The organism is Nitrospiria bacterium, assembly GCA_035517655.1.
In the GTDB taxonomy this organism is placed as follows: domain Bacteria; phylum Nitrospirota; class Nitrospiria; order JACQBZ01; family JACQBZ01; genus JACQBZ01.
Genome location: DATIYJ010000035.1, coordinates 1 through 57,671, shown reverse-complemented (window position 1 = coordinate 57,671; position 57,671 = coordinate 1). Strand labels below are relative to the sequence as shown.

The following is a 57,671-nucleotide window of genomic DNA, read 5'->3' as shown; positions in this document are numbered from 1 at the left end:
CAGGTTCTCTACGCTTCCCGGCAAGACGGAAACTGGGAAATCTACCGGGCCAACTCGGACGGGACGGGGGCCCGCCGATTGACCGTGAATCCGGCGAAGGACTTTAATCCCTTCTGGTCTCCGAACGGGAACAGGATCGCTTTTGTTTCGGACCGGGACGGGCACAATGAAATTTATGTGATGAACACGGACGGCTCCGGTCAGCGGCGATTGACCTTTGGGTTGGCCGATAAAGGCAAAGACCGGCATCGCTGGTCGCCGGACGGCTCTAGGATTGCGTACGTGGCCTATACCGGACGGGATGAAGACGCCCGGCGCTCGGTCAGCGCCGCCCGTCAACGGGAACACTTTTCGGCGAGTGATGATTAACATTTATGCAAAAAATATCAAAGACGGGGAATCCCATGCGTAAACTTTTTAGTGTGATGATGATCGGGGTCGTCCTCTGCCCGGCCGCGGCCATGGCGGAGACTCCGGCGGCGTTCAAGCTCGGACCGCAGGTGGGTAATGAAGTTCAACTCACGACGAGTCCGGAGATGGACTACCTTCCCAGCTTCAGTCCGGACGGGAAACGGCTGGCGTTCACATCGTACGCGAGCGGGGAGGAAGAGATCTGGGTGATGGATCTGGACGGGAAAAACGCCCATTCGTTGACCCATCACCCGAAGGGCGACTGGTCCCCGGCCTGGAGCCCGGACGGGAAGACGATCGCCTTTACCTCGAGCCGCGACGGCGTCAACCAACTCTGGCTGATGGACGCGGACGGATCCCATCAGCGGCCCCTGACCCGGGCCGATCCTCTTCCAACCACATGGAATCGCGATCCTTCCTGGAGCCGCGACGGGAAGATGATCATTTTTACGTCGAATCGAACGGGAAAGGATGAAAACTGGATCATCGATCTGACGACGCAAAAACAGTGGCGACACTCGATCGGGATGGCCGAGCACTGGCATCCTTCCTTCAACCCGGACAGCACGCGGGTCCTTTTCTCTTCGAACCTGAGCGGGGAATGGGGCCTTTGGCTGTCGGACCTGCAGGGGAAAAACCTGGTTCGGCTGGTGGCCGACAAGCGGTTCGACAATAATCCGGCGGCCTCCTGGAGTCCGGACGGCAAACGCATCATCTTCCGTACGGCCGATTCGAATCTGTGGATCATGAATTCGGACGGATCGAACCGCTCGCCCCTGACGCTGGACGGAATGGTGGACGGGTGGCGTTCTTCTTGGAGCCCGGACGGCCGCAAGATTGCCTACACGTCCCTGCGCTCCGGAAACAGCGATATCTGGGTCATCACCCTGAAATGAAAGACGCCGGATACGGTATATGGATGTGGATGAAAAAGTAAAAGGAGAGTAATCATGGAAGACTTCAGGATGAGAACAGGCAAGGCCGGGTGGCTAAGTATCGGTGGCATCGTATTCGCATTCTTAATCCTGTCTCTAGCCCCCATCAATGCCTGGGCCAATCACCAGAGCCGTCAGGAAGCCTCCCTGCTCGGCGGTGCGACCGGGGATGGGCCGTCCCCCCTGTTTTATATCACCAACGCCACGACGGATGACCTGGCCATCGTGGATCCCGTCACCCAGCAGATCGTCAAATCCATCAAGGTTGGAAAGCGGCCTTTGGGGGTCGCGACCACGCGGGACGGACGGTATGCCCTCGTCGCCAATTTCGATTCGAACAGCGTCTCGGTCGTGGATCTGGGTCTGCTGAAGGTGGCGCGGACCGTTCCGGTCGGAACGGCCCCGGACGGCATTCATATTTCGCCCGATGGAAAGTGGGCCTACGTGGCCAACTCGGCCTCGAACGACCTCACGATCATCGAAACCTCGAGCTTCAGAACGGTCAAGACCTTGCCCGTCGGCAAGTCGCCGGACGGCATCGTGTTCACCCCGGACGGCCGGTTTGCCTACGTGACCAACTGCGATTCGAACAACGTTTCGGTCATCGACGCCCGCGCGCAGACCGTGGTGAAGACGATCGGGGTGGGCGTCGTTCCGGAGGGGATCGTCATCACGCCGGACGGGACGCGGGCGTTTGTCGCGAACAATATCAGCGACGACGTGTCCGTGATCGACCTGACGACCAACATCGTCGTGAAGACGATCCCGGTCGGGAAGGCCCCGGCGGGGGTGACCCTCGGCCCCGGCGGCCGGTGGGTCTACGTGGCGAATGAAAAATCGAACAGCCTCTCCGTCATCGACGCCGCCTCGGCGGAAGTGGTCCGGACCCTTCCGACCGGCGGAAAGTTTCCGGTGGATGTGCTTTTTACCCCCGACGCCAAGCAGGCCTTTGTTTCGCACCGGGACTCCAGCACCGTCACGGTCTTGGATATGGCGACCGGACGGGTGCTCAAGTCGCTGGCCATGGGAGAATCCATTCAGGAAGGGATCGCGCGACGATGAGTTCGCACGGCGCAACGATCCCTTCGGCCGATACGGTCCGGCCCCCGAGGCTCCGAAACCCGGTCTGGAAACCGGCGGCGACAGGTCTCGCTCTGTTGGGAATTCTGGGATGCGGTCTTCCGACGCCCGCCGCTCCCGACGGATCGGTTCCGCGCGGGCTCCTTTATGTGACCAACGAGGGATCCAATAATCTGATGGTGATCGACGCCCGCCGGTACCGGACGCTCAAGACGCTGCCGGTGGGCGCGCTGCCGGGGGGCGTGGCGTTGACGCGGGACGGGAGCCGTCTCTACGTGGCAAATTTCACGAATACCGTAACGGTAGTCGACACGTCTTCCGATCGGGTGGTGAACACCATCGAAGTCGGGAACGGCGCGACGGGCCTGGCCCTGTCCCCGGATCAAAAGATCCTGTATGTCACCAACCGTTCGTCGCATACCGTCTCGGTCGTCGATCTGGCGCAAGGGCGGACGATTCAAACCATTCCGGTGGGACTGGGCCCCAACTGGATCGATGTGGCCCCCGACGGGCGCTTCGTTTACGTCAGCAACGGCAGCTCCAGCGAGGTGGCGGTTATCGAAACCGGGACCCGTTCCGTGGTTCAGAAAATCAAGGTGGGCGAGATGCCGACCGGCCTCCGGGTTTCACCGGACGGTAGGACGGTCTGGGTGGCGGATTATCCCCGCGGCGTGACGATCATCGACACGGCGTCGAGGAACATCGAACGGACGATCACCGTCAAAAGTTTTCCGGCCGGGTTGACGTTTTCTCCGGACGGAAAATTCGTCTACGTCACGAATGTCAGCACGGACGATCTCTCGGTGATCGATGCCGGCACGTACCAAGTGGTCGGCGATATCCCGGTCGGCAAGACCCCCGTCGAGGTCAAGGTCAGCCGGGACGGCCGTTACGCCTATGTTTTGAACGAAGGATCGTCCGACCTCTCGGTGATCGACCTTCCGTCCGGTCATGTGGTCCGGACCGTGAAGGTCGGGGTCCGACCGAGCGGTCTGGCGGTTCAGTGACCCGGGCTCTCCCGCGGCGGGCCGGTCAAGGTTGGCGGAGTGGAATATGGACGGCGGGAAAGGCCGATGGAAGCGGGACCGACAACAAGGCCTCCTGGTTTGCGGTTTGATCGGCTTCATCGCCGGTTGCGAGGGGACGCTTTTCAAGGAAAGCCCGCCCGCCGCCGTTCCGATCCCGGCCGAAGCCGCGGCCGGCCGGATCGTCTATGCCTCCACGCAGGACGGTCCCTGGGACATTTATTCGGTGACGGCCGACGGTCGACGCACCGAGCGTTTGACCTCCACTCCGGAGGAGGAGGAAGGGCTGATGCCTTCCCCGGACGGAACCAAGATCGCGTTTGTTTCGAGACGGGATGGCGACTACGAAATCTATATCATGAACACCGATGGAAGCGCCCCGGTCCGACTGACCTACGCCAAGGGGATTGACGAAGGGCCGGTCTGGTCCCCGGACAGCCGCCGGGTCGCCTTTGAATCGAACCGGGACGGAAATTGGGAGCTCTATCGCATCGATGCGGACGGATCGAGCGAGCGGCGGCTGACCGAGACGCCGGAAGAGGAGGCCAACCCCGTTTGGTCGCCGGACGGTCGCCGGATCGCGTATGAAGCCAGGCGGGAGGGGGCCTGGGAAATTTATTCGATGGACGCGGACGGATCGCATCCGGCCAATCTCACTCGAAACCTCGCCGACGATCGGTGTCCGGCCTGGTCTCCGGATGGAAAACAGATGTTGTTTGTTTCGAACCGGACCGGAAGCTGGGAGCTTTACCGGATGGCGTCGGACGGCAGCGGCATCGCGCGGTTGACCCGGAGCCGCGGGGACGAGACGGATCCGGTCTGGTCTCCGGACGGAAGCCGGATCGCGTACGCCGTGGATCAATCCGGCCGGCGGGAAATCCATGTGATGGATGCCGACGGCCGCCATGAAAAGCGACTGATGTCGCGCGTGCCGGACGAGGCCAAGCCGGTCTGGTCTCCGGACGGCCGGAGGGTGTTGTTCGTGGGATATCAACTCGACGCCCCCGAACTTTTCATTGCGGCCGCCGACGGTTCGGGGGCGACGCCCGTGACGGCCGTCGCGGGACGGAAAGCCGATCCGCAATGGTTGCTCAATTGAGCGGGACGGTCGGATCAATCTAAAGGAGGTGGACCGAAAATGAAAGGGGTTATACTGGCTACGGTGGGTCTGGTCCTGTGCGGTTCCGGACTCGCATCCGGGGAAGAAGGCGGCCTGTCCCGCCGGATCGCGTTCGAGTCGCACCGGGACGGCAACTGGGAGATCTATTCCATGAACCCGGACGGGTCCGATCAACGCAACCTCACGCGGAGCCCCGGCGACGACGTCTGGCCCGTCTGGTCGGCCGACGGCCGGCGGCTGGCCTTCGTTTCCACCCGCGACGGGAACAAGGAAGTCTACATCATGGACGCGGACGGTTCGCATCCGGTCCGGCTGACGCACGACCCGGCCGAGGATGAAGATCCCTTCTGGTCGCCGGACGGCCGCCGACTGGCCTTCATCTCGACGCGGGACGGCAACCATGAAATCTACGTGGTCAACAGCGACGGGACCGATCTCCGTCGGCTGACACGCGACCCGGCCGAGGATTCCCGGCCGTTCTGGTCGCCGGACGGCACCAAGATCGCCTTTCTGTCGAAGCGGGACGGCAACAGCGAAGTCTATGTGATGAACGCCGACGGATCCGACCAGCGGAATCTAACCAAAAGCCGGGGGGACGATTTCAACCCGAAATGGTCGCCGGACGGCACCAAGATCGGGTTCGTTTCCAACCGGGACGGGAACAACGAAATCTACGTCATGAACGCCGACGGGTCGAACGCGACGAACATGACCCGCGATAAACACGAGGACGGCCGCGGGGCTTTTTTCTGGGCCCCGAACAGCCAGCAGCTGACGGTGATTTCGAACCGGGACGGCAACTGGCAGGTTTACCTGATGAACGTGGACGGATCGAGCATCAAGCGGTTGACCGTCGGCCCGACGGATGCGGACATCCCGACCTGGTCGCCGGACGGGGGACAGATCACGTTTGTCTCCAGCCGGGACGGCCACAATCAGATTTATGTCATGAACCGCGACGGCTCGCATCAAACGCGCCTGACCCACACGGCGTCGGACAACACATGGCCGTTCTGGAGGCCCGTTAAATGAACACGTTCTTTCGACTCCGGGTCTCGGCCTTCTTTCTGTTTTCTGCGATCAACCTGATCGGCTGTGGGATGCGTCAAGTCGCGACGGAACCGTTCAACACGGATCCGATCATTTCCGAACGGATCAGCCGGACGACGCCGGCCATCGTGCGGCTGACGCGGACCGAAACGGACGAAGAGAATCCGGTCTGGTCGCCGGACGGAACCCGCCTGGCGTTCGAGTCGAGGCGGGACGGCAATAAAGAAATTTACGCCATGGATCCGGACGGCGGGCATGCGCGAAACCTGACCGGGAACCCGGCGGACGACGACGACCCGATCTGGTCGCCGGACGGGCAGCGGATACTCTTCGTCTCGAACCGCGACGGGAATAAAGAGATCTATGTCATGGATTCGGACGGTACGCATCAGACCAATCTGAGCCGGAATGCCGCGAACGACCGCTGGCCGGTTTGGTCCTACGACGGATTGAAAATCATGTTCATCTCGGACCGGTCGGGAAGCTGGGACCTTTTTTCGATGAACCCGGACGGCTCGGATCAACGACGGCTCACGACATTGCCGGCCGTGGAAGACAACCAGAAATGGTCTCCGGACATGAAGCATGTCGTTTTCGTCTCCGATCTGAGCGGTCACAACGAGATCTACCTCATGGACGGTCAAGGCTCCCGGCCCCGCCCGCTGACCAAGACTTCGGGCGAGAGCACCTGCCCCAACTGGTCGCCGGACGGGAAGCACCTGTCCTTTGTCTCCAACCGGACCGGCAATTGGGAACTGTATGTCATGAACGCGGACGGTTCGAATCCCCGGCAACTGACCCGGACGCCGGAAGAGGAGGACAGCCCGCGGTGGTCGCCGGACGGGAAGATGATCGCGTTCGTCTCGAAAGGGGAAGCGGGGGCCTATATCTCGGTGGTCGATTTGGCCGGACGGATTCAGAAAACGATGACGGACGCCGTTTCGGAAAAGGAGGTTCCTTCCTGGTCTCCGGACGGATCGCGAATCAGCTTCGTCCAGAAGGATGGCCAGGGACCCTGGCAGATCTTCGTCATGGACCTCTGGGGAACGCAACAGGCCCGACACGACGAGGGTGACGGACCGTTCGTTGCGCCGATTCCCTGAGGCGGAGATGAAGGAAACGGCATGGCGATGGGCGCTTTTCATCGCGGCGGCCTGGCTGCTTCCCGCGGCTTGCGCGACGACCGGGAGTCCGAGGCCTGAATTAGGCTTTCCGGACCCGGCGGGGCGGGAGGCCCGGCTGGCCTTCACCGTTCTGCATGGGGGGGGCCGGGACATTTATATCGTCAACCGCGATGGGCGCCACTTGAGCAACGTCACGCGGGGCCGGGGTAAAAATATCTGGCCGGCGTGGTCGCCCGACGGAGAACGGCTGGCTTATCTCAGCGACCGGGACGGCCGCTGGGAGATTTACAGTATGACCCTTCGGGATTTCGTCGATACGAAGATAACCCGGACACCGGAGCGGCAGAGCGCCCCGGCCTGGTCGCCCGTTGGATCCGGGGGCCCGTGCGCTCCGTCTTCGACGGGTGCTCCGATGTCCCCGGGCCCCGCGCAGCCCCCGGCGGAGCCGGAGGGCTGCGTTAAAGGTGACCGGCTGGCCTTCATGCTCGGCGACGAGGGCCGTCGGGAGATCTACCTGATGCGGGCCGATGGGCAAGAAAGGACTCGGCTCACGAATCTTCCCGGCGACAAGGTGGCGGCGGCCTGGTCTCCCAACGGAGAGACGATCGCGTTCGAGTCCAATGCGACGGGCCGTTGGGAGATCTATCGGGTGGAGGCGAAGGGCGGCGATCCGCTTCGGCTGACCCGGGGAACGGGCGATAACGAAACACCGGTCTGGTCCCCGGACGGAGCCCAAATCGCGTTCGAGTCCGACCGGGACGGTCATTGGGAGATTTATGTCATGGCGGCCGACGGGTCCAAGCCCCGCCGCCTGACGCGGATGGACGGCGCCGCGTCGAACCCGGCCTGGTCGCCGGACGGGCGCCGATTGGCCTTCGAAGCGCTTCGACAAGGGCGGAATGATATTTACGTCATGGACGCCGGAGGGCAAGATCTGCGAAACCTGACGAACGATCCGGCCGACGACATCGGGCCCCAATGGTCGCCCGACGGCCGGCAGATCGCGTTCAGTTCGAACCGGGATGGGCATTATCAGATTTACACCATGAGTCCGGATGGATCCCGTGTCACGCAGTTGACCCGGTTGCAAGGAGAGAGCAAGTGGCCATACTGGTCGCCGAAATAGAAAAACATGATCCGGAAACGGTGAAGGGTTTAAGGGTCCAAAGGTTCAATGCGGCCGCGCGACTTTTCAACCTTGCAACGCTTTTCGCCTTTTTGACGGCCGGATGCGGCGGCGGTCCGGCCCCATCCCTTGTTAATCCGCTGAAGGGGAATCAACCGTACGGCTCGGAGGAGGAAGACCAGCCGATGGATCTCCGGGAGGGAAAACCGGTATACATCTGGCCGGTGGCCTCGCCCGACGGAAAGCGGATCGCCTTTGTCTCCAATCGGGACGGCAACACCGAGCTGTACGTGATGAACGACGACGGCTCGAACCCGGTCAACCTGACCCGGAACCGCGCCGAGGACGGAAACGGCAGTTACGCCTGGTCCCCCGACGGAAGCCGGATCGTCTTCGCTTCCCGGCGCAGCGGGAATTGGGCCGTTTATACCGTGAGGCCGGACGGGCGGGACCTTCGGCGCGTGACAAGCGGCTCGGCGCAGGATTATAATCCCGTTTGGTCGCCGGACGGCCGATGGCTGGCCTTCGCGTCGAACCGGAGCGGAAGCTGGCAGATCTACCGGGTCCATCCCGACGGCACGGCCCTGGAGGCCCTGACGGCCAGCGCCCAAGACAACGACGCGCCGGTCTATTCGCCCGACGGCCGGTCCCTGGCGTTCATTTCGGACCGCACCGGGAATTGGGATATTTTTCTCATGCCCTCCGAAGGAGGCGAGGCCGTGGATCTGACGGACTACCCCTCGGACGAGGATCATCCGCGTTGGGCTTCCGACGGTCGGCGGATCGTCTTTGAATCGAACAAAGACGGGAACTGGGACGTCTACACGATCCGGGCGGACGGAACGGGTCTGGTCCGCCTGACGCAGACCCCGGCGGCCGAATCCAGCCCGGTCTTTTCCCCGGATATGAGGCATGTCGCGTTTGCCTCCTATCGGGACGGAAATCCGGAGATCTACGTCATGGATTCGGACGGGTCCAACCCGACGCGCCTGACCTTCAATCCCGACAACGACATCTGCCCGTATTGGTCTCCGGACGGGTCGAAAATTTATTTTTCCTCGAACCGGGGCGGACGGGAAGAAATTTACGCCATCCGCATGTCGGATTTTCGCGAGATCGCCGTGAGCTTCCATTCGAACGAGGAGGGCTCGCACGGAACGGGAGGCTATTTTGAAGAGCATCCGACCTGGTTCGCCGACGGTCGCCGGATCGCCTTTGCGGCCGGGCGGGATGAGGCTCGGGGATGGTATGTGATGGACACCGAAACCGGTCGGATCGAGCGTGCGGACCCAGGGACGATCGACGGACATGCGCGCCCTTTTGCGATCGAACCGGGCGAGGACCCGGTCGAATCTCATGACGGAAAGTGGGTCGCGTTCGAGTCCAATCGGGACGGCCATTGGGAGGTCTACGTTGCTGGATCGGACGGCTCGAACCCGACGCGGTTGACCGACGCCCCGGGTGCGGATATTCAACCGGCCTGGTCGCCCGACGACCGTCGGATCGCGTTCACCTCCAACCGGGACGGGACTTCCGCCATTTATATCATGGATCGGGACGGAGGGCATGCGGGCGCGGTCGTGCGGCTTCCATCGGCGCGGCTGCCGGCCTGGTCCGCGGACGGCAAGCAACTTTATTTCGTCGCCGAATCGGCCGGCCGCGATGAATTGTACCGGAAGAATCTTGAGAGCGGGGAGATCGTGTCCTTGACCCGCTCCATCGCGCCGCCCGGCACCCGCATCTGGCATCCCACGGCCAGCCCGAACGGCCGATGGCTGGCCTACGTCACGAACGCGAGCGGTGAATACCGGATCTGGATCACGGACCCGAACGGGACGCAAAAACGCTTGCTGACCGAGGCGGCCGGGGTGCGGCCGTGACAAAAACGCCTCGGATGACGATCGCGGTCGCGCTGGCGGGCATCGCCCTTTGGGGATGCGGGGGCGGGATTCCCGACGTCCGGATCGACAAGGGCTATCCCGATTTCCGGTCGGCCCGGGCCATCATGGGCGAGCATCGACCGATGCGACTGGCCGTCTGGGGACGGACCGGTTACGCCATTCCGGAAGATTTGAACGAAGTTTTTGTCCTGGACCTGGAGGGCCGCCGGATCCTGAAGCGCATCCCGGTCGGAACCAACCCGATGGGGATCGTGGTGACCCCCGACGGCCGGTTCACACTGGTGACGAATCATCATTCCGGGGACTTGTCGATCATCGAAAACGCGCGGGGCGAAGTGGGACGGACGTTGGTCCTGGGAGACAACCCGTGCGGCATCGCGCTTTCACCGGACGGTTCCCGGGCCTATGTCACGCACCACGGCGGCAACCGCGTCTCGGTTTTGTCCATCCCGTCGTTCGAGAAGATTGCGCAAGTCGCGGTCGGGACGGGACCGATGGCCGCGGCGGTGACGCCGGACGGCGCGCGGCTTCTCATCGTGAACGAGGCGTCGAACGATGTGTCCGTGCTGGAAACTCGGGGGTTGAAGACCGTGAGCCTCATTCCGGTCGGCCGCGCTCCCAAGAGCGCGGCGGTCTCACCCGACGGACGGTGGGCCTACGTGGCCAACAGCGGTTCCGCTTCCCTGACCGTGATCGATCTGAAACGGCAGCGGGCGGTCCGGACGATCCCGTTGGAGGAGAGTCCGGTTCGGGTGGATATCGCGAAGGACGGCCCGGAAAATTACAGCCTGGTGGTTTGGTAGCGGATTGGAAGGTTGTTCAAGAGGAGGATGACGAATGAAGAGGAGATCGCAGGTCGTTTCGGGCGTGCTCGGAGCCTTGGCGGTTTCGGCGATGTCGGGGCTGGTCGGATGCGGTCAGATGATGACGCCGTCCGGACGAAGTGCCGGAGATCTCTCCGCTCCGCAAAACGCGCCGTTGGATTTTAAACTGTTTTTTATTTCGTACCGGGATGGCACCCGGGAACTCTACGTCATGGATCCGGACGGAAGCCACCAGACCCGGTTGACCCGCAACATGGGCCAGGTGGATTACGCCGTGGCCTCTCCGGATGAAAAGCGGGCCGTGTACGTCACGGACGGCACCGGCAACCGTGAGATCTACCGGATCAATGTGGACGGGTCCGACCGGGTCCAGCTCACCCACAACGACGCGGACGATTACGCGCCCCGGTGGTCGCCCGACGGAAAGAGGATCGTGTTCATCTCCGAGCGCGACGGCAACGCGGAGCTCTACATGATGAATTCGGACGGGACCGATCAGACGCGGCTGACCCACACCCCGGGGATGGAGGACGATCCCCAGTGGCTTCCCCACGGAAACAAGATCGCCTTCACCTCGAACCGGGACGGCAACGAAGAGATCTACGTGATGGATCCGGACGGCGCCCATCAGACGAACCTGACCAAGAATCGCGCGGAGGACTGGAACCCGTTCTGGTCGCCGGACGGGACCCGGATCGGGTTCGTCTCGACGCGCGACGGCAACCGGGAAATTTACGCGATGAACGCGGACGGGTCCGATCCGATGAACCTGACCCGCAATCCGGCGGACGACGGCAGCGGGATGTTCACCTGGTCCTCGGACGGAAGGGTCCTGCCGTTTGTGACCAACCGCGCCGGCCGGCGCGAGATTTTTATCATGAACGCGGACGGGTCCAATCCCCGGAATCTTACGAACACGCCGAACGCGGATGAAGACGATCCGGTCTGGCTTCCGGACGGCCGGATCCTGTTTCTGACCAACCGGGACGGCAACTGGGAGCTGTACGCCATGAACCGCGACGGGTCCGGAGTGACGAATCTGACGAATAACCCGGCCGACGACACAAGAGGGATCCGGCTCTATCCGGGACGGTAGGGGTCCGGGGGGCGCCTGCCTGCCGGCAGGCGGGTCGGAGGACGGTTTCCGCTTCCGCACGGGCCCCCCCCGGTGGAAGAGTCCATGGAGGATGTTATGAAAAGGACGTACCGATGGGCAATGGCGGCGATCACGGCCGTCCTGGTCGTGTCCGGGTGCGGTCAGAAGGTCAAGCCGGGCCTTTTGATTCCGCGCGAGACCCGGGACTACAAGATCTATTTTTCATCCAATCGCACCGGCGAGCGCGAGTTGTTCCGGATGGATCCGGACGGCGAGCACCAGATCCGGCTGACGAACAGCAGCGGGGCCAAGTACTTTGCCGTGGTGACGCTGGACGGCAGCCGGGTCGTCTATGTGAACAACGATCACGGCAAGCGGGATATCTATTCGATGGCGCCCGACGGGACCGATCAGCACCGGCTGACCGACACCGGCACGGATGAATTCCCCCGCTGGTCGCCGGACAAGAAAAAAATCCTTTTCATCTCGGCGCGGGAGGGAAACCGGGAAGTTTACCTCATGAACGCCGACGGATCCCGCCAGATTCGCCTGACCCGGTCGGAGAACGAGCAGTCGGACGCCAAATGGTCGCCCGACGGCACCCGGATCGCCTTCACCTCGACAAGCGCGAGCGGGGACGAGGACATCTATATCATGGACGCCGACGGTTCCCATCAGCGGAACCTCACCCACAGCCCCGGTCTGGACTGGAACGCCTTCTGGTCGCCGGACGGGACCCGGATCGGGTTTGTCACGACCCGCGACGGCAACCGGGAGATCTATTCCATGAACCCGGACGGCTCGGACCCGGCGAACCTCACCCGCAATCCGGCGGACGACGGCAGCGGAATGTTTACCTGGTCGATGGACGGAAGAGTCCTTCCGTTCGTGACGATTCGCGACGGCAACCGGGAGATCTATATCATGAACGCGGACGGATCCAAACCCCACAACCTGACCCGCACGCCCCGGTCCGAGGAGGACGATCCGGTCTGGCTTCCGGACGGCCGCATCCTGTTCGTGACCAACCGGGACGGCAACTGGGAATTGTATGCCATGAACCGGGACGGTTCGGGGCTGGTCAACCTGACCCATAATCCGGCGGACGATATGCGCAGTTTGGTGACCTACAACGAAAGCGGCTTGGACCGGAAGAATTGAATCGGTGAACGGGCGAGAGATGCTGGATACAGGATGCGGGTGAAAGGAAAAAGCGATGAGAAGCAAGTGGCGTGACGCAAGATGCTGGAAGAGAAAAATGGTATTCTATTTATCACTGGCTCTTTCATTGACCCCGTTAGCGGGACCGTCGGCATTGTCTCAGCAGGTTGAAGGCAGCTCACCGGCATCCAGCATTAAGTCCCCGGCATCTTCGTTTCAGCCCAATCACCGCATCACGGACGCCGGCCGGCGGTCCTTCTGGGCGCATACCTTTTCTTCCGGGGCGCACAGCGTGGCGGTGCGGGGAGGAGAGGTCTTCACGGCCTGGTACGATGTTCGAAACGGGGATTCCGACGTCTTCTTCGCCAAAAGCGACGACAGGGGAGCGACCTTCGGTCCGAATGTCCGGGTGAACGACGACACGGGCCGCGCCCGGCAGTACAAGCCCAGCCTCGGGCTGGATGCCGCGGGCGCGATCTATATGATCTGGCGGGACGACCGGAGAGGCCACGCGGACATCTTTTTCGCGCGGAGCGAGGACGGCGGGAAGACCTTTACCAAAAACCTCCTCCTCAACGACGACAACGGCTGGGCCTATCATGGCAATCCGTCGATCGGGGTCTCTCCGGAGGGAAACGTCTATGCGGCCTGGTCGGACGACCGCAACGGCGAGGGGGACATTTATTTTACCGTCAGTCATGACCGTGGAAGAAGCTTCGGCCGGAACCTCCGGCTGAACGACGATGCGGGCCGTTCCGTCCAGTCGCACCCCACCGTCGGGGCCGGAGCCGGGGGTCTCGTCGTCGTGGCCTGGGAGGATTTTCGGAACGGCCGCTCCGAAATCTATCTGACCCGAAGCATCGACGGCGGAAGGACCTTCGAGCCGAACCGGAGGGTCGTGTCCGGGGCCGACGGGACGGTCCAGGTTTCTCCCAGCATCGCCGTCGATCCGCACGGCCGGGTCGCCGTCGCCTGGGCCCAGTTCCGGCCGCAATCGGGGCCGGTCGATCCGCCCGACGCCGCCAAGGGCGAAACGCTCTGGTGGGAAAAGGTCCGGCAGGGCGACGCGGACATCGATCTGGCCGTCAGCGCGGACGGCGGGGCCCATTTCAGTCCGTCGAGCCGGGTGAACGATGATCGAACGGACCGCCCTCAGGCCTTCCCCTCCGTTGCCTTCGACCCGCGCGGCGGCATCGATCTGGCCTGGGAGGATTTCCGGAACGGCCAGGCCGATATCTATTTCGCGCAGATCGGCCCGGGACAGGTCGGCCTCCGGGCCAACGAAAAAGTGAACGACGATGCCGCCCGCGCGCGTCACTACCACCCGAGCCTGGCGGTGGATGAGCAGGGCAGGGCGTATCTCCTCTGGACGGACGGCCGCGGCAACCCCTTTGTCTCCTCGGCCGATGCCGATGCGCACACGGAAGAAGAGGGCAACGATATCTACTTTGCGCGGTCCAACTGAGGATGATGGACAGGGGTTATAATTAGAAGTGATGAAAATGCTTAAACGATCATACCTCATCCCTCCGCTCGCGCTGGTGAGCAGTATTTATCTTTTAAGCGGCTGCGGGATGAAAACCAGCTCCTCGTCCGGGAATGCCGACAACGGTCTTAGGGCCAAGGCCTGGGCGCCCTCGGCCTCGCCGCTCGATGTCGGCGCGGTTTTTGACGTGACCCCCCAGGTAGCGGTCCAGCCGAACGGCGGAGGCGGCGCGGTCGCGGTCTGGACCAAGCGGGTGGATCTGGACGCCTCGGATAGCCTCCCGGCAGTCTACCATCTCTACGCGGCGCATTGGACCGGCGGCGTCTTGGACACGACCGACACGGCCTGCCCGTTCGGGAATCCGGACCCGACGGGAAACGACGGGGTCTGCGTGATCGACACGGGTAGCGCGCAGTACGACGCCTGGTCGCCGAAGGTTTCGATGGACGACAACGGGGACGCGATTGTGGTGTGGCAGCAGCACGACGGCACGGCCCAGCGGGTCTATGCGCGACGCTTCAGCGGCGGGATCTGGGGAGCCGTCCAGCAGCTCAACGACTCTGGGGAGTTCACCAACTTTGACGCGGCGGACCCGGCGATCGCGCTGGAGCCGGACCCGGCGAACAACGGCGTGCCGCCGTCCGGAGGCACGGCGGACGACGGTGTCGGCAGCGCCATGGCGGTCTGGTCGCAGTACAATCAAAAGGATTGGATCCAGGTGTTTGATTCGACTGCCGCGAATCCTACTCCTAAAACCCCTGGAGCGGCCTCGGGGACGAACTGGACGGCTACTCCTTCGGGAACATTAACCAATGCCGTACAAACTGCTGCGGATGGCTTCTATGCCACATACAATAACACGACCCAGGATGACCTTTGTGTTACCGGTTTCAATTTTAATATTACCGCAACGAGTATTCAGGGTATTATCGTGAGCGTGCAAGGCAATGGGGCATCAGGCACTGCAACGGATCGTCAATATCGCATCGGTTTGACAAAGTCGGGCTGTACATTGGTCGGAACGCGCAAGACGGGCATTCAGATGAGCCAGACCACGGATACAGGCACGGTGACCGGGAACCTGAACGACCTCTGGGGAACGATTTGGACGCCGTCCGATATCGGCGCTCCCAGCTCCCCCAATCCTTCGTTCGGTGTCCTGATTTCGGATAACGATACGACGGCGGCCCCGCTCAATATTGATCGGATCAGGATCACGGTCATGACGGATCAAGGTCCGCAATGCCCTGGTGGTGGGAATAATAATTGCTCCCAGGTGCTGACGATGGAGGGTGTTTACAACGGCGAGTTATTTGCGGGCATGGGCGGCATCCAGAGAGGAAGCTCGGACATCTACGTTTACGATGCTGGCACAAATACCTGGTCCTATTCTTTTAATGATGATGACCCAACCAACGGGTATGAAGAAGTTAGGTCCATGGCTGTTTATAATGGTAAATTATACGCCGGTCTGGGCGCCAGTATCACCAACAATAGTGAAGGGGACATGAGGGTCTTTGACGGAACCGCCTGGACTCCATTGACCACGAATAATCTGTCGTGCGGCGGCGGCTCCCCCCCCTGCGCGAACGTCGGCGGCGCCGCGATTTATAATGACGTGCGGTCGATCGCGGTCTATCAGTGTCCTGCTTGTCCGACTCCATCGCTCTATATCGGCATGGGACACGGGACCGGAACCGTGGGGACGCCTGGTAAAGGAGACATATGGCGGTGCGCCGTGTGCGACGGCTCCGATTGGCAAATGGTCTGGAAGAGTCCGGTGTTTCCCAACCCGGGTTTCTACGGCGCCATAGATTCCATGGCCGTCTATCAATGTTCGACCTGCGCCGCCCCCCAGCTCTATGCCGGTTTTGGAGATGGAAATATCATCTCTTCCGTTACCACGGCCGATGTGAAGCGCTGCACGATTTGCGACGGGTCGGACTGGGTTACCGTTAGAGATAATTCGGCGACCTACGGGGCCGTGGATTCCATGGCGGTTTACAACGGCCGGCTTTATATCGGCTATGGGGAGGACGTTCAGTCGGTTACCGCAGCGCATGGCGATATCGAGAGTTGCAGCATCTGCGGTGGAAATAGTGACTGGACCAATGTGTTCACGGGGAGTGATTATCCGGAAAATTTTGCGGGTGTCAATACCATGGTCCCCTATAATGGATTTTTGTACATCGGTCTGGGCGATCCAAGCGGAGGGACGAGAAGCAGCGGAGATATCAAGAGGTGTATCGCGTGCGATAAGACAGATTGGTCCGATAGCCATGATTTTAATACGTATGACTCGGTGCATTCTCTTGCCGTCTACGATGGAGATTTGTATGCGGGATTGGGAAATACCTTTGATACGGGTGGAGACATCTATAAGTTCTCGGCCGGATGGCAGACGGTCGTACGGCGGCTGGTCAACGGGGTCTGGGACACGTCGGACACCATTTGCCCTGCAGGGAGCGGCCTGAACGACGGCATCTGCTACCTCAGCGGTGTGGACAGCTCCACGGTTCAACCCAGCCAGAGCCCGCGTGTGAAGGTGGACAACTTCGGTCGTTCGATTGTGGCCTTTATCCAGATGGTGCAACAGACGGACTGCTTTGTCCCGCCTACGGTTGACCCTTCGACGTTCGACGGGGGCGTTACAGGTGATGTCAACAATTTAACGATACAACAAGGTCCTTGTATGGTCTCAAGCCTTCAGGCCAATCTTTTCAATGGAACAAGCTGGCAGAGTCCGATGGACCTTAGTCCGGATGCCAACCTCTCCAGCGGTACGCCCGGCAGCGTTGCCAGCCGGAATCAACTTATTTGTTTCGAAGCCGGTGACGGAGGTGCGCCAAGTCGGGGAACGGTCAGCAATAGCGATTCCTGCGTCAACATCGTCGAGTTTGATCTCGCGATGGATACAACGGGCCAGACTTTCCTGTTGATTAAGACCTCTTGGGGGCTGAGCGAGGATTTTTCTATCTCGAATCCTTTGGGGGCGGGCTGTGCAAGCGGGGCTCATAACGGGAACTGTAATCCGGATGGAAATGCCGATCAGTACTATGAAGGCCAGGCGATCGTGGCGCGCGAGTACGGGATGGGTTCTCCCTGGTCGGCCGTCAACTGGACTATGGATATATTAGCCAATTTTGGCAGCTATCCTGTCCTAACCATACCCGATGGTGTTAATACGGTATCGACTCCCACGGTCTTCGGAACCGGGCCCTTTGCCGGCGGCTGCCCCTCCTCCACCTCGCTCGACGGCGTTCGCTCGATTCTGAATTGCCAATTCAGGAATCCGCATATTGCGATGGCGTCGAACGGAGCCGGCTACGCCATTACGACCTACGAGAGTTACGATGGATCGGGCTGGAATATTTGGGCCCACTATTTTATCAGTCCCTGGCTGGCCGGACAAGAGATCGACGCCGGGAGCGGGGACGCGCATGCGCCGCAGATCGTGATGGATGCCGCAGGAAACGGGGTGGAGGTCTGGACGCAGAACGACGGCGCGATGTTCCGGATCTACAGCAACTGCTTCGCGCTGTCGACCGGGCCGGGTCCCTGTGGAAACGTGTCCGTGCCGGGCTGGCAGGGCGCGGTTATTATTGACGGCGGCGTGGGATCCGAGAGCGCTTATTACAGCCCGGTGATCGATATGCCCGCGACGGGGGGAGCGGGCAGCGCGTTGTCCGTCTTCCTCGGCTGGTCCTCGCCCCTGGTGTCCGGGGATAATAACACGCGACTGTACTACACCGCGGGGCCGTGAGTATAAGTGTAAAGATGCTGGTGGCGGGATGCTTGTGGAGAGAAAACATATGTTACAGCCGTTAAGGGTTTTTCGTCACCGGCATCTGGCATCATACCTCCTCTCCCTTTTCGTCTTAACGGGCTGCGGAGGATTTTCCGGTGCTCAGAATCGGGCGGCGGCCTCGCCCTATCCAGATGCGGCTCCGCAAGCGTCGGACCAGGAGAACAACCCTCAGGACCGCGTCCATCCCGGCGATGAAAAGGATTTAAATTCCGAATACAATTACGATACGGAAGACGCGGTCTGGGTCTACCGCGTGATGCGGCAGAGTCCCTTGCGGGTCGCCCTTTCGCCCGACGACCGCGCGCTCTATCTCCTTCGGACCGCGAAGGCGGATGAAAATGGAACGCTGGTCGTCCTGGACCGGGCGAATTACCGGATCGCCGGACGGGTCGAGGTCGGGAAGGTGCCTATCGCGCTGGCCCTGACGGCCGACGGAAAGGAGCTGTACGTCGCGAATCACCTCTCGGATACGGTCTCGGTGGTCGACACCGCGACGCGGCGGGTCGTCCGGACGATTCCGGTCGGCCATCGCCCGATCCGGATCGCGATCGCGCCGTCGGGAACCTACGCGTACGTCGCGAATCACGGGTCGGATACGATCTCGGTCTTGAATCTTTCCACAAAGCAGGCCGACGGCGAGATCCCGGTCGGCCATTGGCCCTGCGGTCTCGTCTTCGATCCCGGGGGAAAATATGCCTACGTCGTTCATCACGGCGGACAGGATATGGCCGTGATCGACACGGCCACCTCCCTCGTCGTCAAGCGCGTCAAGGTCGGCAAGATGCCGATGGGCTTGGGCATCACCCCGGACGGCCGGACGATCCTCGTGGCGAACGAGGGTTCCGATACGGTCTCGGTCGTGGACACGGCGAGTCTCGATGTGGTGAAAACACTTTCGGCCGGGGCGGGACCGGTCGAGGTAAGCTTCAGCCCGGACGGAAAGGTCGCCTACGTCATCCATGCCCGATCAAACGATCTGTCGGTGATCGACGCGAACGAGGGGCGGGTGATGGCGACGCTTCCGGTGGGCCAATTCCCGGGCTCGATGGCGCTGACGGCCGACGGCCGCTTTCTCTACATCACGCATGAAGGCCGGACCGACGTCAGCCTGATGGACACCGAACGGAAGAGCGTCGTCGCCCAATACGCGAAGGTTCCGCTGTAGGCTTCTTAAAAGGAGGAAGAATCATGAAAAGACGTGAGGGGATCGCTTGGAGTCTCGCCATCTTCATCGCGGCGGGAGGGCTCGCGGGTTGCGGCGCGACTTCCGGTCCCGCGAAGAAGCCCTACGCGTCCGAGAATTGGCTGCTCAAGGGACAGGACGCCGACCCGGATGAGGGAATGTGGAGCGCGATCCGTCAGGAACCGCTGCGCGTGGTCGCGGGCCCGTCGGACCGACAGCTCTTTCTGCTTCGGGCCAAGGCGGGGGAGGGGATGCTGCTGTTCGTGGACCGGCAGTCCCAGCGCGCGGTGAGCCGCGTTCCGGTCGGGAGCGCGCCGATTTTCATGGCGATATCATCCGACGGGAAAGAAGCCTACGTGGCCAACCATCTTTCCGATTCGGTTTCGGTCGTCGACCTTGCCGGGCAACAAGTGACGGCGACGATCCCGGTCGGGCGCAATCCGATCCGCGCGGCCCTGACCCCTTCCGGAGGGTTTCTGTACGTCAGCAACCACGGATCGAACGACGTCTCGGTCATCGATACGGCCTCCAAGCGCGTGGTCCGGACGATCCCGGTGGGAAGCCGGCCCTGCGGGATCGCCTTCTCGCCGGACGGCCGTCAGGCCTACGTCGTGGATCACGGCTACAAAGACATGGCCGTGATCGATACCGCGTCGTGGCGGATCGTCCGGCGCGTCGAGGTCGGCCTGGCGCCCATGGCCGTCGCCGTGGCGCCGGACGGCCGTCAGGCCTACGTCGCCGACGAAGGAGCCGACAGCGTGGCGGTCGTGGACCTGTCGAGCCTTCAAGTGATCCGGACGATCCCGGTCGGGGAAGGGCCGATGGAAGTGGCTTTCACCCCGGACGGGAAAACCGCCTATGTTTTGAATCAACATTCCAACACCCTTTCACTGATCGACGCGGCGACCGGGACGGTTCAGAAGACCATGGACGCGGGGGCATCGCCGCGGTCCATTGCCCTCTCGGCCGACGGGAAAAACGTCTTCGTCACGAATTACGGCGAGGAGAATCTCTCGGTGATCGATACCGCGGGGCAGCGGATGGTGCAACACTACCGAATCCCGATGATGTAATGACCTCCGAAGATTCTCTCAACCGGGTCGTCAATGTTCATCCCCTTGGCGGCCTGATCCTGGTCCTAATCCTCGTCCCGGTCCTGTCCGGCTGCTGGGGTTCCCCTTCCAAGAATATTTCGAGCACCTACGACCTCAAGGCGATCGCGATCGATCCCGTTACGCCGACCACGCTCTACGTGGGCACCGACGGCGGCGGCGTCTTCAAGAGCACCGACGGCGGAAGTTCGTGGGCCCCGATCAACAACGGATTGATCGACCTGAAGGTCACGGCGCTGGCGATTGATTGGGTCACGCCGTCCCGGATCTATGCCGGAACGGAAAACGGAGGGATCTTTGCCAGCCTGGATTACGGTGAGACCTGGTCAAGTCCCATCGGTCAAAGCGCGATCACCAGCATACGGGCGATCGTCATCGACCGCAACTTTTGTCCCCCCACCCCCCCTTGCCGCGGCGTTTATCTGGCGAGCCAGTCGAGCGGTGTCTGGAGAAGCGCCGACGGCGGCTTCACCTTTTCGCCGTTCACCGACAACTTGAGCAATTCCGCCGTCACGGCCATGGCCATTTACCCCACCCTCGTCCCCGACCAGGCGACGAGCCGGCTCTATATCGGGACCGAGGGCGGCGGGTTTTTCTCGAGAGGAGTCAACCCGAGCATCGATGCCCAGTGGACCGAGGCCATCCCCGGCCTGAAGGCCTTGACGCAGGAGGAGGTGGTCTCCATGGCCGTGAACCCGCAGCTGGCTTCCGAGCTGTACGTCGGGACGAGCGGGGGAGAAGCCGGTTCGGGTGGCAGCGGGATATACAAGAGCACGGACTCGGGGATTACTTTTAACCTTTCCTACGATCCCAAATTCAAATTCACAATCTATTTTGTGGCGCCGCTGATCGGTCCCACCACGGCGGATCTGACGCTCTACGCGGGTTCCGATGGGATTGTTCGGAGCGTGGATCGAGGGGGCTTTTGGTGCATTCTTTGGGACTGCTCGACGCCTTCCGAGATCCTCCAGCCCGGCCTGACGGCCTTCGCGGCGGCCGACTTCATGAAGACCGACATCGACCACACCACTTTTTATGCCGCCCTCTTCAACCGGAAAATCATCAAGACGACCGACGGCGGACAGACCTGGACGACGCTGGGGCTGCAATAGCGTCTTCATCATAGGGGCTCGCGTTGCCGCCATTATCTGTGGGGGCCCGTCCGGCGACCCTTATAACTGGTCCTCCGATGCCCCCACTCCCCGCGCTCGGACAGGCAAAGCCTGATCTTCGCTTATTCTCCACCGGCCAAGCCGGACGGAGCCTCCCCTTCTCGCTCGCTTTGCTCGCTGAACTACGGGTGCGCCTCGTTCCAGTTCGCGCCGACGCCGATGTCGACCTTCAAGGGAACGGAAAGCGGCCCGCCTGCCGGCAGGCACGGCATCACGCCCTCCATCTCATTCCGCACCAGCCCGGTGATCGGATCGATCTCCTCTTCCGGAACTTCGAAGATCAGCTCGTCGTGAATCTGCAGTAACATCCGGGACCGACGGCCTTCCGCCTTCAGCCGCCGCGCGATGCGGATCATCGCCAGTTTGATCAGGTCGGCGGCGCTTCCTTGGATCGGCGTGTTGATCGCGGTGCGCTCGCCCAGACCACGGACGGACGGCGTTTCGTTGGCCAGCTCCGGAATCGGCCTGCGCCTCGAAAAGATCGTGGTGACGTAGCCCCGTTCCTTCGCCTCGGCGATCGTCTTGTCGATGAAGCGTCGGACGCCGCTGTAATGGGCGAAATACCGGTCGATGTACCGTTTGGCCTCCGACTGGGAAACGCCCAGCGTGCCGGACAGGCCGTAGGGGCTGATCCCGTAGATGATCCCGAAGTTCACCGTCTTCGCGGTGCGGCGCATCTCGGCCGTGATCTGCTCCGGGGCGAGGCCGAAGATTTGCGTGGCCGTCGTGGCGTGGATGTCTTCCCCGTGTTGAAAGGAGGACAGGAGGTGCGGGTCCTGTGAAAGATGGGCCAGGATCCGGAGCTCGACCTGGTTGTAGTCGGCCGAAAGCAAGCGGCATCCGGTCTCCGCAATAAAGGCCTGACGGATGCGCGCTCCCCACTCGCCCTTGACCGGGATGTTCTGGAGGTTGGGATCGCTGCTGGAGAGACGGCCGGTGGCCGCGACGGTCTGGTTCAGCGAGGTGTGAAGGCGGCGGGTCCCGGGATGGACCAGACGGGGCAGCGCGTCGACGTAAGTCGATTTGAGTTTCGTCAATTGCCGGTAGTTGAGGATCTCGGCCGGGAGCTCGTGCTGAAGGGCCAGTTGCTGCAGCACCTCTTCATTGGTGGAATAGCCCGTCTTCGTTTTCTTGATGGGTTTTAAACCGAGCCGGTCGAACAGGATCTCGGCCAACTGCTTCGGAGAATTGAGATTAAACTCCGTTCCGGCCAGGGTCTGGATTCTTTGAACCATGCCCGACAGCTGCGTCTCCAGTTCCTTGGAAAGAGACGCAAGCCGACCGACATCCAGCTTGATGCCGATCTCTTCCATCTCGGCCAGCACCGGGACCAGCGGCATCTCGATCTCGTCGAACAATCGGTCCAGTCCCTGTTCGTGAAGAAGCGGCCGGAGGGACGAATCGAGTCGCAGAACGGCCGACGCGCGTTCGCCCGCGGCCGAAGCCATCTGTTCGACGGGAATTTCCGGCGCAAGCGGAGCGGCCAGTTCGGGCAAGCGGAGGCCGAGCCGATCGATCGCTGCGGTTTCCAGGCTATGATCCCGCCGGTTGGGGTTTAAAAGATAGGAGGCGATCATGGTGTCATCCATCGGCTCTTCGATCGAGAGGCCGCTTTGATGGCTTGTCAACAGGGCCGCTTTGAGGTCATGGCCGACCTTCCGGATCGACGCATCCGACAGCAAGGGCCGCAACTGTTCTATGATGATTCGGCTCTCCGGCGCGGCCGGCGCGCCCAGGTAGTGATGGCCCAACGGGATATAGAAGACCCGATCCGTCACCGCGAGGGCGATTCCCAGAATCGCGGACCGGTCCCGGCCCGGCGCATGATGGTCGGCGGAAGACCCGCCTGCCGGACGGGCAGGACCGCTTGGGAGGGTCCAAAAACCCAGTCCGATGGTTTTGGCGGCGGCCAGGACGCCCGCCATCCCGCGCAGCGATTCATCGGAATCCGTGATTTCGACCCGGACCGAGTCGGGAGCGGCGGGCCCGTCTGTCGGACCTGCCTGACCGGCAGGCAGGCGGGCGGGCGATTCGACCCGTTTGAGCAGGCTGCCGAATTCCAGTTCGAGGAAGAGGCGGGTCATCGCCTCCGCATCCGGTTCGGCCCGCTGGAAGCGGTCGAGGTTCAGTTCGACCGGACAGTCCCGCTTGATCTCGGCCAGCTGGCGGCTCAGCCGGGCCTGCTCCGAAAACGCGCGAAGGTTCTCTCGGAGCTTGGGTTTATCGATCTCGTCGAGATGGGCCAAAAGATTCTCGATCGAGCCGAAGCGGCGGATGAGATCCACGGCCGTTTTCTCACCAATCCCCGGAACTCCCGGTATATTGTCGATCGAGTCGCCCATGAGGCCCATAATATCGATGACCCGCTCCGGCTCGACGCCGAATCGCTCCCGGACATCCTCGGCCCGATACACCCTGTCCTTCATCGTGTCGTACACGCAGGTTCGCGGCGAGATCAGCTGGAACATGTCCTTGTCGCCGCTGACGATCGTCACGTCCAGGCCGGCCGCCTCCGCCTGACGGGCCAGGGTTCCGATCAGATCGTCCGCCTCCAACCCTTCCTGGAGGAGGACGGGGATACGAAAGGCCTCCACCACACGCTGGATATACGGGATCTGCCGGCGGAGGGAGTCGGGCATCTCCGGTCGTTGGGCTTTATACTCCCGGTATTCCGCATGCCGAAGAGTCGGGCCTTTGGCGTCAAAGGCCACCGCGAGATAATCGGGCCGTTGGTCGCGGACCGTCTTCAAGAGCATCGTGGTGAAGCCGAAGACGGCGTTGGTCGGGATCCCTTTCGAGGTGGAGAGGTTGCGGATCGCAAAGTACGCCCGGTAGATGTACGAATGGCCGTCGATCAGAAGAAGACGGGGTCGGGTTGAAATTTGAGGATCGGGATTCGGGACAGGCATGGAACACTCCGGAGGAGACGGGCGGGAGAGGCTATTTCTTTACGAAGCCGCGGATCCGTTTTTTAAGCCGTTCGTTGAATTCGTGCATTTTCCGGTATTGGACCGGGTACCGTTTCTCGATTCGATGAAGGAGGTCTTTCGCCCGCTGGCTCTCTTTCGAAAGGATCAGAAGGCCGATCAGTAGAAATAAAACTCCCTGCAGAACCGGCAGGAAGAGCCCGACGATCCCGAGCAGGATGAACGTCCAGCCGACCATATGAATCAGGGTCTTTCTGGCCAAGGCCACCATCGGTTCCCGCTCCGCTCTAGTCGTCATAGGCATCGTATCATTTTATAAAGACGAATTCAACTACCGGGGCAGGTTTTCATTTTGGTTTCCCGATCGTGATCGTGTACAATACCGGTCTAACGATGGACGATCAAGCGATTCACTCCGTTGTCAGAATTCTCAAACGGGAAATCCGGAAGTGGAAGGTTCCCATTGTCGGGGTGGTGGCCGACCGGTCGAACGATCCCTACCAGGTCCTCATTTCCTGCCTGTTGAGCCTTCGGACCAAGGACAGCACGACGGCGGAAGCGACCGAGCGATTGTTTCGACTGGCGAAGACGCCGGCCGAAATGATCCGGCTGTCGGCCGGAACGATCCGGAAGGCCATCTACCCCGTCGGCTTTTACCGGACCAAGGCCCGGACCCTCCTCTCGGTCAGCCGGGACCTCATCCGGCGGTATCACGCCCGGGTTCCGGACGATCTGGAAGAACTGCTTACGCTCAAAGGAGTCGGGCGCAAGACGGCGAACCTGGTGATCACCTTGGGTTTTCGGAAATATGGAATCTGCGTGGACACGCACGTCCACCGCATCAGCAACCGGCTGGGATACGTCAAGACGAAGACTCCGGAGGAAACCGAGATGGCCCTTCGCAAAAAACTGCCCAAGCGCTATTGGATTATCTTTAACGATCTTTTGGTGACCTACGGTCAAAATCTCTGCAAGCCGATTTCGCCGCACTGCAGCCGGTGTCCGATTTCAACCCATTGCGATCGCGTGGGAGTCGGACGAAGCCGATAGCGGTCACCCGTTTACGGTATCTATCCGGCGAGCACGGCGAGCGAGAGGGGGGCGGCTCCGTCCGGCTCCGCCAGGGGGTAAGCGAGGGACAGACAGGCTTCGCCTGTCCGAGCACGGGGCATGGGGGCATTGGAAGAGCGGAGCCCGCAGGGGTCCCCACAGATAATGGCGGCAACGCGAGCCCCTGGAATGGATCAGGATTGGCGGTCGTCGGTCGTCGGGGAATCATCGCTCGGGTTTTCCTGGAGGAGTTGTTCGTAGCGGCGAAGAACCTTCCGGGTGTATCCGGGCGGAATGTTTTCACCTCGGTCCATGTATCCCGCGATTCGAGTCGGCCCGTAGTTATAGGCCGTCAGGGCCAGCTTCAGATCCCCGAATCGCTGGTGCAGCAAGGCCAGGTACTGGATGCCCAATTTGATGTTGAGATTGGGGTCGTAGAGGGCCTTTGCGCCGTGAAACGAGATTTGATTGATCTCGGCCATTTCCTGTCCCGTCCCGGGTTTGATCTGCATTAACCCGATCGCACCCTTACGGGAATACGCCCGTTGAGAGAAGGAGCTTTCGGTCATGATCACTGAAACAATTAATTCGGGCGCGTAACCGTATCGAAGGCTCTCCTGGTAGATCAATTCGGCAAGGCGCTCTTCGTCTTGGACGGAAAGCCCGGAATGAAAACCGTGCAGAATCTGGTGAATTTTGGAAATCTGCTTGAAGGCCGATGGCTCGGAAAGCAAAATCCTTTTCGCTTGCCGGATCTGGTCCGTCATACCGATCCGGGCGTCTTTGATCCACCAGTCGGAAATGACCTGGCCTTCCGGCTCGGCCGCGTTCGGAAGAGACAAGAGGGAGATCTGAAGCGGCTGGGCCGGACGGGCCTGCTGGAAGAATCCAACGATGAATCCGATCAGGATCGTCAATTGGATTAGAACACCCAAAACCAGGCCGAACCGAATCGGTCCAGCGGTTGGTTTAATTTTATTGTCCGTGTCCGCCATCGTCTCACTGGCTCCTTATGTGACGGGGTATTTTACCCCCGTGCTTCCAAGCAAGGTCACAAGATAAACCTCGGCCGTAAAAATGAAATGAGACCGCGAAGAAGCAAAGATAAAACCAGATGACGCTACGAAGGAGGCAGTGATGAGGATAAAACGATATATACGCTAGATACGAATCAAAGGATAGCACAATCCCTGATCCGTTGTAAAGAGAAAAATGAAAAAACTTACTTGGCCTGGGCTAACCTCTTATTTGGAAACAGTTCTTTGTGCTTGATGAGATAATAAACTACGGCAACATTGAGTATAAGCACGGCCACGCGTATTACGGAGAGTCGGGAAACCACTTCGTAAATCTCCAGCGGAATGAATAAGCCGGTTGCGACCGCCGTTAAATATTCCGCCCACCGTTTCCGTTTGTGAAGCCCGTAAGCTTCTACCCAGCTCAAGATTCCGTACAAAAACATCCCGGCCGAGACCTCCACGAGCAGGGCATTCTTCAACGTTCCGGCCATGCTGAGCAGGAGGCTGATATAATGTTTGTCCACGTCCAGATTAAGGATCTGAGCCAGTCGTTTCGTAAGAAGTTCGAGGTCTTTGTTGATCAGGCTGAGGAGGCCGGCCGAAAGCAACAGAAGAAGGAGGCCCTTGATGGTCAACTCCCAGATGATTACTTTCAGGAACCACTCCTGTTTGGCCATCTTTGGTCGGATCCCATGTATGTTAACTAAAAAAACAGGGGGTTTGATGATACCAAGCGGAAGCCGGGGAAGGCAAGCGAAATGCATCGACCGATGATGCCGGTACACGGCAGACTGTTAATGGGATGTTCGGGACGGATTGGATAATTTATGGATGTAATCTTCAATCAACGTCTTATGTTGAGCCGAAAGGTCCGTGAACTTGATGCCCATTCCGGGGACGATATTGCCGGTTCCCTTTTTAATGTCATAGGTCCAGACCACTTTTCCCTTGGCTTCAATTTTAATGTCGAGATCGGGCAGGAAAAATGTGAGATTAATCCGGGATTGAAGCGGGAGCGGATCATCGGTTTGAATGAAGACCCCGCCTTTACTCAGGTTGGTGACGTAGTTCGAGACAAACATCTCTCGCGTCGAATAATCCACCTTGACCTTGACATCGAAACGAGGATCCTTCCTCCGGTCGCGGCCGGACGCTTGGGTCATGGGATTCTCCCGTCCGGATCACGATCCGGGCCGCGAACGTATTTCCTTTCGGAGCGGAGCAGCCAGCGTTTTGTCCGGAGTCCACCGGTAAAACCGGCGAGTTGCCCATCGGCGCCGATGACGCGGTGACAGGGAATCAAAACCGCGACCGGATTCTTTCCACACGCACCGCCAACCGCTCGGAAGCTCCGGGGATGACCGATGCTTTTGGCCACCGATTGGTAGCTGCGTGTCTGTCCGTAGGGAATTCGCTGAAGAGCGCGCCAGACCTTTTGTTGAAAGGAGGTCCCTTCCAAAAGGTCAAATCGTGTGTGGAAGCGGATGGGTTTGCCGGCAAGGTAAGCCCCAAGCCGAGCCACGAGGTCCCCAAAACGCTCGTCGCTGCGAATGACCGGTCGATGATATTCGCGCTGAAGTTTTCTGCGAAACGTCGGTTCGCTGATCACATTCAATGAGAGCTGGCAGAGACCCTTTGGAGTGGCGGCCATTCCAATCCGCCCGATCGGGGAAGAAAAAAGAGTGTAGTAGATGGTCCGGGAAGAAAGCTCTTGGTTCAAGGAAGCCCTCGGTAAGTAAACCACACCCTTATCAGCGATCAGACGACGGGCGTCAACCAGGATGGGTGGCCACGATCTTTGCCGGTCACGGCGTCGAAGAATGACGTTTGAAGCCGCTTGGTGATTTCACCCGGTTTTCCGGTGCCGATCACACGTCCGTCCACCTCGCGAATCGGAGTGATTTCGGCCGCGGTGCCGGTAAAAAACGCCTCTTCGGCGATATAAATCTCGTCGCGCGTGAACCGTTCCTGCGCCACCGGGATGCCCTTTTCTTGTGCAAGTTGTATGATGCTGTTGCGGGTGATGCCCTCCAGGATCGAGGTGAGCGGAGTCGTCTTCAGCGTGCCGTTCCGGACGATGAAGATATTCTCGCCCGGTCCTTCGGCGACGTAACCGTCCGTATCCAGCAGGATCGCCTCATCATAGCCGGCTTCCTTGGCTTCCTGTTTGGCCAGTTGCGAGTTCGCATAATAGGCGGTGACCTTGGCGCGCGTCATGCTGACGTTGACGTGGTGGCGCGTGAAGGACGAAATTTTGGCTCGGATGCCGTTGCGGATTCCCTCGTCCCCCAGATAGGTGCCCCAGGGCCACGCCGCAATGGCGACCTGGATCGGATTTTTCTGGACATAAAGACCCATGTCTCCGTACCCGATAAAGGCGATAGGGCGGATGTAACATTCTTGCAGCCGGTTGACCTTTACCGTGCCGAGGATGGCTTCCTCGATTTCTTTGGGAGAGAAGGGGATTTTGATCTGGACAATCTGGGCCGAGTCGAACAGCCGCTTCACATGTTCCTTCAGCCGAAAGACGGCGGAGCCTTTTTTCCCTTTGTAGCAGCGGAGGCCTTCGAAGACACCCAGACCATAGTGGAGCGTATGGGTCAAGACGTGGATCTTGGCCTCTTTCCAGTCGATGAACCGGCCGTCCATCCAGATTTTCGATGCTTCCTGAATCATGGAGAGCCCTATGTTGAAGAAACGCGAACGATGAACGGATTTCACTATAACAACCCCGCAGGGGATTTGTCAATATACGCATAGAAAAGGAATTCTCCGGTAATAATTAAAGACCCTTGACAATCTTCAATACTTTATGTTATCTAACTCATTCACCTTTGATGGAGTCGTGCGATGTATGCCATTATTGAAACGGGTGGGAAGCAGTACCGAGTGGCCCCGGGTGAAACCGTGGAGGTCGAGGCGCTGGAAGGGAAGGTGGGTGACACCGTTTCCATTTCCCGTGTCTTCATGACGCAGGCGGAAACGGGAACCCGAATCGGGACCCCGGTCGTTCCGGGCGCGGTGGTTAAAGCCGAGGTAGTGGCCCAGGGTCGCCAAGCCAAGGTGGTTGTCTTTAAAAAAATGAGACGGAAAAACTACCGACGGACGAAGGGGCATCGGCAGATCTTTACACGGCTCAAGATCACCGAGATCCAGTCGGCCTGACCGGCAGAGGAGTTTTAAACAATGGCACATAAAAAAGGACAGGGTTCCACTCAAAACGGCCGCGACAGTCAGTCCAAGCGCCTCGGCGTTAAAGCATTCGGCGGGCAAGTCGTGCCGGCCGGAACCATCCTCGTCCGGCAACGGGGAACCCGGTTCCATCCCGGATTTAATGTGGGGACCGGAAGCGATCACACGCTCTTTGCCAAAATCACCGGCGTGGTCAAGTTTGAAAGCCGGACCGGGGATCGCAAAAAAATCAGCATCTATCCGGTACCGGAACCGGCACGATAGACCGCACGGCCGATTTCCATCCGCCATGGTAGCCTGCTCGGGCCTGCACTGGATTTTTTGATTGCGGGTCGTTCTCCGGCTCGGACCCTCCCCATTTCACCGAACAGGACTCATCGTTGCCGTTGTGTTTGTCGATCAGGTCAAAATATTCGTTAAGGCCGGAGACGGCGGCGACGGTTGCGTCAGCTTTCGACGGGAGAAATACGTTCCGCGGGGGGGGCCCAACGGCGGCGACGGCGGAAACGGAGGGGATATCCTTCTTCGAGCCACCGGCCAACTTCGTACGCTTTTGGATCTGCGATACCAGCAGCACTACCTGGTTCCGCACGCCGAGCACGGTCAGGGCAAGGATTGCCACGGCCGCAACAGTCCGCCGCTGATCATCTCGGTGCCGTGCGGGACAGTCATCCGGGATGCCGAGACCCGGGAGCAACTGGCGGATCTGACGGACGAGGGCCAGGAGCATATTGTGGCCAAAGGCGGCCGGGGCGGGCGAGGCAACGCGGCCTTTGCGACTTCCACGAATCGTGCGCCCCGCCGTGCGGAAAAGGGGCGCCCCGGTGAAGAACGCTGGCTGGTGCTGGAACTCAAACTCCTGGCGGATGTGGGGCTGGTCGGTTTTCCCAACGCCGGAAAGTCCACGCTGATCTCGAGGATTTCATCGGCCCGGCCCAAGATCGCCGCGTATCCTTTCACGACCCTTGCCCCGCAGCTCGGGGTGGTGACCGATGAGGACCGCGGAAGCTTTGTGGTGGCGGATATCCCCGGTTTGATCGAAGGGGCCCACACCGGAAAGGGATTGGGCCTTCAATTCCTCCGGCATATCGAACGAAACGTCTTTCTCCTCTACTTGATCGACGTCGGGGAGTCGGCCGAGAAAGAGCCGGTGGAAAGTTTCGAGATTCTCCGTCGGGAGTTGAAGGCGTACAATCCGGAACTGGTGGAAAAGCCTTTCGCGGTTGCGGCCACCAAGCTGGACATTCAGGGAGACGGCGGCCGGCTCAAGAGCCTCGTCGTTTATTGTCGTCGGAAAAAATATCACTGCCTGCCCGTGTCGGCCGTCACCGGTCGGGGGATTCCCGATCTGGTGCGATTTCTTGGCGACCGGGTTCGGGCGTCGCGAATCCGGGTTCCGGGCGGCATGACGTCATCCGAGAAGGTCTAATGGACGCGAATTCGGGGACCCTCATCCAAGCCGTCAAACGGTTCGTTGTGAAGATCGGGAGCAGCCTGATCGCCTCCAGGGATCACGGCCTGGACCCTCATCGCTTGGAGGCGCTGGCTCACGAGATGGCCCACCTCCAGAGGCAGGGACATGAGATCGTGATCGTCTCATCCGGCGCGATTCTGTCCGGTCTGGAGAAACTGGGAATCAAGCAGCGACCCAAGAGCCTGCCGGTCAAGCAGGCCGCCGCCGCCGTCGGTCAGAGCCGGTTGATCTGGGCGTACGAGAAGGCTTTTGAGGCACAAGGGTTGAAGGTGGCCCAGGTCCTTTTAACCCAGGAAGACCTCGCCGATCGAAAACGATTCTTGAATTCACGCAACACGCTCACGACGCTGCTGGAGTACGGCGTCATCCCGGTGATCAATGAGAACGACACGGTGGCGGTGGAAGAGATCCGGTTCGGGGACAACGACAACCTGGCCGGTTTGGTGACCCACCTGATAGACGCGCAGCTGCTGGTGATTCTTTCCGATGTGGAGGGCCTGTTTACGGATGATCCGCGTCTCCATCCCGATGCGCGGCTCATCCCGGTCGTCAACCAAGTCGATTCGGAGACGGAGCGTCTCGCCAGGGATACCACGACGCGGGAGGGAACCGGCGGCATGCGCTCCAAGGTTCAGACGGCGCGGGACGTGGCGACCTACGGTGTGCCGACCGTGATCGCCAGCGGGAGGAAGTCCGGTGTGTTGACCGAGATCCTGAAAGGGAATCCGGTCGGAACGTTGTTTCTTCCGTCGCGCGGCCGGCGGAACAGCCGGAAACATTGGATTGCCTTCACGAGCCGGACCAAGGGACGATTGTCCCTCGACGCCGGCGCGGTGGAGGCTTTGACGGCGAAGGGGAAGAGTCTTCTCCCTTCCGGGATCGTCCGGGTGGAGGGCCGCTTTCAGGCCGGGGACGCCGTGACCTGTATCGATTCGAAAGGGCGGGAAGTGGCCAAGGGGTTGGTTAACTATTCGTCCGACCATGTCGAAAAGATCAAAGGGGCCAAGACGGCGGAGATCGCCAAGATCCTGGGACGGAACGATTACGATGAAGTGATTCATCGGGACAATCTTGTAATATTGTAGGGGCGAACCTGCGGGTTCGCCCGCTGTTCATTCCGGGCAGACACGGCGGTCTGCCCCTGAGGGGTAAAACATGGATATCCGTTCCTATGTAACCGAGAAGGCACGAGGGGCGAAGACGGCGGCTCGGAAGTTGGCCGCGGTATCCTCGACCGTCAAGAACACCGCGCTTCTTAAAATGGCCGACGCGCTGGTGGACCAAGCCTCGGCGCTTCTTTCAGCCAACGCGAAGGATTTGCAGGAGGCCGACCGACGGGGTCTTCCCGGAGCCATGGTCGATCGGTTGACGCTGAACACGAAGCGGATCGGCGAAATGGCGGCGGGCCTTCACGATGTGGCGACGTTGCCCGATCCGGTCGGCGAGGTGATTAAAATGGTCCGACGGCCGAACGGGATGCAGGTGGGTCGCGTCCGCGTTCCGATCGGAGTGATCGGAATCGTGTACGAATCGCGGCCCAACGTCACGGCCGACGCCGCGGGTCTCTGCCTCAAGGCCGGCAACGCCGTGGTGCTTCGCGGCGGTTCCGAGGCGGTCCATTCCAACGCGGCGATCGTTCAGATTTTATCCACGGCCGGCGCCGCCAGCGGGCTGCCGGAGGGTTGCGTGGCCTTTCTGGACAGTCCGGACCGACAGGCCGTGATGGAGATGCTGAAACTGGATGCGCTGATTGACCTGATCATCCCCCGCGGCGGGGAGGCCCTGATGAAGACCGTGACGGAACATTCCCGCATTCCGGTCATCAAGCACGACAAAGGGCTCTGCCATACCTATGTGGACGAGGGCGCGGATCTTTCGATGGCCCGGGCGATCTGCTTCAATGCCAAGGTCCAGCGGCCGGGGACCTGCAACGCCATGGAGACCCTGCTCGTGCATGAAGACGTCGCGCCGGCCTTTTTGCCCGGGATGATCCGGGCCCTTCAGGATGCCGGGGTCGAGGTCCGCGGTTGCTCCAAGACGCGCGCGATCATTTCCGGAATCAAGGAAGCGGACGAGGAGGACTGGACGACCGAATATCTGGACCTGATTCTATCGGTGAAAATCGTGAAAAGCCTGGACGAAGCGATGGAGCATATCGCCCGCTACGGCTCCCAACATTCCGAGGCGATCGTCACGCGTGATTACGTCCGGGCCCGGCGGTTCCTAAACGAAGTGGACGCCTGCGCCGTCTTCGTCAACGCATCCACGCGGCTGAACGACGGATACCAGTTCGGACTCGGAGCCGAGATCGGGATCTCGACCAGCCGGATCCATGCCCGCGGACCGATGGGCCTTGAAGAACTCACCACCACCAAGTACATCGTCCTGGGCGAAGGGCAATTGAGGGAATGACAAGGCCGTTGCGCGTCGGCATCTTCGGCGGAACATTCAATCCCATTCATCGCGGCCATCTGGCGATCGCGGAGGGCGTCCGAAAAGCGATCGGTCTGGACCGCGTCCTTCTCATCCCGGCCGGCCGGCCTCCGCACAAAACAGGGAGCAAAATTCCTCCGGCCAAACACCGCCTTGATATGGTCCGTCTTTCGGTCCGGGCGCATCCCGATCTGGAGGTGTCCGATCTGGAGGTGAGGCGCCGGGGGAAATCCTATACGATTGAAACCGTCAGGGTGCTGGAACGGAATTACCCCAAAGGGACCGAGTTCTACTTGATTCTGGGGCTGGACGCCTTCATGGAATTTCACACCTGGCGCTCGCCGGACGAGCTTAAGGCGCGATGCCATCTGGTCGTGGTGTCCCGTCCGGGGTTCCTTTTCGCCGACCTGCCCCGGTTGGATATTCCGGGCAACGCCGACCCGAAACCTCTGCGGGAATTGGATCAGGGGCGCCGTCGCCGGTACGAACTTCCCCTGACACCCGACACGCGGCTGATCCTGATGCGCGTGAAGGCCCATGACGTTTCGGCGACCCAGATTCGGGATCATCTTTGCGGCGGAAAACGGATCAAAAACCTCTTGCCACCCCTCGTCGAATCCTATATAATGAAACATCGTTTATATGAACGCACCGCCCACTCATCCTGAAAAAAGGTTCAGGATCAATCGGAGCATCGACGGTCAACTCTCGAGAAAAAAGCCTGCGGGCAGCCCAGGCGGCTTTGGAAAAGAAGGCATCCGATCTGATCGTGTTCAAGGTCGGCGGGTTGACGACGGTCGCGGAGTATTTCGTCATCTGTTCGGCCGAATCGCATCGGCAGGTCCGGGCGATTCGAGACCATATCGACGATACACTGTCCCGGCAAGGCTGCCATCTTTACAGTACGGAGGGTGAGGAAACCGGCCGCTGGATCCTGATGGATTACAGCGACATCCTCGTCCATATCTTCAAGGAGGATGTCCGGTCTTTTTACGCCCTGGAGCGACTGTGGGGTGATGCGCCCCGGTTGGATTTGAAGCGAGAGCTACCGAACGGGCTTGAACCACAGGTCAGCAAGCTGAAGGCAGCTAAAGAAGGAGGCAGGCTGCGCGCGAACAAAGGCTGATGTATGCGTTTAATTGTTTTGAGTCTGGGCTTTGTCATTCTGACCGCCTGCGTGGCGTGGCTGGCCTATTTTAACCCCGGTCATACGACCCTCCGTCTCTCTCCCGAACTTTTTCTGGATGTTCCAACCGTGGCACTGGTCCTGATGTCGATGGCCCTCGGCGGGTTGTTGGCCATCGTCGCGGCCGGCTTTGCCGAGATCAAACACCTGTTCCGCGGCTGGCGGCAGGCGAGGACCAAGCAGCGGGATGAGCGAATCCATGAGTTGCTGCAATTGGCGGTCAACGCGAAAATCTCGAAACGATTTGAAGATGCGGTCGGCCTGTTTCAAAAGATCCTCCTGTTGAATCCCAATCATGTTCCGGCCCTCCTCCGCCTGGGAAATCTGTACCGCGCTCAGGGGAACGCGACCGAGGCGATCCGACTCCACCGCAAAGCCCGGAACCTGGAAGAAAACAACATGGAAATCCTCCTGGCCCTGGCCAAGGATCTGGAGGAATCCAAACGGTTGGACGAATCGGTGCAACTGCTTCAGGAGATGCGCCGGCAAGCCGGGAGCGGTCTGACGGTTTTTATCCGCCTTCGGGATCTGTTCGTAAAGCTGTCCCGTTGGGAGGAAGCCCATGACGTCCAGGAGAAGATCCTTCAGGGGTCGCTGCGTCCGGAAGAGTTGAAGAACGAGCAATTGTGGTTTGAAGGAATCAAGTATGAGATCGGCCGCCAGCTGCTCGAAAAGGGTGAGCGGGACCGTGCCCGGCGCTATTTCCGGGGGGCGATCAAGTTGAACCGCGGTTTCATCCCGGGCTATATGGGTTTGGGAGAGATTCTGGTGGACGAAGGCAAGTTGAAGGATGCCGGCGAGCTTTGGCAAAAAGCCTATGAGATGACTTCCAGCATTCTCCTGCTTCATCGTTTGGAGGATCTTTACCTGGAGCTGGACCAACCGGCGAGGGTTCTCAACCTGTACCAGGAGGCCGTCAACCGGGAGCCGGACAATCTGATTCTCCGGTTTTATCTTGGAAAACTTTACTACCGCCTTGAGATGGTGGACGAGGCGTTCGAGGTTCTGGCCGCCTTGGATCCCGGCCACGAGAAGATGCCCGACCTTCACAAGCTTCTGGGGAATCTATATCTTCGAAAAGGAAACGTGGATGCCGCGGTGGACGAGTTTAAAAAAGCCCTCGGTCTCCGAAAGCGCGTGCTGGTTCCCTATTACTGTCCCCTCTGTGATTATCACGCGCATCAGTGGTCCGGACGTTGTCCCCGCTGCGGTCATTGGAACAGTTATGAGGCCTCGCCCATCATGCGCGAATGGTCCCCTTCCCGTATTATCCGCAAGGCGGAGCCCGTGTAGTGCGCCGGTGATCGTTCCATCACGACCCCGATCCGAATGTTCAAAGAAGGTTGAAAACGAGAGGAGGATGAACGATGTTCCAAATCCTAGCGGATAAAGCCCTGCGTGGAGAATGTCCGACGCGGGAAGAAGCCCGGACCGTGTTGAAAGCGTCCGATGACCAATTGCCGGACCTTATCCAGGCCGCTTGGCGGGTCCGGTTCGCGAATTCGGGCCGCCGGGTCAAACTCCATATGCTGATCAACGCGAAAAGCGGTCTCTGTGAGGAGGACTGCCATTACTGTTCCCAATCGCGCAGTTCGAAGGCCGATATCGATCACTATCCGCTCCTCTCGAAAGAGGAGATTTTGGACGGCGCCCGACGCGCCGTTGCGGCCAAAGCCTTAAGGTACTGCATCGTGATCTCCGGCCGCGGGCCGCGCCCCAGGGAAATGGCCGAGATCGCGTCGGCCGTCCGGACCATCAAACAAGAAACGCCGCTTGCGCTTTGCTGCTCGCTGGGACTTCTCACGCCGGACGACGCGAGGATCCTGAAAGAAGCCGGCGTGGACCGGGTCAATCACAACCTGAACACGAGCGAAGGCTTCCACAAAGAAATTTGCACGACCCATACCTACCGGGACCGGGTCGACACGCTCCGGAACGCTCGCGAAGCCGGTCTGGAACTCTGCTCCGGCGGCATCGCCGGAATGGGAGAGGCGGACGACGACCTGATCGATCTGGCCTTCGCGCTACGTGAAATCGGACCCGATTCCATCCCGATCAACTTTCTGCATCCCGTCGAGGGCACGCCGTTGGGCGCACGGACACCCCCGGCCCCGGCGCGATGCCTCAAGATCCTTTCGCTCTTCCGGTTCGTCCATCCGAAGACCGAGATTCGGATCGCGGGCGGCCGCGAGCACAGCCTGCGGTCGCTCCAGGCCCAGGCGCTTTATATCGGCGACTCGCTTTTCGTCGGCGGCTACCTTACGACTCCGGGCCAAAAACCGGAGGATGCCTGGCGGATGATCAAGGACTTGGGATTCGAAGTGGAGGAGCCGAATCCGGCCATGCAAGAATGAGCCGCGATTTTAAAACGGGCGCTTTTGAGGGATGCATTTTCAGGTCTCCAGCTTGAATCGTGTCTCGGCCAGCCGGTAGAACCTTCGCCACACCAGGCGGTTGATCATTACAACCATGATGGACATGACGATTGTTGCAGCCAGTAAAAGATCGAAATTGCCCTTATCCGTGGCTTGGCTGATGGTGGCGCCCAGGCCCGTGGTCATGAGGATCTGGCCCTTGAAATGAAAATATTCGGCAACGATGCTGGCGTTCCACGCGCCTCCGGCGGCGGTCACCAATCCGGTGATGAGATGAGGGAAAATACCCGGCAGAATCAGCCGCCGCCAGCGGTCCGCGTTTCCCAACCGAAAAACGCTCGCCGCTTCTTTGAGGTCGTTCGGAATGGCCATCGCCCCGGCAATCACATTGAAAAGGATATACCACTGAGTGCCCAGCAACATTAACACCACCGACCCGATGCCCAATCCGCCACCCGCATGAATCAGCACAAGTAACACCACCGGAAAGAGCGCCGTGGCCGGAACGGAGGCTGCAATCTGTGCCAGTGGCTGGGCCACGCGGGCCAGGCGTGGGTTGAAACCGATGGCAACGCCCGCGGGAATCGTCCAGGCCGCCCCGATGAACAGCGCCGCCATGACCCGAAGCAGGGTCGCCCCCGTCCCGCGCACGATCTCCGCGATCTCGGGGCGGGTGAGCCCGGTCAGCATCAGACCCCCACGCGTAATCCCATAGCCCACCGCGGCCAGCAACACGAAAACGAGAATCCGATCTCTCCAAATCCGCCATGCCGACAGGGGAAGGGACGTGGCCGGTCGGTCGGCGTGTCGCGCAAAATACAGCCCCAACCGTTCGCTTCCCGGATCGAATGCCCTGCGCTTGAGGTAGGTCAGCACGGATGACCGGCGCAGGAACCTCAGCACGGCCGGTCGCGGAACCCTTCCGCTCTCGACCTGTTCCAATTTGAACTTCTCTGCCCAAGCGATCACCGGACGCCAGAGGAGTTGATCCAGCAAGACGATGATGCTGATCATCGCGCCGAGCCCCCACGCGATGGCGCGGGTATCCCCCGCGCTCGCCGCCGTTTGCAAATAGGAACCCAAGCCGGGCAGTCGGAAGTCGCGCTCCCCCAGCACAAACATCTCACAGGCCATCAGGAAGAACCACCCTCCCGCCACCGACATCATGGAATTCCAGATGAGCCCGATGGCCGCGTAGGGCAATTCAAGTTGCGTGAAGCACTGCCACCCATTGAAACGATAGACGCGGGCGGCTTCGCGAAGCTCTTGCGGGATGCCTTTGAGTGAGGCATAGAAACTGAAGGTCATGTTCCAGACCTGGCCGGTGAAAATGAGCAGAATCGAGCCCAGCTCGAGACCGAACTGGTGACTGGGAAAGAGGGCCACCATGGCCAGGACCACGCCGGGCAGGAAGCTCAGCACGGGGATGGACTGCAGAATGTCCAGCAGCGGGATCATAAAACGTTCGGCCTTCGCGTTGTATGCGGCGATATAGCCGTACACGATTGAGAAGAGGAGACTGAGACCATACGCGAGAAGCATGCGCAACAGCGAATAGCCGGCGTACGCGGGGAGGGTCCAAGGATTTCGAGAAATCGCGACCGTGGGCCGGAACGGTCCGAACCATGTCTGGGCGATCATGAGAAGACCGTAGAAGCCCGCCATCACCCCGCCGAAAATCAGGACATCGATGAGGAATGGTCCCGTGCGTTCGTGGAAGATGGCTCTGTCCAAGATCGGCTTGGTCATCGGCTGCCGTTACGTTGGGGTCGAGTGCGAAATCGTTCCCGTTCCATCCGGTGCTATGCTTCGGTCAAAAAAAGCCTTTTACGATTCGCGTCGTAGTCGAAGATCTCGGCATAACGTCCCCAGTGAATCGCGGTTTCAAGCTGTAGTTGCGTTTCTTCTTCGCTGAAGTGTTCATCGAGGATGTCCCGAAAAAAGTCATCCGGCAGCGTGTGGTCGGATCGGGCCTTGAGGGCCCGTTCGACCTGACGAAGGAGGAGGGCGTGTTGGAGCGCGGCCTTCCGGAAAAGGACTTTGCGCGTGAGGATGTCGGCCTCGGCGAAGGTGCGGCCTTCGGGTGTGACCTGCACGTCGCCCTCCTGCAAGCGGGCAAAATGCAGCAGCGCGGCCGCTTCGATAATCGGCAGCAGTTGATCCACCTCCATGACCAGTTCTTCGGCCAGGTGGTAGAGATCATCCCGTCCTCCGCGATCGAGCAGGAGCTCGAGCAATCCCGCGATGCCGCCCGGCCGGGCGTGCGGCAGCATCGGGTACTTGCCGGGGGACGGCTCGCCCTCCGTAACCGGCTTGGCTCCGGGAAGGGGCAACGTGTGTTCCAGTTTCGGCTGGGTCAATACTTTATAGACATAGTCCACCAGCTCGACGAACCGCTCGGCCTGGCGATTGCGCGGGCGCGCCAGGCTTACCTCAAAATCTTCTCGGACCCGCGCGGGATTTCGGTCGAGCACGATAATGCGGTCGGCCAGCAACATCGCCTCCTCAATGTTGTGCGTGACGAAGAAGATTGCGCGCGTCGGCATTTTCTTGCTGAGCCACAGCTCCAACAGTTCCCCGCGGAGGTTTTCGGCCGTCAGGACGTCCAGCGCTGAAAACGGTTCGTCCATGAAGAGCAGCTCCGGTTCCACGGCCAGAGCCCGTGCAAAGCCCACGCGCTGTTTCATGCCGCCGGAGAGCTCCTTCGGGTAAGCCGCCTCGAATCCATCCAGGCCGACGGTGTCCAGAATCTTCAACGCGCGCCTGTGGCGTTCAGCGACCGGGACCCCGCGCGCCTGAAGCGGAGCCTCCACGTTATCCAGCACCGTGAGCCAAGGGAAGAGCGCGAAGCTCTGAAAGACAATGGACACATTCGGGATCTGGCCGTTGAACGGACGGCCGTGCCAGAACAACTCGCCCGCGGACGGCGGCACGAGCCCGGTCAGGATGCGAAGCAAGGTGGACTTTCCCGATCCGGAAGGACCGAGCAAGGCGACGATTTGATCCGGATAGATGACCAGATCCGTCGGTGCGATGATCTGGATCTTGTGACCGTCGGGTTGAACGAAAATCTTTTCCACCGCGCGCGCTTCGATGATGGGGTCTCTCGGTGTCATTTTTTCCCAAAGGGTTTCGGATTATGATCGACAAACGACAAAAAACAATCATACCTGACGCATGTCCTCGCTTCAACCATTTTCATCCGCGGGGCACCGGCGCAAGCCGCCGTGGAAGGGGTCCGCAGGAACATCATTTTCGGTTTTCCTTGCCCGGAAGGCCCGCGCGCGTTTATAGTAACAAAGCGAAAAGACCGAGCCACGGAGGTTGGAAACCATGAAAGCGCATTATCTCGGACATGTGGTGTTCTATGTGAAGAACCTCGAACGATCGCTGGCCTTCTACCGCGACCTGCTGGGATTCCGCGAGGTCGGCCGGGTTTTCGACGGTCAAGCGGCCGCGCTGACCTCCGGCCGGACGCACCATGAGTTTCTGTTCATCGAAGTCGGCGAGGCGCCGGGTCCCTTGACGGGCCACCGGGTCGGGCTTTACCACATCGGGATCAAGATCGGTGATTCGATGGAGGAACTGCGTGCGGCGTTGAAGGAGTTGCAGAAAGCCGGCGTGACGATCACCGGCGCGAGCGATCATACCGTGAGCCAGAGCCTGTATCTGCTCGATCCGGACGGCAACGAGGTGGAACTCTATGTCGACGCCGATCCGTCGGTCTGGAAGAAAGATCCCGCCGCGGTTCTCACCCCGATCAAACCGTTAAGACTATAGATTGCCGGTTGAATGGTCATCAGGGCTTTTCGGGGCAGGGGGCTTCGGGAGGATGCAATATCAACATTCGTGACTCAACCGTCCTTGTTTTTCAATCTCCAGCATCCCGCGCGGTGGTCGTTCACCAGTCCCACGCTCTGCATGAAGGCGTAGACGATCGTCGAGCCGACGAACCGGAAGCCGCGGGTCTTTAAATCCTCCGAGAAGGCATCCGACTCCGGCGTGCGTGCGGGGAGGTCTCCGCCGGGATGTTTTTTGCGGATCGGTTTCCCGCCGATGAAATCCCAGGCGTAGTTGGCGAAACTCCCAAATTCCATCTGGACCCGGATAAAGGCCCGGGCGTTTCCGATCGCGGCTTGAATTTTCACGCGGTTCCGGACGATCCCCGGATCCGAGAGGAGCCTTCGGATCTCCCGTTCCTTGAACCCGGCGACCCGGCGGGGATCGAAAGCCGCAAAGGCCTTGCGGAAGTTTTCCCGCTTGTTGAGGATCATGCCCCACGAGAGCCCGGCCTGAAATCCTCCCAAAATCAGGTGCTCGAAAAGGAGCCGGTCGTCCCGCGCGGGAGCGCCCCACTCGTTGTCGTGATAATCCAGCAGAAGGAGGTTGGTGCTGTTCCAGCAGCGTCTGCGCTTGGGTTGTTTCATGGTACGAAGCGAGTGTGATGAACGGCCGTCCGCGGATCCGCCCATCACGGAATCAAAACGGTCGACCCGGTTGTTTTGCGCGCTTCGAGATCGGCATGCGCCTTCGCGGCATCCTGGAGCGGGTAGGTCTGGCCGATCTCGATCTTCACGCCGTCGTGGAGCACTGCGTCGAACAGCGCCGCGGCGCTCGCCAATAATTCTTCGCGCTTCCCGGTGTAGTGCGCCAATGTCGGCCGGGTGAGAAACAGGGACCCCTTCGCCGACAGGATCGTGATGTCCAGCGGCGGGACCATTCCCGATGACTGTCCGTAGCTGACCAGCAGGCCTCGCGGCCCCAGGCAGTCCAGCGAGCGCATGAAGGTGTCCTGCCCGACGGAATCATACACCACCGGGACGCCCTCGCCGCGGGTGGCCTCGCGCACCCGCGCGACGAAGTCTTCCTCTTCCGTCACGATCACGTGGTCGCAACCATGGGCCGATGCGATCTCGGCCTTCTTTCGGGTTCCGACCGTGCCGATCACCTTTGCGCCGAGTCGTTTGGCCCATTGGCAAGCGATCGTCCCCACGCCGCCCGCGGCGGCATGGATGAGGATCGTGTCGCCGGGTTTGACGGTAAACGCCCGGCGGAGGAGATACTCGGCCGTCATCCCCTTGAGCATCATCGCCGCGGCCTGCCGGTCCGAGACGCCGTCGGACAGTTTCACGAGGCGGTGCACCGGCATCACCCGGGCCTCGCTGTAGGCCCCTATCGGGCCGCCGGCATACGCCACGCGGTCGCCCTCCGCCACTTCGACAACACCCGGCCCGACGGCCTCGACCCGCCCGGCCGCCTCCGACCCGATGCCGGCCGGCAATGAGGGAAGCGGATAGAGGCCGCGGCGGTGGTAAATATCGATGAAATTGACGCCGACCGCGGTCTGTCGCACGAGCGCTTCGCCGGGACCGGGGGCGGACACCGGAACCTCCTTCCATTGAAGGACATCCGGACCGCCGTATTGATCGATCAGAATCGCGCGCGTCATCGAACCGTCCTCCTTAATGCGCCGCGCCCTTGTAGGCGGCCGCGAACTGTTTTGCAAATTCCTCGATCGAGGTCGGCGACGTGTTGGCCGTCGAGCGGTTCTCGGTCGATCGGACGATGCCGTCGTTGAAGGCGCGGTACATCTCGATGTAATTTTTCACAACGCTAACGGACAGACCCATCCCGAGCATCGCCTTCTCGGCCTCTTCGTAAGGGAACTGGATGTACTTGAGATCCGGTTTGCCGATCGCCTTTCCAAGGGCCCGGGTGGCCTCGGCCATCGAGACGTCCCGCTGGCCCAGCAGCTCCTTCACCGATTTTCCGGTGAATTTCAGATCCAGAAGCAGCCTCGCGGCCTCGGCCGCGATATCCTGGGTCGCGATCATCGTAACGGGAAGGTCCGGTTTTAGCGGGCTGCCGTTGATCCCCATGGTTTTAATCATGTCGATGTTCCAGAAAAGGTTTTCCATGAAATAGCCGGGCCGAAGGTGAACGACATGGACCTCGTTTAATTTGTTCAGACGCTGCTCCTGATCGTAGAGTCCGTTCACCGGCCCGACCTTGTCGGACCGATGCGCGCCGATGCTGCTCAAGTTGACGACGTGCGGAACGCGCGCGTTTGCGATGGCCGCTCCCAGCGCCTCGCCGACCTGGTTTTGGTAAGCTCGCAGATCTTTGGCCGCGGGGTTCGGCGGGATGATGGCGTAGACCGCCTTCATGCCGGCGAAGGCGCGGGTCATTGCCGCGGCGTCTTCCAGAGACCCGGTAAGCGGTTCGGCGCCTTTCTCAACGAGCGGTTTCAATCGCGCAGCATCCCGCCCGATCACCCGGACCTTTTTTCCATTGGATAGGAGGGTCTCCGCGATCCGCCGCCCCGTATTCCCCGTGGCTCCTGTAATGGCATACATGGCATTCTCCTTTTGGCTTTATCCGATCAAGTCGTGACGAACGTTCCCTCACGGAGTTCGCGAAGCGTTTGCTCGATCTCTTCTTTTGTGTTCATCACAAACGGGCCGTACCGCGCGATGGGCTCGTGCAGCGGTTTTCCCGAAACCAACAGAAACCGGACCGGGGTCTCGCCCGTGATCACCTTTACGTAATCGCCGTCGGCCAGGACGACCAGTCGCGGGTTGGAAATCGGGGTTCCATCCTGCTGATCCTCACCGGCGAATTTGGCCTCGCCTTCAAAAACGTAGGTAAATGCCGTGTGTCCCCGTGCGATCGGCTGACGGAACGAGGCATGAGCGGGAACGAAGACATCGATGTAAGTGGGATCCGCGGCGATACCGGTGACGGGTCCCTGGACCACGCCCACCGTGCCCGCAATGACCCGGAGCCTCGCCCCGCCTTCTTTTTCGATTTCAGGAATCTCGCCGGAACGGATGTCCTGGTAGCGCGGCGGGGTCATCTTGAGCTTCGCCGGCAGATTCACCCAGAGTTGGAATCCGGCGATTCCTTCGGGACGCACCTGCGGCATTTCCTCGTGCATGATGCCGCGGCCGGCCGTCATCCACTGAACGTCCCCGGCCCCGATGCTTCCGGAGTTTCCGAGGGTGTCCCGGTGCCGCACTTCCCCCCTCAGCACGTAGGTGACCGTTTCGATTCCTCGGTGAGGATGGAGGGGGAATCCGGCCTCATAATCACGGGCGTTGGCGGACGCAAAGTGATCGAGCAGCAGGAAGGGGTCGAGATAATCCAGCCTTCGCGTCGCAATGCTGCGTTTGAGCCGGACGCCCGCGCCCTCCATGACCGTTTCCGGCTCGATGATCGTTTCGATTTTTCGAGGCAACGATTTCATGACAACCTCCTTTCGCCGGTGAGGCGACACGGCCCATCCCGTCGCGTCACGGCTCCGTTTCGGTTTTGGATTCCTCCGGCACGATATCGAGCGTCATCCTGTCGGTGCGACGGAGGATCGTCAAGGGCGCCTTCACCCCGACCTGTTTTTCGGTCAGGACCTTGTGAAGGTCGTCGATCCCCCTGATCGGCCGCCCGTCGTAACCGATGATCAGGTCCCCCTCGGTCAGTCCGGCCCGGCGGGCGGGACTTTCCGGCTCGATTGAGACGACGAGCACGCCGCTCTCGACCGGCAGGTTGTGGAATCGCACGAGGCGTCGGTGCAGCGGCACGTTCTGGCCGGCCACGCCGATGTAGCCCCGGCGGACCCGGCCGTCCTTGATCAGACGGGCCGCGATGAACTTGGCCGTGTCGATTCCGATCGCAAAGCAAATCCCCTGCGCGCCCATGATCACGGCTGTGTTGACGCCGATCGCCTCGCCGCGGGAGTTTACGAGCGGCCCGCCCGAGTTGCCCGGGTTCAACGCGGCGTCCGTCTGGATCACGTCGTCGATCAGCCGTCCGGATCGGGAACGCAGGGAACGGCCGAGCGCGCTGACCACACCGGCCGTGACGGTTGTCTGAAAACCGTAGGGGTTGCCGATCGCGATCGCCAATTGGCCCGGCCGGATCGTTTTCGATTCGCCGAGCCGGGCGGGAGTCAGGTTGGGCGCCGTGATTCGGATCACGGCCAAGTCCGTTCCGGGATCGTCGCCCACCACGTCGGCTACAAAGCGCCGACCATCCGAGAGCGTCACTTCGATGTCGGCCGCCCGGTGCACCACGTGGCTGTTCGTCAGGATCAGGCCGTCCTTCGTAAAGATGAAACCCGATCCGGTACCCCGGGGCTCCCGCGGGCGGCGGGGATCAATCAATTGCCTGTCCCTCGGCGTTTGATGGACTTCAATATTGACGACCGAGGGACTGACCCTCTCGGCGGCGGCGATCACCGCCTGCGAATAGGCGTCCAGCAGAGGGTCATCCGAAACGGGCGACGATTCCTGCGGAAACCTTTCGGCGGTTTCGAGATTTCCGTTCGATTCGTTTTGTGATATCCATTCGAGTGCGGATTTCATCGGCGGTTCTCCTTCCCTTCATCGTATTCGTGCTCGATTCATTCTTGAAAAATCGTCTTCAGGTACCGTTTAAAATGGCGCAGATTCTTCCGGACGATTCTCATGTCCCGATGCGCCTTCCCCAGAATGAGCGAGCCCTCCAGGACGGCGATGAAATGCTCGGCCAGACTCCGGGTGTCCAGGGCGGCCCTCGGCCGATGCGTCATCTTGGCTTCATCCAAGGCCCGCTTGAGCGTCGCGGCCCACTCGTCGAAGCGCTCGGCGCACAACGCCCGGATTGCCGGGTGCGTATCCGAAAGCTCCTGGGCGAAGTTTCCCAACAGGCAGCCGTTCCGACCGGGCGGACTTTGGTACCGCCGGGCGGCGAAATCCAGATAATCGTAGACCCGTTCCAGGGGATCGCGCTTTCTTGCGAGGAGGGCGTCCCGTCCCATCCGCTGCCCGGAGGAGTCATCGCGGTTCAGAAGCGCTTTGCCCAGGTCCTCCTTGCTTTCAAAATAATGGAAGAAGCTCCCTTTCGTCAACCTCGCCGCCGCGCAGATCTCGTCGACCGTGGTCGCGGGATAGCCTTTGGCCAGCATCAGCCGTTGGGCCGCGTCGAGTAGTTTTTCGCGGGCGGGAGCCCGCGTCTGGGCCGTTTTCATCTCAAAGCCTGTTGTATACCTACCAGTTGGTATGCAAAGCAATGTATCAGACCGCGCGGTTATTTGTCAAGACCCGGTTTCTTGCGCATCCATCCGGCTCGTCTCTCCGGCCGGGCCCGACTACGCGGCCCGGAGCGACTGGAGAATGTTCTGCCGGGCGGCCCGGACGGCGGGGAGGAAGCCGCCCAAGAACCCCACGACGAGGGCGAAGGCGATCGACTCCAGCGCGATCGCGGGGGAAAGGGCGAAGCGGAAGGCCAGCTCGGAGAAGGTGGCGAAGTTTGTGGTCGAGACGGTCATGTTTTGAAGCAACGAGGCGAGCACGAGCCCCGCGCCGCCGCCGATGAGAGAAAGAAAGAGCGATTCGACCAGAAAGGCCAGCAGGATGCTGCCGCGTGGAAATCCCAGCGCCCGAAGCGTCCCGATCTCGGTCGTGCGATTCGCCACGGCGGCGTACATGGTGATCATGGCCCCGATCATCGCCCCGATGCTGAAAATGACCGTGACGAAGAGGCCCAGTACCCGAATGAAGCCGGTCATCATCGCCGACTGGTCGGCATAGAACGCCTTTTCCCGTTTCACCTCCAGATTGAACCGCGGATCTCCCTCCAGCCGTTGCTTCAGCGCGTCGAACCCGGACGGGTCCGAAAGCCGGACGGTTACGGAGGAGAAGACCGGCCGTCGGAATGCCTGGAGCAGTTGTTCGGAGTCCAGCCAAATCTCGGACTCGAAGCCGGACCCCTCCGCCTCGAAGAGACCGACGACCGTCCAGTCCCGCATCGCAAACCGGATCGTCCGGCCCAGACCCATTCCCTCGAATCGCCGCTCGGCCGCCGCGCCGACGATTACCTCCGACAGTCCCGGACGGAAGAGGCGTCCGGCCACCAGCTTCACTTGCGGCCGCATCGCAAACGATTCGGGAGCGATACCCCGGGTCTGGACATGGGCCTCTTGACCCGTTCCGCGCTTCGGCCTGCCGATCAAAACCACCGCCTCCGAGGCGGCCAATGGTTTTCCCCGAGGGTCCGTCGCAATCTCGGGCTGGGATCGAATGATGTTCGCCGCGGCGCGGTCGATGAGGCTCATCATCTCGGACTGGGATCCCCGTCGGATCACGATCGCGTTGTCATCGGCGCCGGTCGCCACCAGCGTCTTCTCGAGACCGTAGGCCAGCATCAGGACGGCCGCGAACACAAAGATCACCATCGCGATCCCGGCCGCCGTGAGGACGGTGGTCAAGCGACGGGCCCAGAGGTTTCGAAGGCTGTAGGCTAAAGGAATGGCGATCATGGTGATCTTCCGTAGGCGCGGTCGGCCGTGCGTTCCTCGATGGGCCTATTTTACCCCACCCTTCTCAACCCTTCCACGATTCTCAACGTCGCCGCCCGCCAGGCCGGAAAGATCGCGGCGGCCAGGCCGACGCCGAGGGCCATCAGGAGGCTGACCGCCCGCGTGACCGGGCTGACCCCGACAATCGGAAACATCGCGCCCACCGTGAGGGTCATCACAACACCGAACCCGTCGACGATCGGGCCGATCAGCAGAATCCCGGCCGCCCCGCCGATCAGCGCGATCAGCAGGGACTCTCCCGCGATCAGCAGGACGAGGTGGCGCGCTCCGAAACCGAGCGTCTTGAGCACGGCGTATTCCGAGAGGCGTTCGCGGGCCGTCATCGCCATCGTGTTGGAGAGCACCGCCAGGATCACGCCGATGATCACGAACGAAATGATTCGAAGCGCGACCAGGATCGCGTCGCTCATCGAGATGAAGCCTTGCACGAAGGACTGTTCCGTCTCGGTGCGGGTCTCGGCCAGGGAATTTTTAAACCGTCGATCGATGGCCTCGCTGATGGAAGCCGAACGGTTCGGGTCGGCGATCTTCACGACGTACCAGCCGACGTTGCCCGCGCGCCAGGGTTCGAGCCGCCGAATCTGCTCGTCCAGGTACCGCCACTGGAAAAAAAAGAAGGTCTCATCGGTCGATTTTTGGGCCCCGGTATAGATTCCACGGATCACGAAGTCCCAGTCCCCGGAGAAGATCATGCTCCGCATCCGGACGACGTCCCCGATCTTCCAGCCGAAGCGCCGTGCGAGTTGAACGCCCACGACGGCGGCGTTCCGCTCCCGTAGGAAGGCGGCCTTCTCGCTCTCCGAAATCCGGTTCTCCGGAGCCACGTCGAACCAAGTGGCCGCGTCCACCGCGATCTGCGGGAATTGGGAATGTTTTTCGTCAATGTAGATTCCTCCGAACCACTGGGCGTAGGAAACCACGGACACGCCCGGAACCGCCACGATCGCGTTCCGGTAGGCGATCGGAAGGGGGAAGATCAGCGAGATGGCGTTCCGGGCGATCAAGCGGTTCGGGGAGGAGGCCTCGATGCCGGAATACCACATCGCGATCACGGTCCGTATCATGCCGAAGGCCAGGATCGCGATCGCGATCCCGAGGACGGTCAGAATCGTCCGGAGCTTGTGGCGGAACAGGTTCTTGAGGATCAAATGAATGAGTTGCATGGCGTCAAATCAAGACCCCCTTGTCCAAATTCCTCACGGTCCGGGCCTTCTCCGCCGCGCGCGGATCGTGTGTCACCATCACGATCGTTTTGGAGAAATCCGTGTTCAGCCGTCCCAGAAGGTCCATGACCTCTTGCGCCGAGGTCTTGTCCAGATCTCCCGTCGGCTCGTCCGCCACCAGAAGCGTGGGGTCGGTCACGATGGCGCGCGCGATCGCCACGCGCTGCTCCTGTCCGCCGGAAAGCTGACGGGGGGAGTGCCGCATCCGGTCCGAAAGCCCGACGACGCTTAAGGCCAGCTCGGCGTGCTCCCGGCGCTCCCGCCTGGAGAGCGGCGTCAGCAACAACGGCAGTTCCACATTTTCGAGGGCCGTGAGCACCGGAATAAGATTGTATAACTGAAAAACGAATCCGATATGGCGGGATCGCCACCGGGCCAGTTCGGATTCCCCCAGCGAGCCGATTTCGGTTCCGGCCACACGGATCATCCCGCGGTCGGGCCGGTCGATTCCGGCGATCAGATTCAGAAGCGTGGTTTTCCCTGAACCGGAAGGACCCATCAGCGCCAGAAATTCGCCTTCGGGGACGGTCAGGGATATGTTCTGAAGGACGGGGATTTCGAGGCGCTCCCGCCGGTAGGACTTATAAACCTGCGTCAGCTCGATCAGGGGTTCGGACACGGACGATCCTTACGGGGTTTTGATCCGTATTCGATCCCCGCCGTGAAGTCCTTCGGGCGGATTCAGGACGACGCGATCGCCGGGCTGGAGGCCGCTTTGAATCTCGACCAGATTCCCCACCGCGCCCCCCGCTTCGACCGGTTTCTCCTCCGCGCGGTCGCCCCGGACAGCAAAGACGATGCGCCGTTCGCCCCGTGCGACGACCGCCGACGGGGGGACCGCGATGACGGGCCTCTGATTCGCCACCGACGCGGGTCCGGAGAGAAAGGCCACCCGTGCGCTCATCTCGGGCAGGACGCGGTCGTCCCTGTTTAAGAACCGGACTTTGGTCAGGACCGTCGCCTTGGCGCGGTCTACGGTGGGCACGACGGCCTCGACGATCCCGTCGTATTTCGTTTCCGGGTAGGCGTCGAGGGTGATCTCGCAGCGTTGGCCCACGCGGATCTTTTCGATGGTCGATTCCGAAACGTCCGCCTCGACCTCCAAGGAATCCATATCGGCCATCGTGACGACGGCCGCCTTGGCCGATACGGCCGAGCCAAACGGGGCGACCACCTCGCCCACGTCCGCGTTTTTGGTCAGGACCGTTCCGTCGAACGGCGCGCGGATGATCGTGTTCTCGAGATCCACCTCGGCCGACCGTACCGCGGCCCCGGCCGCCTTCACCCCGGCTTCGCCCGAAGCGACGACGGCCAGCGCGCGGCGATACCGGGCCTCGGCCGACTCGAAATCGGCCTGCGGGATCATCCCGGACGCGATGAGGCTTTTTTTCCGTTCGTAGGAAAGCGTTGCATCGGTCAGCTCGGCCCTGGCTTCGTCCAGCACCGACTCGGCCACATTCCGGTTGGCCTGTGCCCGGGCGAGCACCGCGGACATGTCGGCGCTCTCCAAACGGCCGATCACGGCTCCTTTTTTGATCCGGTCGCCCTCCCGCACATTCAATTCCACCAGACGGCCGGTTCCTTTGGAGGCGACGGCCGCCCGCCGCTGCGCGACGGCATAGCCGGTGGCGATCAAAACCACGGTAGGCTGATCCGGATTCACCGTCGAAACGATCGCCACCTCGACCGCGGCCGGCGGGGCGACGAGTAAACGGGAGGCGAAGACGGATACGATGATCAGGGCGACCGCAACCGCGATCCATCCGGCCTTCCCGGGCCCCCTCCGGGGAACGGGCCGACGTCCGTCATCGTGATGGGTGATCTTCAACTGGGAAAGATCCGTGAGCTGGGTTTCCATCGCTTCTCGCTTCGAATAAGACAATACGGAATCTTTATCATAAGGCATTGAACCGCCTTGTGGCAAATCATTGCGGAAGCATAGCCGTATTTGTCCAAACGATTGTAAAAGATCCGACACCGATTTATAGTAGTGCCATGGAATTGGCTCAATTAGTTGAACGGATCGCCCGCGTTCAATCCGTTTCCGGAAAGAATGAGAAGATCGCGCTTCTGGCCGACTTCCTCAAGCGGACGCACGGCGCGGAAACGGAGTTGGCGGCTCTTTACCTCTGCGGCCGTCTCCCCCGGGGGAAAATCGGCGTCGGATGGAAATTGATCGAGTCGGCGATGGTCGAAACGTCCCCGACGGGCGCCTCGCTGACGCTGGCGGATATCGATCAGGTCTTGAGCCGGATCGCCTCCGATCAGGGCCCCGGCTCGAATGAACGGAAGAGCGCGACGCTGCGGTCGCTTTTCGAGCGGGCTCATGTCGAGGAGCGGCGGTTCCTGTCGCGTCTGTTAATCGGCGAGCTCCGACAGGGGGCCTTGGAAGGCCTTCTGCTGGAAGCGATCGCCAAGGCCTCCGGCCTTTCCTCATCCGACGTCCGGCAGGCCATGATGTTTTCAAACGACATCGGCACGATCGCCCGCGTCGCGTTGGAAGAGGGTTCATTCGGACTGTCCCGCATCGCCTTCCGGATTTTCTCTCCGGTGGCCCCGATGCTGGCCAACACGGCCGAGGACGTCGGAGCGGCGCTGGAACGGCTTTGCGAGGCCGCCTTCGAGTTCAAGCTGGACGGCGCGCGAATCCAGGTCCATAAAAAGGGGGAGGAAGTCCGGATCTTTACCCGGCAACTCCAAGACGTCACGGAACGGCTGCCCGAAGTGGTCGAATGGACCCGAGCGTTGCCGGTCGGCGGGATCGTTCTGGAGGGGGAGGCGATCGCGCTCCGGCCGGACGGGCGGCCACAGCCGTTCCAGATTACAATGCGGCGGTTCGGACGGATCAAAGACGTCGCGTCCATCCGACGGGAGCTTCCTCTAACCTCTTTTTTCTTTGACTGTCTCTATCGCGAGGGCGACGGGCCGCTGGTTTCCGTGCCCTACCGTCGGCGTTTTGAAATCCTGTCCGGGACGATCCCCGACGGGACGGTCATGCCGAGGGTCGTAACGAAGGACCGCGCGGCGGCGGAGCGATTTTTAAAGCGCGCGTTGGAGGCCGGACATGAGGGCGTGATGGCCAAGTCGCTGGACGCAGCGTACACCGCCGGTCAGCGGGGGTTTTATTGGCTGAAACTCAAACCCGTGAAGACGCTGGATCTGGTGGTTCTCGCGGCGGAGTGGGGCAGCGGCCGACGATCCGGCCGGCTTTCCAATCTTCATCTGGGCGCGCGGGATCCCGAAAGCGGGCGGTTCGTCATGCTGGGAAAGACCTTCAAGGGTCTCACCGACGAAATGCTGAAGTGGCAGACCGAAAAGCTTCTGGCATTGGAGATCGGCCGCGACGACTGGACGGTCCATGTCCGCCCGGAGCTGGTGGTCGAGATCGCCTTCAGCGACGTCCAGGAATCGCCGCGCTATCCCGCCGGCCTGGCGCTTCGGTTTGCGCGGGTGAAACGTTTCCGTCCGGACAAATCGGCCGCCGAGGCCGACACGATCCGGACCGTCGCCGAGATTTTCAAGAAGCAACGGGCGTAAACTTCTCCCGATTCCGGTTGCGGGACCGCCATCGCTCTGGGTTATAATCACTCTATGTCTCACCCCTCTTTTCATCCCCTCATTACGAAATGGTTCGCGCAGCGCTTTGCGGCCCCGACCGACGCACAGCGTCTCGGCTGGCCGTCGATCGCGGAAGGCCGCGATACGCTGATCGCCGCGCCCACCGGATCGGGAAAGACGCTGGCCGCGTTTCTCGCAGGCCTCGACCGGCTGGTCCGCGACGGGACCGCGGGAAGGTTGACCGATCAAACCCGCGTCGTGTATGTCTCGCCGCTCAAAGCCCTCAGCAACGATGTTCAGCGGAACTTGCAACGGCCGCTTTCCGAGATCCGGGCGCTGGCGCATCACGAGGGCCTGTCCTTTCCCGAGATCCGGGTTCTCGTCCGGACGGGCGACACACCCGCTTCGGAGCGGCAGGCGATGACCCGCCGACCGCCGCACATTCTCGTCACGACGCCCGAATCGCTCTATCTTCTGCTCACAGCCGAGAAAAGTCGGAAGATGCTCCGCACGGTTGAGACCGTGATCGTTGACGAAATCCATGCCGTCGCGCGAGACAAGCGGGGATCGCATCTGGCCCTGTCCATCGAGCGGTTGGAGCATCTCTGCGAGCGGCGGCCGGTCCGGATCGGACTTTCGGCCACGCAGCGGCCGATCGAGGAGATGGCCCGCTTGTTGGTTGGGACGAAACATATGGATGAAAAGGGTCAGCCGCACTGCTCGATCGTGGACGTCGGGCATCTGCGCGAGCTGGACCTTGCGATCGAGACGCCGAAGACGCCGCTGTCGGCCGTCTGCTCGAACGAGCAATGGAAGGAAGTTTATGAGCGTGTGGCCGAGCTGATCGAGCAACATCGCAGCACGCTGATCTTTGTGAACACGCGGCGTCTGTCCGAACGGGTGACGCATCAGCTTTCCGAGCTTCTCGGAGAGGACGCGGTCGCCTCGCATCACGGGAGCCTTTCGAAAAAAATCCGGCTTGCGGCCGAGGAACGGCTGAAGGCCGGCGAGCTGAAGGCCGTCGTGGCAACGGCTTCGCTCGAGCTCGGGATCGACATCGGCTTCATCGATCTTGTGATCCAGATCGGGAGCCCCCGCGCGATCGCGACCTTTCTTCAGCGGATCGGCCGGTCGGGCCACGCGCTGGGGATGGTCCCGAAGGGCCGGCTGTTCGCGCTGACGCGGGACGAGCTTTTGGAGTCGGCGGCGTTGATCCGTGCCGTGCGGGCCAAGCGATTAGACCGGATCGAGATTCCTAAAGCGCCGCTGGACATCCTGGCCCAGCAGATCGTGGCGGCCGCCGCAGGCGAGGACTGGAGCGAGAATGAATTGTTCGACCTCGTCCGCGGGGCTTATCCCTACCGTGAGCTGGCTCGAAGCGATTTCGACGCCGTGATCGGGATGCTGGCCGAGGGATTCGCTTCCCGGGTCGGACGCGCGGGGGCCTATCTCTTTCGCGACGGGGTTCATCACCGGATCAAGGCCCGGCGCGGCGCGCGTCTTACGGCGCTCACCTCCGGCGGCGCGATTCCGGAGCGGGCCGACTACAAAGTCGTCGCCGAGCCGGAACGGGTCACGGTCGGCTCCGTGGATGAGGATTTCGCGGTCGAGAGCATGAGCGGGGATGTCTTTCTTCTCGGCAACACCTCTTGGCGGATCCGGCACGTTCGGGCCGGCGAGGTGGTCGTGGCCGACGCGCGCGGTGCCGCGCCGACGATTCCGTTCTGGCGGGGCGAGGCCCCGTCCCGCACGGTCGAGCTTTCCCAGGAAGTCTCGGCGCTCCGCGAGGAGATCGAAAACCGGTTGACCGATCCGGGAGGAGCGTTGGGCTCTGCCCACGCGACGACGGGGGAGCGGGGGGCATGTGAGGACCCGGTTTCTTCTTCGCCGCAGCGGCCCCCCGATAAAATAAGCGCCGTCCCATGGCTTGCGACCGAATGCGCAATGAGCGAAACAAACGCGAGGGAGGCGGTGGAGTATCTGGCGGCCCAGAAGGCCGCGGTCGGCATGATCCCGACACAACGCCATCTGTTGATCGAGCGGTTCTTCGACGAATCGGGCGGCATGGAACTCGTGATCCATTCGCCCTACGGAGGTCGGATCAACCGCGCGCTGGGCCTGGCGCTTCGCAAACGGTTTTGCCGGCGCTTCGATTTCGAGCTGCAGGCCAGCGCGGACGACAACGGCGTCGTGCTCTCGCTCGGGCCGCAACAGAGCTTCCCGCTCGATGAAATTCCCCGGATGGTCCCGGCCGGGCAGACCGGGCCTCTGCTCGCGCAGGCCGTGCTGCCGACGCCGTTTTTTACGGTCCGGTGGCGATGGAATGCGACGCGCGCTCTCGCGGTGCTCCGGCATCGCGGCGGCAAGAAGGTCCCTCCTCCGTTGCAGCGGTTTCGCGCGGATGATCTGCTCACGGCCGTCTTCCCGGCGATCACGGCTTGTCCCGAAAACAACATGAACGGTCCGGACATCCCGATTCCGGATCACCCGCTTGTCCGTCAGACGATGGACGACGCGCTTCATGAGGCGATGGATCTGGACGGGCTGGTCCGGCTCCTGACCGAGATCCAGACCGGAGCGATCCGCGTGACGGCGATGGACGTGCGCGAGCCGACGCCGTTTTCGTATTCGCTTTTGAACGCGCAACCCTACGCCTTCCTGGACGACGCGCCTCTGGAGGAGCGGCGGGCCCGGTCCGTGGCGACGCGGCGGACGCTCTCGATCGAGTCGGTCCGCGATCTGGGAAGGCTCGATCCCGATGCGATCGAAAAGGTTCGGAAGGAGGCCTGGCCGCTGGCGCGAGACGCGGACGAGCTCCATGACGCCTTGCTGACGATCGGGCTTCTTCCGGAGGAGGAGGGAAGGCCGTGGGAGCGATGGTTCTCCGAGCTGGCCGGCTCCGGCCGGGCGACGCGCGCGGTGGATGCGGACGGAAAAGCATTTTGGGTCGCAACGGAACGCTGGCCGATGGTTTCGGCCTCGCGTCCGGGCTTCACGTCGAATCCGAGTATTACGGTTCCGGCCGGAATCCGAGTGGACTGGACCGCGCCAGAGGCCTGGGTTCAGGCGGTTCGTGGACGGATGGAGGTGGTCGGGCCGACGACAGTCGAAGCCTTGTCTCGTGCGCTCGGACTTCCGGAGCCTGTCATCGAATCATCGCTTGGAGCGCTTGAGGCCGAGGGCTATGTCTTAAGGGGTCACTTTGACCCTGATACGGCAACTATACCTATACAATGGTGCGCCCGGCGGCTCCTGGCCCGTATTCACCGCTTGACGCTCGACAGCCTGCGTCGTCGGATGGAGCCGGTTACGACGGACGAGTTGGTCCGGTTTCTGCTCGGCTGGAGTCACCTGGCTCCGGGAAAGGGGGCCTACGGGCGCGACGGTCTTCACGCCGTCATTGAAAAGCTTCAGGGCTTCGAGATCCCGGCCGTTTTGTGGGAGCAGGCGATCCTTCCATCCCGCGTCGCGGAGTATGACCCGAGATGGCTGGACGATCTTTGTCTATCGGGAGAGGCGGTCTGGGGAAGGGTGCGCACCGGCGCATCGCGCGACGCGACCAAGATCCTTTCCATTACGATCATGCTTCGCGAGGATATGGACGGTCTGAGGTCGAATCAAGATGGGCCGGATGCTTTGGGATCGGACGCGAAGCAGGTCCTTTCGACGCTGCAGGCCCGCGGCGCGCTCTTCTTCAACGAAATTGTTTCGTCCGCGCGGCTTCTCCCGACACAGGTTCAAGAGGCCCTCTGGGAGCTGGTCGCGGCAGGGCGGGTGAGCGGGGACGGCTTCGGTGCGATCCGTTCGTTGACCTCGCCGATGCGGGTTAGGGCACAACGGCTTAAGCGTCATATAATTCGAAGTGGGATAAAGACATTCGGAATTAGCCAGCAAATGGGTCGATGGTGGGAATTAAGACTAATAGAATCACATAAAACGAGCGTAAGTGTGGATGATATCGAGAAATCGTTTCCAGAACAATGGGCCTGGCAGTTGTTGACGCGTTACGGCGTCTTTTTCCGCGATCTTCTCGCTCGCGAGGATGCCGCGCCGTCCTGGCAGGAGCTTCTGCCGGTCTATCGCCGCATGGAAGCGCGCGGCGAGATCCGCGGCGGACGCTTCATCACGGGCGTCGGCGGCGAGCAGTTCGCGCTGCCGGAGGTGGTCGACCTGTTGCGACAGGAACGACGGGACAATTATGCAGGGCCGATTCATGAATCGCCCGTCATCGTCTCGGCCGCCGACCCGATGAACCTCGTCGGCATCCTCACGCCGGATCCCAAAGTTCCCGCCATCGCCTCCAACGCCGTCGCGTATCTCGGCGGCCGTTGCATCGGCCATCGCGTCGCGGGAGAGGTCTGGGTGGACCCGAAGCTCGATCCGGAGATCGCAAGAAAGGTGAAGCAACAGTTGACGATGGGCAAAAGCCGCCCTACATTATCCTTCCTTTAATACAACGTCTGCCTAATGATAACGCTTGACGTTAATGTTGTTATGCGTTATTATTGGTCTGTGATTAAATCCTTTGCTTCCAAAGAGACGGAGAAGATATTTAATCGCGAGTTTTCCAGAAAGCTTCCGCCGGCAATTCAGCGGATCGCAATGCGGAAGCTATGGATGCTGCATGCGGCGAAGGATCTGCGGGAATTAACGATCCCGCCTTCGAATCAATTGGAGGCGTTGGGCGGAGATCGGAAGGGCCAGCACAGCATCCGCATTAATCAGCAATGGCGTGTCTGTTTCAAATGGGTCAAAGGGGCCGCCGAAGGAGTGGAGATCGTTGATTATCATTAGGAGGGGTTCGTAATGAAGACTCGAAAGATCTCGCCGATTCATCCCGGTGAAGTCCTGCATGAAGAATTTCTGAAGCCGATGGGGATCAGCCAGTACCGATTGGCGAAAGACATCAGTGTTCCAGCGCGCCGGATCAACGAGATCGTTCACGGCAAGCGGGCGATCACGGCGGATACGGCCCTGCGTCTGGGGCGGTATTTCAAGATGTCCCCGGAATTCTGGCTGAACCTGCAGGCGATGTATGACCTCGAAATCGAAAAAGATCGGCTCGCGGGCAAACTGGTCCAGAAGGTTCGGATCTACGCGGCCTGAGCCCCTTTTTGCTAAACTATCCGCGCCCTCCAATCCGGCCGGGCGCATTTCGATCCGGCGTATTCGTCCGAGGGATGACGATCGGTTGACTCGGCAGGGGAAGAGGAGTATACGGAGAAAGACAAACCCCCGAAGCCTCCCGCGAACTCGCGGCGGCGCG

The 57,671-nt window shown here is 61.1% G+C and carries 51 protein-coding genes (1 of these 51 running past the window's edge); 32 read left to right on the top strand and 19 right to left on the bottom strand.

Going from position 1 to position 57,671, the window contains the following annotated elements; all coding sequences use genetic code 11:
• From VLY20_07065 to VLY20_06985, 17 genes are all read left to right on the top strand, one after another.
• Nucleotides 1-369, top strand: partial view of a DUF5050 domain-containing protein gene (locus tag VLY20_07065; protein HUK56401.1) — the final stretch only. Its footprint begins 771 nt before the window's first position; the window shows 369 of its 1,140 coding nt (coding positions 772-1,140); its start codon lies beyond the left edge, outside the window; the stop codon is at nucleotides 367-369.
• Nucleotides 370-404: 35 nt separating this feature from the next.
• Nucleotides 405-1,307, top strand: a complete 903-nt coding sequence (locus tag VLY20_07060) for a DPP IV N-terminal domain-containing protein (GenBank protein ID HUK56400.1) — start codon at nucleotides 405-407, stop codon at nucleotides 1,305-1,307.
• A 54-nt stretch (nucleotides 1,308-1,361) separates the two neighbouring features.
• Nucleotides 1,362-2,408, top strand: a complete 1,047-nt coding sequence (locus VLY20_07055; protein HUK56399.1) for a cytochrome D1 domain-containing protein — start codon at nucleotides 1,362-1,364, stop codon at nucleotides 2,406-2,408.
• Nucleotides 2,405-3,433, top strand: coding sequence for a cytochrome D1 domain-containing protein (locus tag VLY20_07050; protein ID HUK56398.1), 1,029 nt, complete (start codon nucleotides 2,405-2,407; stop codon nucleotides 3,431-3,433). The genes VLY20_07055 and VLY20_07050 overlap by 4 nt, the downstream gene beginning before the upstream one ends.
• A 46-nt stretch (nucleotides 3,434-3,479) precedes the next feature.
• Nucleotides 3,480-4,550, top strand: coding sequence for a hypothetical protein (locus VLY20_07045; GenBank protein ID HUK56397.1), 1,071 nt, complete (start codon nucleotides 3,480-3,482; stop codon nucleotides 4,548-4,550).
• Nucleotides 4,551-4,589: 39 nt separating this feature from the next.
• Nucleotides 4,590-5,603, top strand: a complete 1,014-nt coding sequence (locus VLY20_07040) for a DPP IV N-terminal domain-containing protein (GenBank protein ID HUK56396.1) — start codon at nucleotides 4,590-4,592, stop codon at nucleotides 5,601-5,603.
• Nucleotides 5,600-6,724, top strand: a complete 1,125-nt coding sequence (locus VLY20_07035; protein ID HUK56395.1) for a DPP IV N-terminal domain-containing protein — start codon at nucleotides 5,600-5,602, stop codon at nucleotides 6,722-6,724. The genes VLY20_07040 and VLY20_07035 overlap by 4 nt, the downstream gene beginning before the upstream one ends.
• A 7-nt stretch (nucleotides 6,725-6,731) precedes the next feature.
• A complete protein-coding gene (locus VLY20_07030) occupies nucleotides 6,732-7,871 on the top strand; it encodes a hypothetical protein (protein ID HUK56394.1) in 1,140 nt (379 codons plus the stop codon).
• A complete protein-coding gene (locus tag VLY20_07025) occupies nucleotides 7,847-9,751 on the top strand; it encodes a DPP IV N-terminal domain-containing protein (protein HUK56393.1) in 1,905 nt (634 codons plus the stop codon). The genes VLY20_07030 and VLY20_07025 overlap by 25 nt, the downstream gene beginning before the upstream one ends.
• Nucleotides 9,748-10,575: a YncE family protein gene (locus tag VLY20_07020; protein ID HUK56392.1), complete on the top strand. Its 828-nt coding sequence runs from the start codon at nucleotides 9,748-9,750 to the stop codon at nucleotides 10,573-10,575. The genes VLY20_07025 and VLY20_07020 overlap by 4 nt, the downstream gene beginning before the upstream one ends.
• A 34-nt stretch (nucleotides 10,576-10,609) precedes the next feature.
• A complete protein-coding gene (locus VLY20_07015) occupies nucleotides 10,610-11,692 on the top strand; it encodes a DUF5050 domain-containing protein (GenBank protein HUK56391.1) in 1,083 nt (360 codons plus the stop codon).
• A gap of 96 nt (nucleotides 11,693-11,788) precedes the next feature.
• Nucleotides 11,789-12,853 carry a DUF5050 domain-containing protein gene (locus VLY20_07010; GenBank protein HUK56390.1) on the top strand — a complete coding sequence of 355 codons (1,065 nt, stop codon included), beginning with the start codon at nucleotides 11,789-11,791 and terminating at the stop codon, nucleotides 12,851-12,853.
• A 97-nt stretch (nucleotides 12,854-12,950) separates the two neighbouring features.
• Nucleotides 12,951-14,318 (top strand): sialidase family protein, encoded by a 1,368-nt coding sequence (locus VLY20_07005; GenBank protein HUK56389.1) that lies wholly within the window; start codon nucleotides 12,951-12,953, stop codon nucleotides 14,316-14,318.
• 37 nt (nucleotides 14,319-14,355) lie between these two features.
• Nucleotides 14,356-18,102: a hypothetical protein gene (locus VLY20_07000; protein ID HUK56388.1), complete on the top strand. Its 3,747-nt coding sequence runs from the start codon at nucleotides 14,356-14,358 to the stop codon at nucleotides 18,100-18,102.
• Nucleotides 18,103-18,151: 49 nt separating this feature from the next.
• Complete coding sequence (locus tag VLY20_06995) at nucleotides 18,152-19,312, top strand: beta-propeller fold lactonase family protein (protein HUK56387.1); 1,161 nt, start codon at nucleotides 18,152-18,154, stop codon at nucleotides 19,310-19,312.
• A 23-nt stretch (nucleotides 19,313-19,335) separates the two neighbouring features.
• A complete protein-coding gene (locus VLY20_06990; protein HUK56386.1) occupies nucleotides 19,336-20,403 on the top strand; it encodes a YncE family protein in 1,068 nt (355 codons plus the stop codon).
• Nucleotides 20,403-21,554: a hypothetical protein gene (locus tag VLY20_06985; protein HUK56385.1), complete on the top strand. Its 1,152-nt coding sequence runs from the start codon at nucleotides 20,403-20,405 to the stop codon at nucleotides 21,552-21,554. Before VLY20_06990 ends, VLY20_06985 begins: the two co-directional genes overlap by 1 nt.
• A gap of 182 nt (nucleotides 21,555-21,736) precedes the next feature.
• On the opposite strand, the gene polA is transcribed toward VLY20_06985, so the two are convergent.
• Both polA and VLY20_06975 read right to left on the bottom strand, forming a co-directional pair.
• Nucleotides 21,737-24,523, bottom strand: a complete 2,787-nt coding sequence (gene polA, locus VLY20_06980; protein HUK56384.1) for a DNA polymerase I — start codon at nucleotides 24,521-24,523, stop codon at nucleotides 21,737-21,739.
• 31 nt (nucleotides 24,524-24,554) lie between these two features.
• On the bottom strand, nucleotides 24,555-24,839 hold the full coding sequence (locus tag VLY20_06975) for a PGPGW domain-containing protein (GenBank protein ID HUK56383.1): 285 nt from the start codon (nucleotides 24,837-24,839) through the stop codon (nucleotides 24,555-24,557).
• 95 nt (nucleotides 24,840-24,934) lie between these two features.
• Between VLY20_06975 and nth the strand changes: the two genes are divergently transcribed.
• On the top strand, nucleotides 24,935-25,591 hold the full coding sequence (nth, locus tag VLY20_06970) for an endonuclease III (GenBank protein HUK56382.1): 657 nt from the start codon (nucleotides 24,935-24,937) through the stop codon (nucleotides 25,589-25,591).
• Nucleotides 25,592-25,785: 194 nt separating this feature from the next.
• On the opposite strand, the gene VLY20_06965 is transcribed toward nth, so the two are convergent.
• From VLY20_06965 to VLY20_06945, 5 genes are all read right to left on the bottom strand, one after another.
• Entirely contained in the window at nucleotides 25,786-26,586 is an 801-nt protein-coding gene (locus VLY20_06965; protein ID HUK56381.1) for a lytic transglycosylase domain-containing protein, read from the bottom strand.
• Between the two features lie 227 nt (nucleotides 26,587-26,813).
• Nucleotides 26,814-27,287, bottom strand: a complete 474-nt coding sequence (locus tag VLY20_06960; GenBank protein HUK56380.1) for a DUF2127 domain-containing protein — start codon at nucleotides 27,285-27,287, stop codon at nucleotides 26,814-26,816.
• A gap of 117 nt (nucleotides 27,288-27,404) precedes the next feature.
• Nucleotides 27,405-27,773 carry a TIGR02266 family protein gene (locus VLY20_06955; GenBank protein HUK56379.1) on the bottom strand — a complete coding sequence of 123 codons (369 nt, stop codon included), beginning with the start codon at nucleotides 27,771-27,773 and terminating at the stop codon, nucleotides 27,405-27,407.
• Nucleotides 27,770-28,330, bottom strand: a complete 561-nt coding sequence (locus VLY20_06950) for a methylated-DNA--[protein]-cysteine S-methyltransferase (protein ID HUK56378.1) — start codon at nucleotides 28,328-28,330, stop codon at nucleotides 27,770-27,772. The genes VLY20_06955 and VLY20_06950 overlap by 4 nt, the downstream gene beginning before the upstream one ends.
• Before the next feature lie 38 nt (nucleotides 28,331-28,368).
• Nucleotides 28,369-29,286, bottom strand: coding sequence for a branched-chain amino acid transaminase (locus VLY20_06945; protein HUK56377.1), 918 nt, complete (start codon nucleotides 29,284-29,286; stop codon nucleotides 28,369-28,371).
• A gap of 174 nt (nucleotides 29,287-29,460) precedes the next feature.
• On the opposite strand from VLY20_06945, the gene rplU reads away from it, so the two are divergent.
• The 9 genes from rplU (at nucleotide 29,461) to bioB (ending at nucleotide 37,249) form a co-directional block, all read left to right on the top strand.
• Nucleotides 29,461-29,775 (top strand): 50S ribosomal protein L21, encoded by a 315-nt coding sequence (rplU, locus tag VLY20_06940; protein ID HUK56376.1) that lies wholly within the window; start codon nucleotides 29,461-29,463, stop codon nucleotides 29,773-29,775.
• A 21-nt stretch (nucleotides 29,776-29,796) separates the two neighbouring features.
• A complete protein-coding gene (gene rpmA / locus VLY20_06935; GenBank protein HUK56375.1) occupies nucleotides 29,797-30,066 on the top strand; it encodes a 50S ribosomal protein L27 in 270 nt (89 codons plus the stop codon).
• Nucleotides 30,067-30,190: 124 nt separating this feature from the next.
• The gene (gene obgE / locus VLY20_06930) at nucleotides 30,191-31,231 is read left to right on the top strand and encodes a GTPase ObgE (protein HUK56374.1); all 1,041 of its coding nucleotides are present in this window, start codon (nucleotides 30,191-30,193) and stop codon (nucleotides 31,229-31,231) included.
• Nucleotides 31,231-32,361, top strand: a complete 1,131-nt coding sequence (gene proB, locus VLY20_06925) for a glutamate 5-kinase (GenBank protein ID HUK56373.1) — start codon at nucleotides 31,231-31,233, stop codon at nucleotides 32,359-32,361. The genes obgE and proB overlap by 1 nt, the downstream gene beginning before the upstream one ends.
• Before the next feature lie 70 nt (nucleotides 32,362-32,431).
• A complete protein-coding gene (locus VLY20_06920; GenBank protein ID HUK56372.1) occupies nucleotides 32,432-33,688 on the top strand; it encodes a glutamate-5-semialdehyde dehydrogenase in 1,257 nt (418 codons plus the stop codon).
• Nucleotides 33,685-34,377, top strand: a complete 693-nt coding sequence (gene nadD / locus VLY20_06915) for a nicotinate-nucleotide adenylyltransferase (protein HUK56371.1) — start codon at nucleotides 33,685-33,687, stop codon at nucleotides 34,375-34,377. Before VLY20_06920 ends, nadD begins: the two co-directional genes overlap by 4 nt.
• The gene (gene rsfS, locus VLY20_06910) at nucleotides 34,371-34,835 is read left to right on the top strand and encodes a ribosome silencing factor (protein HUK56370.1); all 465 of its coding nucleotides are present in this window, start codon (nucleotides 34,371-34,373) and stop codon (nucleotides 34,833-34,835) included. Before nadD ends, rsfS begins: the two co-directional genes overlap by 7 nt.
• A 3-nt stretch (nucleotides 34,836-34,838) precedes the next feature.
• Complete coding sequence (locus tag VLY20_06905; GenBank protein HUK56369.1) at nucleotides 34,839-36,188, top strand: tetratricopeptide repeat protein; 1,350 nt, start codon at nucleotides 34,839-34,841, stop codon at nucleotides 36,186-36,188.
• Between the two features lie 74 nt (nucleotides 36,189-36,262).
• Nucleotides 36,263-37,249, top strand: a complete 987-nt coding sequence (gene bioB, locus VLY20_06900) for a biotin synthase BioB (GenBank protein HUK56368.1) — start codon at nucleotides 36,263-36,265, stop codon at nucleotides 37,247-37,249.
• Nucleotides 37,250-37,288: 39 nt separating this feature from the next.
• Here the strand turns inward: bioB and VLY20_06895 are convergent, their stop codons facing one another.
• Together VLY20_06895 and VLY20_06890 are read right to left on the bottom strand one after the other, a co-directional pair.
• Nucleotides 37,289-39,019, bottom strand: coding sequence for an ABC transporter permease subunit (locus tag VLY20_06895; GenBank protein ID HUK56367.1), 1,731 nt, complete (start codon nucleotides 39,017-39,019; stop codon nucleotides 37,289-37,291).
• Nucleotides 39,020-39,072: 53 nt separating this feature from the next.
• A complete protein-coding gene (locus VLY20_06890) occupies nucleotides 39,073-40,386 on the bottom strand; it encodes a nitrate/sulfonate/bicarbonate ABC transporter ATP-binding protein (protein HUK56366.1) in 1,314 nt (437 codons plus the stop codon).
• Nucleotides 40,387-40,603: 217 nt separating this feature from the next.
• On the opposite strand from VLY20_06890, the gene VLY20_06885 reads away from it, so the two are divergent.
• Nucleotides 40,604-41,050 carry a VOC family protein gene (locus VLY20_06885; GenBank protein HUK56365.1) on the top strand — a complete coding sequence of 149 codons (447 nt, stop codon included), beginning with the start codon at nucleotides 40,604-40,606 and terminating at the stop codon, nucleotides 41,048-41,050.
• A 74-nt stretch (nucleotides 41,051-41,124) separates the two neighbouring features.
• Here the strand turns inward: VLY20_06885 and VLY20_06880 are convergent, their stop codons facing one another.
• From VLY20_06880 to VLY20_06835, 10 genes are all read right to left on the bottom strand, one after another.
• Nucleotides 41,125-41,697, bottom strand: a complete 573-nt coding sequence (locus VLY20_06880; GenBank protein HUK56364.1) for a DNA-3-methyladenine glycosylase I — start codon at nucleotides 41,695-41,697, stop codon at nucleotides 41,125-41,127.
• A gap of 44 nt (nucleotides 41,698-41,741) precedes the next feature.
• The gene (locus tag VLY20_06875) at nucleotides 41,742-42,719 is read right to left on the bottom strand and encodes a quinone oxidoreductase (protein ID HUK56363.1); all 978 of its coding nucleotides are present in this window, start codon (nucleotides 42,717-42,719) and stop codon (nucleotides 41,742-41,744) included.
• Nucleotides 42,720-42,732: 13 nt separating this feature from the next.
• Complete coding sequence (locus tag VLY20_06870; protein HUK56362.1) at nucleotides 42,733-43,626, bottom strand: NAD(P)H-binding protein; 894 nt, start codon at nucleotides 43,624-43,626, stop codon at nucleotides 42,733-42,735.
• A gap of 26 nt (nucleotides 43,627-43,652) precedes the next feature.
• Complete coding sequence (locus VLY20_06865; GenBank protein HUK56361.1) at nucleotides 43,653-44,516, bottom strand: pirin family protein; 864 nt, start codon at nucleotides 44,514-44,516, stop codon at nucleotides 43,653-43,655.
• Between the two features lie 46 nt (nucleotides 44,517-44,562).
• Nucleotides 44,563-45,630 carry a trypsin-like peptidase domain-containing protein gene (locus VLY20_06860; GenBank protein ID HUK56360.1) on the bottom strand — a complete coding sequence of 356 codons (1,068 nt, stop codon included), beginning with the start codon at nucleotides 45,628-45,630 and terminating at the stop codon, nucleotides 44,563-44,565.
• Nucleotides 45,631-45,668: 38 nt separating this feature from the next.
• Nucleotides 45,669-46,274 carry a TetR/AcrR family transcriptional regulator gene (locus VLY20_06855; GenBank protein HUK56359.1) on the bottom strand — a complete coding sequence of 202 codons (606 nt, stop codon included), beginning with the start codon at nucleotides 46,272-46,274 and terminating at the stop codon, nucleotides 45,669-45,671.
• 120 nt (nucleotides 46,275-46,394) lie between these two features.
• Nucleotides 46,395-47,561 carry an ABC transporter permease gene (locus VLY20_06850; GenBank protein HUK56358.1) on the bottom strand — a complete coding sequence of 389 codons (1,167 nt, stop codon included), beginning with the start codon at nucleotides 47,559-47,561 and terminating at the stop codon, nucleotides 46,395-46,397.
• Between the two features lie 53 nt (nucleotides 47,562-47,614).
• On the bottom strand, nucleotides 47,615-48,787 hold the full coding sequence (locus tag VLY20_06845; protein ID HUK56357.1) for an FtsX-like permease family protein: 1,173 nt from the start codon (nucleotides 48,785-48,787) through the stop codon (nucleotides 47,615-47,617).
• A gap of 4 nt (nucleotides 48,788-48,791) precedes the next feature.
• Nucleotides 48,792-49,466 carry an ABC transporter ATP-binding protein gene (locus tag VLY20_06840; protein ID HUK56356.1) on the bottom strand — a complete coding sequence of 225 codons (675 nt, stop codon included), beginning with the start codon at nucleotides 49,464-49,466 and terminating at the stop codon, nucleotides 48,792-48,794.
• Between the two features lie 9 nt (nucleotides 49,467-49,475).
• Nucleotides 49,476-50,753: an efflux RND transporter periplasmic adaptor subunit gene (locus tag VLY20_06835; protein HUK56355.1), complete on the bottom strand. Its 1,278-nt coding sequence runs from the start codon at nucleotides 50,751-50,753 to the stop codon at nucleotides 49,476-49,478.
• Between the two features lie 89 nt (nucleotides 50,754-50,842).
• Between VLY20_06835 and VLY20_06830 the strand changes: the two genes are divergently transcribed.
• Genes VLY20_06830 through VLY20_06815 form a run of 4 tightly spaced genes read left to right on the top strand, consistent with a single transcriptional unit; the run spans nucleotide 50,843 to nucleotide 57,511 of the window.
• On the top strand, nucleotides 50,843-52,384 hold the full coding sequence (locus VLY20_06830) for an ATP-dependent DNA ligase (GenBank protein HUK56354.1): 1,542 nt from the start codon (nucleotides 50,843-50,845) through the stop codon (nucleotides 52,382-52,384).
• 54 nt (nucleotides 52,385-52,438) lie between these two features.
• Entirely contained in the window at nucleotides 52,439-56,857 is a 4,419-nt protein-coding gene (locus VLY20_06825) for a DEAD/DEAH box helicase (GenBank protein HUK56353.1), read from the top strand.
• 60 nt (nucleotides 56,858-56,917) lie between these two features.
• Nucleotides 56,918-57,199, top strand: a complete 282-nt coding sequence (locus VLY20_06820) for a type II toxin-antitoxin system RelE/ParE family toxin (GenBank protein HUK56352.1) — start codon at nucleotides 56,918-56,920, stop codon at nucleotides 57,197-57,199.
• Between the two features lie 12 nt (nucleotides 57,200-57,211).
• Nucleotides 57,212-57,511 (top strand): HigA family addiction module antitoxin, encoded by a 300-nt coding sequence (locus tag VLY20_06815; GenBank protein ID HUK56351.1) that lies wholly within the window; start codon nucleotides 57,212-57,214, stop codon nucleotides 57,509-57,511.
• Nucleotides 57,512-57,671: the final 160 nt, after the last annotated feature.

Coding starts and splice junctions, on each gene's coding strand:
- VLY20_07060 (HUK56400.1), top strand. CDS start 405: ATGCGTAAACTTTTTAGTGTGATGATGATCGGGGTCGTCCTCTGCCCG.
- VLY20_07055 (HUK56399.1), top strand. CDS start 1,362: ATGGAAGACTTCAGGATGAGAACAGGCAAGGCCGGGTGGCTAAGTATC.
- VLY20_07050 (HUK56398.1), top strand. CDS start 2,405: ATGAGTTCGCACGGCGCAACGATCCCTTCGGCCGATACGGTCCGGCCC.
- VLY20_07045 (HUK56397.1), top strand. CDS start 3,480: ATGGACGGCGGGAAAGGCCGATGGAAGCGGGACCGACAACAAGGCCTC.
- VLY20_07040 (HUK56396.1), top strand. CDS start 4,590: ATGAAAGGGGTTATACTGGCTACGGTGGGTCTGGTCCTGTGCGGTTCC.
- VLY20_07035 (HUK56395.1), top strand. CDS start 5,600: ATGAACACGTTCTTTCGACTCCGGGTCTCGGCCTTCTTTCTGTTTTCT.
- VLY20_07030 (HUK56394.1), top strand. CDS start 6,732: ATGAAGGAAACGGCATGGCGATGGGCGCTTTTCATCGCGGCGGCCTGG.
- VLY20_07015 (HUK56391.1), top strand. CDS start 10,610: ATGAAGAGGAGATCGCAGGTCGTTTCGGGCGTGCTCGGAGCCTTGGCG.
- VLY20_07010 (HUK56390.1), top strand. CDS start 11,789: ATGAAAAGGACGTACCGATGGGCAATGGCGGCGATCACGGCCGTCCTG.
- VLY20_07005 (HUK56389.1), top strand. CDS start 12,951: ATGGTATTCTATTTATCACTGGCTCTTTCATTGACCCCGTTAGCGGGA.
- VLY20_07000 (HUK56388.1), top strand. CDS start 14,356: ATGCTTAAACGATCATACCTCATCCCTCCGCTCGCGCTGGTGAGCAGT.
- VLY20_06995 (HUK56387.1), top strand. CDS start 18,152: ATGTTACAGCCGTTAAGGGTTTTTCGTCACCGGCATCTGGCATCATAC.
- VLY20_06990 (HUK56386.1), top strand. CDS start 19,336: ATGAAAAGACGTGAGGGGATCGCTTGGAGTCTCGCCATCTTCATCGCG.
- VLY20_06985 (HUK56385.1), top strand. CDS start 20,403: ATGACCTCCGAAGATTCTCTCAACCGGGTCGTCAATGTTCATCCCCTT.
- polA (HUK56384.1), bottom strand. CDS start 24,523: ATGCCTGTCCCGAATCCCGATCCTCAAATTTCAACCCGACCCCGTCTT.
- VLY20_06975 (HUK56383.1), bottom strand. CDS start 24,839: ATGACGACTAGAGCGGAGCGGGAACCGATGGTGGCCTTGGCCAGAAAG.
- nth (HUK56382.1), top strand. CDS start 24,935: ATGGACGATCAAGCGATTCACTCCGTTGTCAGAATTCTCAAACGGGAA.
- VLY20_06965 (HUK56381.1), bottom strand. CDS start 26,586: ATGGCGGACACGGACAATAAAATTAAACCAACCGCTGGACCGATTCGG.
- VLY20_06960 (HUK56380.1), bottom strand. CDS start 27,287: ATGGCCAAACAGGAGTGGTTCCTGAAAGTAATCATCTGGGAGTTGACC.
- VLY20_06955 (HUK56379.1), bottom strand. CDS start 27,773: ATGACCCAAGCGTCCGGCCGCGACCGGAGGAAGGATCCTCGTTTCGAT.
- VLY20_06945 (HUK56377.1), bottom strand. CDS start 29,286: ATGATTCAGGAAGCATCGAAAATCTGGATGGACGGCCGGTTCATCGAC.
- rplU (HUK56376.1), top strand. CDS start 29,461: ATGTATGCCATTATTGAAACGGGTGGGAAGCAGTACCGAGTGGCCCCG.
- rpmA (HUK56375.1), top strand. CDS start 29,797: ATGGCACATAAAAAAGGACAGGGTTCCACTCAAAACGGCCGCGACAGT.
- proB (HUK56373.1), top strand. CDS start 31,231: ATGGACGCGAATTCGGGGACCCTCATCCAAGCCGTCAAACGGTTCGTT.
- VLY20_06920 (HUK56372.1), top strand. CDS start 32,432: ATGGATATCCGTTCCTATGTAACCGAGAAGGCACGAGGGGCGAAGACG.
- nadD (HUK56371.1), top strand. CDS start 33,685: ATGACAAGGCCGTTGCGCGTCGGCATCTTCGGCGGAACATTCAATCCC.
- VLY20_06905 (HUK56369.1), top strand. CDS start 34,839: ATGCGTTTAATTGTTTTGAGTCTGGGCTTTGTCATTCTGACCGCCTGC.
- bioB (HUK56368.1), top strand. CDS start 36,263: ATGTTCCAAATCCTAGCGGATAAAGCCCTGCGTGGAGAATGTCCGACG.
- VLY20_06895 (HUK56367.1), bottom strand. CDS start 39,019: ATGACCAAGCCGATCTTGGACAGAGCCATCTTCCACGAACGCACGGGA.
- VLY20_06890 (HUK56366.1), bottom strand. CDS start 40,386: ATGACACCGAGAGACCCCATCATCGAAGCGCGCGCGGTGGAAAAGATT.
- VLY20_06885 (HUK56365.1), top strand. CDS start 40,604: ATGAAAGCGCATTATCTCGGACATGTGGTGTTCTATGTGAAGAACCTC.
- VLY20_06880 (HUK56364.1), bottom strand. CDS start 41,697: ATGAAACAACCCAAGCGCAGACGCTGCTGGAACAGCACCAACCTCCTT.
- VLY20_06875 (HUK56363.1), bottom strand. CDS start 42,719: ATGACGCGCGCGATTCTGATCGATCAATACGGCGGTCCGGATGTCCTT.
- VLY20_06870 (HUK56362.1), bottom strand. CDS start 43,626: ATGTATGCCATTACAGGAGCCACGGGGAATACGGGGCGGCGGATCGCG.
- VLY20_06865 (HUK56361.1), bottom strand. CDS start 44,516: ATGAAATCGTTGCCTCGAAAAATCGAAACGATCATCGAGCCGGAAACG.
- VLY20_06860 (HUK56360.1), bottom strand. CDS start 45,630: ATGAAATCCGCACTCGAATGGATATCACAAAACGAATCGAACGGAAAT.
- VLY20_06855 (HUK56359.1), bottom strand. CDS start 46,274: ATGAAAACGGCCCAGACGCGGGCTCCCGCCCGCGAAAAACTACTCGAC.
- VLY20_06845 (HUK56357.1), bottom strand. CDS start 48,787: ATGCAACTCATTCATTTGATCCTCAAGAACCTGTTCCGCCACAAGCTC.
- VLY20_06835 (HUK56355.1), bottom strand. CDS start 50,753: ATGCCTTATGATAAAGATTCCGTATTGTCTTATTCGAAGCGAGAAGCG.
- VLY20_06830 (HUK56354.1), top strand. CDS start 50,843: ATGGAATTGGCTCAATTAGTTGAACGGATCGCCCGCGTTCAATCCGTT.
- VLY20_06825 (HUK56353.1), top strand. CDS start 52,439: ATGTCTCACCCCTCTTTTCATCCCCTCATTACGAAATGGTTCGCGCAG.
- VLY20_06815 (HUK56351.1), top strand. CDS start 57,212: ATGAAGACTCGAAAGATCTCGCCGATTCATCCCGGTGAAGTCCTGCAT.